The organism is Nostoc sp. CALU 546 (assembly GCF_048836525.1).
The window spans coordinates 57,672-107,983 of sequence record NZ_JAWJTF010000015.1; the positions used below are offsets into that span (position 1 = coordinate 57,672).

The window sequence follows — 50,312 nt, forward strand, 5'->3', positions numbered from 1 at the left end:
AGTGGTGCATCAGATATTGTACAGTTCACCGTTAAACCTAACTTATTTGAAGGTCGAGGCTACATTCAGGTGGACTTGTTATATCGCGGATATCTGCTCCAGTCAAAGCAACTTACAGTCCTCATCATCCCCGTAGCAGGGGCAGAAATCCCAGAATCACTACGCCCACCTCAAACCGCTAGCATTACCTTTACTACCACTGACTTGCTGACTCATGACAAGCTAGCACTGCTACCTGAGCGATTCTTAACTGTAGATGTACAGATTGATACACGAGATGGTAGCACTGACCTACGCTTTCTGGACAGAACACACGGAAATCAAGAATTAGTATCTTATAGTACAAATTTACAATCTGGGTTAGGAAATGCGATCGCCAGAGTGCGGCAAAAATTGCACTCAATGGCGGCGACAAAAGAGGGTTATCAGTTTAAAACCCAAGGCGATATGAAGTTGCTGAATACCTGGCTACCTCAGCTAGCTGATGCTGGACGATATTTATATCGCTCATTACTCCCCGAAAACAAAGGTCGAACGTTAGGTGAAGACAATGGCGAAAAATTACGCGCCGCCTTGAAACCCGATAGTGTCATCCAAGTTAACCCGATTAACCCAATTTTAGGATTGGGAAAGGCAACAATCCCTTGGGCGTTGCTGTATGAGCGTAAGGTAATGACCAGTAAAGAAGTTCATGTCTGCGAAGATTTTCTCCATCACGACATCGACTGTACTGACTGTCCTTTTAAGGATAATTACAAAGTTGTTTGTCCCCATGCTTTTTGGGGCTACCGCTATGCTATTGAGCAACTTCCAGCTTGGACAAGTGGCGAACTTTCTCAAACGCCTACCCTTGTATGGCAAATTGCCAATAATCAACCTTTGTATATCAATTTCAACGTCTGGCGGGATTTTAGGTTTTGGAAAAACCACCTGCCTAAAATTGAACAACTTGGTTACGTGAAAATGCTAGTAGCTGAAGAAATCATGGAACTGGAGAATATTTGGGCAACTTACAGTTCTGATTTAGATATTGTGTACTTTTATTGTCACGGCGGTATAGATGAAACTGAACAACTGCCTTACTTGCAACTGAGCGATGACAAAATTTCCAGTAATTTTCTCGAAGCCTGCGAGGTAAATTGGCAGCATCGCCCTTTAGTCTTACTCAACGGCTGCGCTACTGGGGATTATGGGCCGGAGAGTTACATCAGCTTAATTGATGACTTTCGCTCGGCCGGTGCTAGTGGCGTAATTGGTACGGAATGCCCCGTACCAGAATTATTTGCAGAACTCTATGCCATTACTCTGCTGAAGCGAGTATTTCGCGGAGAACCTTTAGGACAAGCTATGCTGACAGTGCGTCGAGAAATGCTTCAGCAAAACCTCAATCCTTTGGGTTTAGTGTATTCATTGTATGCTCCTTATGAGATTGCTTTAGCTCGTGCGATCGCCCATAATTAACTGCTTGACCTACTCATGAAACGCTGGATTACTGCTGCACTCCTGATTTTGCTCATTTGCCCTGCTCCTGCTATTGCTCAAACTAATGTCAAAATTGAAGTTGATGCCAAAGACAAGCCTTTGGAAATTAAAGGTTGGCTTAGGGAAGAGAATGCCTTAATTAGCAACATTCGGTTAACAGCTTTTGGAGGGAATATAACAGCTTGGACATTCCTACCCTCAGACTTGAAGCGAACCGAAGGAGATGAGGTAATTGGTCGTCAGCAGGTAGAGTTAATCGGGGAACGCAAGCTAGAAGCGGGTTTACCAAAAGATTTTCAGTTGAAGCTGAATGGTGTAAAGCTACCAGGAACTTATCAAGGACAGATTGAAATACTTTTACCTAGTCAAAAGCGCTCTGAGGCTTTGGTGATTCCTTTAACAGTGAAAGCAAAAGCTAGACCTGCATTAGTACCTGTAAAAGATTCAGAACAAGTTCAGTTGCAATTAGTCCGATGCAGTTGGGATTGTGGTTTAGCTGATCTATTACTTCCCGCCAGCGCTTTCCAAGATCAACGGCTAATTTATTTAGATAACCCCAATCAAGCAACTGTGCTTCTTACCAGTGCTGAAGTAATTTTACAAGGGAAACAAACTAACTATCAAATTACTAAAACCGAGGTACAATCCCCGCTAAGTCCCCAAACTTTAGCTGCTAATAAAATTATTAGCTTACCTTTGAACTGGAAGCGATCGCAAATTCCCCCTGACCAATATACGGGGACAGTCTACTTGACAATGGAAGGTCGAGAGGGGAGACTGTCGATTCCAGTGGATTTAAGTATGCGTACTGGCCCAGCGATGCCAATTTTTGTTTTATTGGTGGGTATCATTCTAGGCAGATTGTTCAAATATATGCAAGAGAAGGGGATTCCCCAATCGGATGCTTTAGCGGAAGTCTACGAAGTAGAGAACATGATTGCTCAAGTTGACCAACAAGACCAAGAAATTCTGAGTCCGATGGTCAACAAAGTTAGGAATTCTGTTTCTCAGATGGATTTAGAAACAGTGAACGCAGATTTAGCTAAGATTAAAGAGCGTCTTAACTGCTTAACTAGCCTCCGAAAAATCGAACAGCAGTTAAAAGGTATGGAACAAGACCCTGATGTGGGTGGTGAAAACGGGCTATTAGCCAAAATTGGTAAAGCTCGAAACTGGATTAAATTTGAGAACGATGATAAAGCTAAAGAATTGCTGCAACAAATACAGGAGAGTCTTCTCCAACTCAGCAAGGTCATGATGGGAGCAGATCAACAACCCGATCCTAGTTTGACAGCAGCTGCAAATGAAGCGGCTGCGGCTATATTGGCTGCTGCTGGGCAGAAAACTAAATCAGACAGGTTTGCGTGGTTGCGCCAACTTTTGATAGCGATCGCAGGAGTATCTAATGAGTTGCGAGCAGAAACAACACTTTGGATTGTGCGGCCCCTGTTATCTTTAACGTTGTTAGTAGGATTATCGTTAGTAGGGATACGCGCTTTATATGTAGAAAAGGGGATGACTTTTGGTGCTGACCCCTTTTCTAATTATTTAGAATTGATACTTTGGGGATTGAGTGCAGATGTCGCTAGTCGTAGCTTGAGTAATTTGGCAGGGGGAGAGATTCAGGACAAGTAATTTAACTTGTTATTGAAACGAAATCAATCCATTTTAAGTAACCACCCAATTTCCTGTAATACTATAATTAGTACCAGGTTGACCCTGTACCATAAGTTTAAAATACTTATTTTGATTTACTCTATAGATTAGATTTTCAGAACTGTTAGATGAAACTGTAATCTTTCTAACGTAGTCCCCCCAATTACCCTGTCCTGTTGTTGATTGATACAAGAAGAAAGTAGCATTCCCTCTTTGGACAGTAATCATAGCTTCTACCTTAGTAAGTGGGCTTGTTTTATAAACTTCTCTTGATAAAGTTGTTATAGGTATAGGTTGTAAGGTATCATCATTTATTGATCTCCACATTATACTGGGTAATCGATTTTCAAATGCAAATTTGAGTTTACTTCCTGGATTTATATTGTCTAGAAGAAGGGAGTCTACAAAAATTTCTAAAGGTTGAATTATATCTTCTATATTTTCCGCTTCCGTAGAAATGCTAGGTTCAGAATTTAAAACTGGCCGATTGTCAGCTTCGGGTATCAAACTGTCAACTGTATCTGATTCTAAGATTTCATCTGTGGATATATTTAAGGATATAAATAAATTTTTAGTCCGTTCCTCTATTTCATTTTTGCTACTACCATAAGCTTTAACAAAAACCTTATAGCCTTGATTATTATCATATATGGCAGTACTCTCATAACGAGTAATAGGCTTTGAAAATTCTAATTTTTTAAGCTCGGACACCTTGCTTTTCCTCCTGATATTTTTAGTCTATTAATAAACCGGATATGATATTAATTGGCACAACGTATTCCTGTATCTGGATTATGAAAGGAGCTAGGAGTCTCCAAACGTTGAGTTACTCGATCAATTTGTGACATCCATCCTCCTCCCCTAGTAATTAGAGAAAAGTTTGATGGAATAGGCTGTTTTGAATCTTTCCAAACCAATGCCAAATTGTAGTTTTTATAGGATGGCTGATAATAGGATGCAGTCCATTCCCAAACATTACCAATTAAGTTATAAACTTCTCCTTCATTAGTTCTCCCTTGTTTATAAGCATTTATAACTTCAATACCTTTTTTAGATTTTCCAGAAATATTAGCAAAATTAGCTACTGGAGTTTTGTCACCCCATGGCCATGGTTCTCCTTTAGAACCGCGTGTAGCCCTTTCCCATTCAAGTTCTGTAGGTAATCGCATACCTAGCCACTCACAGTAAGTAGCTGCATGAAAAGCCGTCACTTCTACTACTGGATATTGATCAAATTTGTGATCATTTAATTGACTGGGATTAACTGGTTTATCACAATGTCCAGCTTGTACGCAAAAGCGATAAAGATGATTAGAAACCTCAAACTTTTGGATTTGAAAATCTGAAAGATGAAAAAAGCTTTTGGGTTTTTCGTTACTATAAGCATTGGAATCGTCTGTGCCGATAATAGCGTCGCCACCAGAAATAGATACCATCTCAGTTTGCCTAATCGCAATCTGCCGCAATCCTTCTCGGTAGACGAATGAGCCAATAGTAGCCATAGCGATCGCACCGAGTACAAAAGCCAGCCATTGCCAACCGCGTCGTGCTTGTTTCTCTCGTTGTAATTCTCGCTGTTGTGCAAGTCGCTCTCGTTCTAATTCTTCCTTTTCTAGCCGATCCAGTTCGGCAGCAATGCGATCGCGCTCTTTCTGACTAGACTCTATTAACTCACGACTCAAACCTGACGGTGGTACAATATCAACTTGCTCTTGCAAAAACTTCTCGGCTTCTGCCAATCTCAACCCCGTGAGCAAGTAATCAACAGACTTACCTTTATCTGCCCATTCTTCGGCTGCCGCCTGAATTCTGCGCTCAGTTCTAATAGCCTCCCGATTATTATCCAGCAACTCCTGCAACCTTGACCAATGGCGAATCAAAGCTTCATGGGACACATCCACTACCGCCACTTTCTCCTCACCTCTGCGTTGTTCGCTAGTGACGATTAACTTCGCTAGTGCCAGCTTTTGAATTACTCTCTCTACCAACGGTTCAGATTTACCCAAAGAAATTAAATCTCGTTGCGGAACTTGCTTGCGTGTGTCTGGTGTACCTTCCCCTAACTGAGTCAAATTAATAAAAATCAAGTCCGTTACCCGTTGTTCTTCAGCCGAAAGTTCCTTGTAAGTTTGTTCTGCCAAATTTTCTAGGGTTTTTCGGACTCCGCCTAACTGGTGATAACTATCTAGCTTCAACCAATTCAGTTTCTGTCGTTGCCAAAGCTGCTCTAAAGTATATGACAACAGAGGCAGCATTCCCGGTTCAGCTTCTTGTGTGGGTTGTCCTACCTCAACTCCCAAGTCTTGGAGAATAGCATTAATTAAATTTTCTTCTACCTTCCGTCCTAGTTTCGCTGCCGGTTCTCGGATTGCTTGCTGCAACTCTTTTAAAGACATGGGAGTTACCATCACCAGATTAGTTTGAATCAAATCAGTTAGCTCATGATATAGCGGTTATTAGTCTAGTTCAGTACACTAGGAGACAGCAATTCTACAGATAATTGGTGGCGATGAAAGCCTACTCTCTCGACTTGCGTCAGAAAATTGTTGATGCTTATGCCTGCGGTAACATTTCCCAACGAAAACTGGCTAAAAACTTTGGTGTCACTTTAAGTTTTGTGCAAAATTTACTTAAACGCCATCGAGAATTGGGTACGATAGGCCCCAAGGTACGGACTGAGCAGACACCAACAAAGTTGAATGCCGAACAGATCGAAATCCTGCGCCAACTCGTCACAGCACAGCCGGATGCGACCTTAAGCGAATTGCGGGAACGACTTTACGAGAAAACAGAGGTCTTAATTGGGGTAGCCACGGTGAATCGGATGGTTCGCTTTCAACTTCACCTCAACCTCAAAAAAAAAGTCTCCACCCCACGAAAAAATACACTGATGAAGTCCAACTAGCCCGATTTGAGTACTGGAAACTCTTGAGGGGGATACCGGTGGAAAATCTGATTTTCTTAGATGAATCGGGGGTGAATCTGTCCTTCATCCGCAAATGTGCCCGCGCCTTACCAGGGCTACGAGCTTATGCTCAAAAGCCCAACCGTAAAGGGAAAAATGTCTCGGTAATTGGTGCCATTAGCTTAAAAGGACTGCTGACCCAGTGGAGTGGTTTAGGTTCTATCGATGCCTTGACCTTTGATGCCTTCATCTCTCAAAAGCTCGTACCTCAGCTTTGGACTGGTGCAGTCGTTCTAATGGATAACTGCTCGATCCATAAAAGTGATGAACTTGAAGCTTTGATCATCGCTGCTGGCGCGAGCCTCATTTATCTCCCCCCCTACTCTCCCGATTTTTCACCGATTGAGAATTGTTGGTCTAAGATTAAGAACATTCTCCGTCGTATCGGTGCAAGGACATACACTGATTTACTCCAGGCATTAGATACGGCATTCGCAGAAGTGACGATAGAGAATTTACTCGGTTGGTTTACTCACTGTTGCTACTGTACTTCAGAAGACTGATAACCGCTATATGCAGCACACTTACCTAAGAAATCATCACGCATAGCAAATATTATGCAGAGTTTATCTCCTGTTTGTTTGAGCGCCCCCAATAAACTAAAAATAAACTGCTGTCGATCGCTGTGGCTCTGACAAACGGTAAAAATCTCTTCAAACTGATCGACAATTAGTAAGATGCGCGGCGATCGCGATGCTTTAATTAATCGTGCTAGCCCCGTTTCTCCTTGTGCGATCGCCTCATCTGCTACTTTTAGCTGTTCTGCACGCTGCATATCTGTGGCTGACTCATCCAGAAATGCCGTTGCCAAACTCACCAAAGGTTGCTCTCCTGGGCTAAAAATCCGAATTTTCCATTCCTCTGTCCCTGGTAATCTGCGCTGTTGCTGTAACTGGTAAATCAACCCCGCCCGCAGTAAGGAAGATTTACCACTCCCCGATACGCCCAACACGGCCAAAAAATTTCCTTTACCCACTTGAACGTGCTGAATCAGCTTTTGGGTCAATACTTCCCGCCCATAAAAATAGGTAGCATCTTCAACATCAAAAAAGCGTAACCCTTTGTAAGGACAAACTCCATCTGGGATGTGAATGAGAACGTCTTCTCGTTCACCAGTGAGCATAATTTCCCGGTTGGGGTTATACCAAATTGGCTGCTGGGGAATATCCTTGAGGGTTTGGGCAATATACTCAATTAATTTGTCATTGTTGACTAAACCATCTGGCTGTTGTCTGGGATCAAGTCCTTGCCAAAGTGCTTTGGAAAATACCCCATGTTTCCTTTGAATATCTTCCTCAGCAGGTTCAAATTCTCTTGATGCAGCAATTAAAAACCGCGTCTGTTCTTGAAGCGATGTCCCCAAATCTGCTTCTACAAAATTGAATAGTTCTCCACTGTAGCAGCAGTCCAGCCAGACGATTTGCTGCTTGACGGGACTTTTTTGCAACAGTTCTCGCAACCATCGCAGGGAAACACCCCACTGATTCTTTCGGGGATCAACATCGCTGGTACACAAAAAACCTTCAGTTACCCCGCCGCGATTTTTGCGTAAACCATGACCGATAAAATATAACAGCGCTGTTTCTGGAATATTTTCGCCTACTGGGTTGAATAACTGGATGATCGCATCTTCCAAAGTCTCATGTTTGACCAAACCATCAGATGTGACTCGACGCTGTTGACCCTGAATCGTTTCTGGCAGTCGCCGCACGCGAAAATCACCATATTCTTCTAAACGTTGCGCGATCGCTTCGGCATCGTTAGCAGGGGTAAAAAGATGTTTCGCTTTGCTTGTTGGAGTATCTTTTAAGAAAGGATACTGATTAATTCCCACTACCAACGCATCTCGACTCATGAGGATGATTTAACACAGTTGAGTTAAGTAGGATCATAGATTGGATTGTAGCAATATCCCGTTCGCCTTTGGCGTCCCGTAGGGAAGGATATGAAACTAAACTAAGTTGGTTTTATGTCCGCGTGAGTGGCTGTTGGAAGCAGGCAAGCTGTATAAACTGATGCTTGTGGAGAAAATTTATAGCGCGGAGTTTGTTCCAGCTGTGTTGAGAAACTTGGTTGAGTATTTGCAAAAAACTCAGCAAAATCATTGGACAAATTGCATATTTCTTGTGTAACTTTTTTTAAACTTTCTTCTGTACCAATTCATTTAATTTTTGGTAAAGACTCTGTTACAAAACGCTTTTCTATGGCGCGATATTGAGATGATGATACATTTTCAATGGTATTATCTAGATGCCAAGCTGCAACTAATTTTTGATTGCGGAAACCATATCTGTGAAAATCTTCAGCACTAACGTGAATTAATTGTCCATTTTTGTATGTTAATACAGCAACATCCAGAGCGCCATTTTCATTGCCATCAGATGCTTCAACACTTTGGATATATAAAGATATTGGCTTACCCTTAACTTGGCAAAGATTATATATAAAACTACCTTTTTTCCTTTTTTGGAGAGGGCAATTTTTTGGCTCCACATCACCTTGGAAATGTTTCTCAGTTACGAAGGATTTATTGGTGGCAAAAGATGGCAAACCCGTAGACAGTAACAAAGATGAAATTGTCAACAACCTAAGTAAATTAGTCATATTTTAATATCTAAGTTCTATCTTAATTACAGAGATATTATAGCTAAAAATACTACTAATTTTATTCAGCAATAGTACTGATTAATTAATCTCTCTACTCCCATATATTCCCGGTTTTGCTTCTGTGTTTTTGGGTAATACCAATTCAAAAAATGTTTGCGACAGATAGGGAATTCAAAATAAAATCATAGCTAGTTAGGGAAACAGCAATCTGTATAGCAATTTTAGGGGGCAAAGAAAGCCCCCTAAAAATCTCTACACAGTTGCTACCTTGGGTTGAGGTCTAGTAAATAACTCAGCTAAATGATGTGGTTGGCGATCGCGCCAGTTCCCCTTATGATACGCATACCCCGCAATTAACGGGAATGCCACAGTCGCCTCAGAAAACACCATTTGTTCAGTAGCTTTATCTACCTTCCCCCAAGAATGAGCTTCTTTGAGAGTAGAACCAGATAGAGCACCATCTCGCTCATCGGCGACAGTGACTTGAATTGTATACTTGTGCATACTCGTATCAAATCCCAGCATTTCCGCAGCTACCACCGTATCCTGGGCGAAGTTTTTTGGTACACCACCACCAATCATTACCAATCCAGTGTAGTTGGAAGCTAGTTTGCACTGCGTCAACTCCCGAAAGTCTCGCACCGAGTCAATGGTTAAATGAGATTCTGGAGAATTCCATTGGTGATGCACTAAGCCAAAGCCAGCCGAACAGTCACTAAAAGCGGGGACAAAGATTGGTACAAGGTGTTGATAAGCGGCTTGCACTACAGATTGACCATAGTTACCCCGACGTTCTAAATAAACCGCCATCTGCTCAATAAATTCCCGTGAAGAATAGGGACGCTTCTCTAAATTCTCGGCGATTTCTGCGATCGTCATGTCACACACCCGCAGTTGATCTTCATCAATGTAGGTGTCATATATGCGGTCTATCCTTTGCTGTCTTAGCACCTCATCATCAGCAAAGGCGTCGCCAACATAATGACGATAACCCAACGCTTCAAAGAAATCTTGGTCAACAATGTTAGCGCCAGTAGATACAATCGCATCTACCATATTGTGAGTAATTAAATCGTGGACTATTCCCTTGAGTCCAGCACTAAACAAAGACCCAGCTAAACACAGAATAATCGTACATTCTTTATCTTGCAGCATTGCGTCATAAATTTTTGCTGCCCGCCCCAAATTTCGACCTTGGAAAGCTGTCTTACCCATAGCTTCCACTAAGCCAACAACATCAAAATCTTTAATGTCAATTGGTTGCACAGTTTGTTGCAAAAGTTCTTCACGATTCATGGTAGATTGTCCTTTTTATTGAAAATAAAAGTTATACGGTCTGCACAGCGACTACAAGGCAAGTCTTGCCAACGTACTAGGCGCTTCGCAGTGGTCGTACCAGGACAAACCAGGATCAGATTGCCGTCTTTTATTTAACTTGACGTGCAATTCCCAGATACTCATGAATTGGATGAAACGATTGTTCAATTTTGCTACTAACGACTTTTTAAACACTACAAGTAACCCATCATACTCAATTTACGCCAAACTAACAAGTGGTTGTCAAAACTAGCTCAATTTTCTCCAACGCCCAATCTATTTCATATTGGGAAATAACCAAGGGTGGAGCAAAACGAATGACATTATCTCTAGTTTCTTTGGCTAATAATCCCTCTTTGGCTAAGGCTTTACAAAAACGTCTAGCACCACCCGCTTCGGCGTGCAATTCCATGCCAATTAATAAGCCTTTACCACGCACTTCCTTAATATATGAACTTTCAATTGATTGTAATTTATCTAGAAAATATTCTCCCAGTTGTAAGGCTTTTTCTGGCAACTTTTCTTCTATAAGAACATCCAGTGCTGCAATTCCAATAGCAGCAGCTAAAGGATTTCCGCCAAAGGTACTACCATGATCTCCTGGTTGAAATACACCCATCACTTCCTCTGTCGAAATAAACGCAGAAATGGGATAAAATCCACCAGATAAAGCTTTACCTACAGTTATGCCATCTGGCTTAACATTCTCATATTGATGGGCAAACATTTTACCTGTTCTTCCCAAGCCAGTTTGAATTTCATCAAAAACCAATAAGACATTATGATGACGACAGATTTGTTCTGCTTGCTTTAAAAACCCATTGGGAGGAACAATAATACCTCCCTCCCCCTGAATTGGTTCTACCAAAAATGCCGCAGTGTTAGGAGTAATCGCTTTTTCTAAAGCCTCAGCATCACCAAAAGGGATAACTTTAAACCCAGTCGTCAAAGGCCCAAATCCATCTTGATATTGTTCTTCTGTAGAGAAGCTAATCAAACTAATAGTGCGTCCAGAAAAATTATTACTACAAACAATAATTTCTGCTTGATTTTCTGGTACACCTTTTACCTTATAAGCCCATTTACGAATGGCTTTAATAGCAGTTTCTACAGCTTCGGCTCCCGAATTCATGGGTAGCACTTTGGGTAAACCAGAAATTTGAGAAAGTTTCTCATAAAATCTTCCTAACTGGTCATTACGAAAAGCCCTGGAAGTTAGTGTAACTTTCTCGGCTTGCTCAATCATGGCTGCAAGAATTTTGGGATGACAATGACCTTGATTTAATGCTGAATAAGCTGAAAGAAAATCTAGGTATTTTTTACCTTCTATATCCCATATCCACACACCTTCTCCTTTGGTGATGACTACATCTAAAGGATGATAATTATCAGCCCCATATTGCTGTTCTAGTTCAATATAATCCTGGGTATTCATAGTATTGAGGTTGGGAATTCCCAGAGTTACGTTTGTTGCTTGCATATTTACTCCTGATAGCTTTGAGGGTTTGAAATCAAACTAGAAAACATCTGAAAGACTACTAGTGGAATAAGACATTTCACAGGTATGAGTATAAATTGAAAAATCTAGCTTTGTTCTTACTTTTATAGTTCCCAATTCCAGGGTGCTATTGACATGAAAGTAAAGACTTTACTGCTAAAATCAGTCAGTCATATCAAAGACAATCGCTATTGTGTAGTGCTGATTGATTTTCTCTAAATATGTAAAATAGCCAGTAATTATTGACCAGCTATTTGCTCATCTTTCAGACACGCAACTTGTGTAGGACATCTTTTGCCTACTTCATTAGTGAAGAAAACCAGTTGCCCACTCTGTCTAAATGTAAAATTTTACTAGCATAATAACCGATAGTTTAAAATATGACGTTTTCGACAGTAATTATGTCTTTGTATGGTTTTATGACAACAACTTGATACTTATATGAAATGTTTTATAGATAGTCAAAAAAGCTATTTTTTACTGCAATCTTATCTAAAGTATCATTAAATTCTTAGCCGATCAATGCTGGGGAGGGGGATAACAAAATTGCAGCTTTTGAGTAGGCGATGCTTACAGTAGGCGTAGTCTAGGCTTAATCTTGATATACATTATTCATTTTTGCCGCATAAATTCAGCACAAAAGTTGACTTAATACCTGCGTTTTTCCTAAATTTCCAGCACAATTTATAATTGGCAAAAATAAAATTATCTCAACCTCTCACCGATTATTACCAAATGAATTTACATATAGACAGTAACTATGGTAATGTGACACATAACTGTCGGTTCTGATGGGGAGCAGCCATCAGACGCAAGGGGGAAAGTTCGGTGTAAATCCGGCGCTGTCCCGCAGCTGTAAACCGATTTTAGATTTTAGATTTTAGATTTTGGATTGGGAAGCTACCCAATAATCCAAAATCGAAAATTCAAAATCCAAAATTGTATGAGCCAGAATGCCCGCCGACTCACTCTAGACACAAAACATTTATCTGCGAGGCACAGATGATACATTTTATTAAAGAATTTCATGGGTACAAATATTGTTTTAAGACAGTACCCTCTGCAAGTTTTACTAATTCGCTTCGCTGTTAGTAACGACACTTAATTTTTGGTTGTCCTATAGGAATTTGGGTATCCATAAGGAATACCACAAAGTCTTTTTTGCTATCAAAATAGTATCCACCATGATTTAGGTATGGCAATGCATTGTAACCCTAAATCTTAGAAATTCAACAGCACAAATAAATACCTGCATTTACTGAAAACGAGGAGTTTCATGTCCACTTCCCGTATAGTTACTTGTTGTGAATTTTTCTCAAAAATCTTCGTTTTTACCGCAATTTATGGGATGGTCGGTGGAGGAAATGTAGCGATCGCTAATCAAGTTCCACAAATATCTGAGTTTCCCAAGTATGAAGGTTCTGCAAGAGACTTACAACCAGTTGCACAAGTAACACCTGAAAATACTCCAGCATCCACAGAAGAACCAGATATTGAATTAACAGTCATCGACAAGCTATTGAATGAACCTGTATTTTCACCCTTTCGCCGCGAAGGGACAGTGAAAGATTCCACCCGTCCTGTTTACGTAATTACGGGTGAAGAAATGGAAGCGCAAGGTGCAAGAACTGTCAAAGAAGCACTGCGATTTCTTCCTGGTATCTTAGGTGATGGTACAGTTGGCACAGAAGTTAACGCTTTAAGTGGTCAATTTATTCGTGGTTCTAATACCGGTCAAGTATTAATATTGCTTGATGGTAGACCGATTAATAATCTTGGTGGCGGGGGTTTTGACCTCTCAGAATTCACTACCAATAATATCGAAAGAGTTGAAGTGTTACCAGGAGGAGGTTCAACTCTTTATGGTTCTGATGCAATAGGAGGGGTAATTAATATTGTCACTCGTCGTCCCACAGAGAAAGTTACAACAGAAGCCAAGGTGAATATTGGTACTTATGGACTAAACCAACAAAATATTCAAAATAGTGGGAAAGCAGGTGCAATTTATTGGGTTGTAGGTTACAACCGTACCCAAGCAGAAAATAATTATCCTTTTACAATTCCTGAAGCCAATTTTACGGGAACGAGAACAAATAATGATGCTCTGTTTAACAACTTTAATGTCAAACTAGAGGCAGATTTAGGAACACGTAATACCTTAAGTCTCTCAAGCCTATACTTAAGCAAAGAACAGGGAGTACCAGGAGGAGTAGCAATTCCTGAACCCCAATTTGGGCAAGGTTTTTTCAATTCTCTCACCGACAATAATCGTAAATACACAGACCAAGTTCTCACTGATTTAACCTGGAATTCCAAATTAGGGAATGGAAATGATTCACTTTTAACAGCCAGAGTTTATACTGATTTTCTCAATACTCGTTTTGATAATCGTAGTGGCGCACTTTCATCTCAAAATCGGTTTGATTCTAACCAAGTTTCTTACGGTATTCAAACCACACATAGTTGGAATCTGACCAAAAATCAGATTTTGGTTTACGGCTTTGATTACCGGAATGTAAATGTGCGTAATACCACTTTTAATTATGGCAGTAATGTCAATAGAGAAAATTACGATGACAGTATTAGTCAAGGAGGCATTTTCGCCAAATATGAAAATAATTTTACTTCTAGCTTGAGTATCAATTTAGGAGTACACCAAGATTTCAGTAGCTTGGTAAATGGTTCATTTACATCACCATCTGTAGGTACAAAATTAGCAATCTCTGACTCCACAACACTCAGAGCTAACTATATCAGAAACTTCCGAGCGCCAACCATTGCTAATTTATTTAACAATAATCCTACTAATATTGGAAACCCTGAACTTAAACCCGAAAAGGGTGATAGTTTTGATATTGGCATTGACCAAAAGTTAGGTAATATAGGCTTATTACGTTTGACGTTCTTTAGTAACACAGTATCCGATACAATTGCTTTTAAGCGATTGACACCACCCGTGAATGGCAATACAGGTACTTTTGAAAATATCGGACTAGTTAGAACTACAGGAATTGAAGCCTCTCTGAATTTGCAGCTAGCGAAGAATATCTATGCTTTTTCTAATTATACAGCTAATGATCCGCGAATTTTAGAAAGTTCTAATCCGGCGGAAGTTGATAAGGAGTTGCGTTTTGCAGGTGCGGATAAACTAAATTTGGGTGTTTCTTATGAAAATCCTCAAGGTTGGTATTTAGGATTGCTCATGAATTCTTTGAATGGGTATCCAACGAATAACGATAATACAGAGTTTTTGTCTGGTTATACTACTTTAGATTTCAAAATGCGCGTCCCTTTAAATGATAGTTTGATACTGACAAGTAGTGTAGATAATATCTTTAACCAGCGTTATCAGTTGTTTCCGGGTTTTCCTGATGGGGGGAGGGTTTTTCAGGTTGGGTTGAGTTCTAGGTTTTAAGGTTAAGAGTTTTTTCACGCAAAGGAGAGTAGAATATGAGTGAATTTAATTGTTTGGTTACACGTAAGGATTCAGGTCTAAACGAGAGGAATTAAAGAAGGGGTCTGCACAGAAGAGTTAACCATCGCTTTGATAGCTTGGTCAAAAAAGTCAATAACAGAGCGTCCTTGACGGCGACAAGTTTGTATAACAGTCAATAAATTAGCAGTATCTTGGAATCGCTTCAGAGAACGAGAACCACCACTGACTTTTCGTTTTGTGACTGCTAAACGTAATGTTCGTTCAGCTAAATTATTATCAGGCGGGATGTCCGGGTGGTCTAAAAAATACCACCATTGATGAGCTTTATTACGTAAGGAGCGTAAAAGTTTACCTGCTTCTCCTCCAGCTTTATCAATCCATGAATGAATGGAAGATTCAACTTTTAGTTTGAACTCGGATGCCCAACTCCAGAACTCATCAATGTTTTTAGTTTGTTGGAAGAGAGCATAGTTTTTAAAACCTTCATCTATCAGGCTGACAAATGCTGACCCAATCTCTTTGTTATTCAAGCCAGGAATCTTGATTAGTTTCTTGAAGTGACGGCGTAAATGTGCTTGACATTTCTGTTGAGCAATGACCTTATAACCATTGTAGGCACTAAAGTCATCAGAACTGAGTACACCCTCATAGCTTGAGCCTAGAATAGATTCTAATTCAGCACGAGAACGAGTATCAGCCGCATGAAATAAAGCGAAGTCGGTATTGGCAAAAATCCATAACCATTCTTTTACACCTTTGACTAACCAAGGTGTTTCATCCACATGGATATTTGGCTGGGTAAGTTTAATCCATTCTTTGAGACTATCAATACTTTGAGCTACTGCACCATCTATTCGTTCATTCGTGGCTACTAATGTTCCCACGCCAATTTCTATTTGTCCTAGTTCCCACAACAATTCTTGTTGTTTTTCGTATGGTAAATGCCCGTAATTATTTATCCATCCCAAGAAAGCTTGCAGTCTGATTCCTATATCTTGTCCCGGTACTATTTCTGGCGACCAGTCTGCTGTTTGTGTTGACCCACACTCGCTACAAATACAGGTATGTCTTTGATATTCTACGATTTCGATGGGTCTTTCTACCAACTGTGCTACTTGCTGGGTTTCTATTTTTATTGGTTTGTTACTGAATTCCTTTTGACCACAACAAAAACACACTTGCGGTCTTAATATCTCAAACCTATCTACTCTCCCAAAACCCTTTCTCGTTTTTCCCGGATGTCCTGGCTGTCCTCCTGGTTTCCGTTTTGGCCTTTCACTCTCCTCTGGTTCATCTTCAAGTTTTTTCTCGGTTTTTTTGAGGATGTCTGCCGACGGTGGTTTTGATGATATTGTGCTGTCTAAGTCTCTACTAACTTTGAGTTTCTCTATTACAGATTCTAGTTCTATTACTCTGGATTTTAGCTGTTCTATAGCTTTTGCCTGCTCCATAAGCATCTCTACCAGTTGCTCTTTCTCCAACTGTTTTAGGGTTTCAATGTCTAGTTTTAGTGGCAGGTCTTTTTCCATAATTGCTATATTCTGCTTCCCCTACCACACTTGTCAATACCCCAGCACCTGAATCCTTACGGTTACACCAGTAAATCAAGTTGTGACTGAGGCGTTGCCTACAGGTGGAACAATTGAGTATGAATATTTTGATTGTGGAAGTGATGTTTTGTCATCGTTACTTTACACTTTATTTGAGCAAAATTGGCAACAGGTAGGGGTGGGACATATTGTCCAAGGTAGTGTTTTGGAATTAGAATTTAATGCTGCGCCAAAACTTTGTATTCTCTACGATGGATATTTGACGGTAGCTACTGAAGGTTGGCATTTACATTTGTGTATTGATACTAATTTTGGTGGGCCTCTTTGTAGAACCCCTGTAGAAGTCAGGAAGCAGCGTCAAGTTAGTCGTGCAGCTTTTTATCGTCGGTTTAATACAGAAGGGAATCCCAGAAGTTGGGGAATTCAATTTTGGAATGGTGCAGATGAACAATTGATGACGATTTTATTACCGAATCCTTTCGTTGATGGTGAAAATTTATTACCAGAAGGTAAACCTGATTTATCACAGTTAGCTTTGTATCAGGAATTAAGAGATATTTATGTATTGGGTATTCAACCAATCCCGTTTACCAAAAATCCTCTGAAGCATTCTTATATTTCAGTTTGTACTTCTACTCGTTGTCTTCCTTCACGCAAATGGCAACCCACATTTGATGCTTTAAAATCAGCAGTTGAAAATGCCAGTTTAGACATAGAAGTGAGAACATCTGGCTGTTTGGAAGTTTGCCAACAAGGGCCAGTAGTATTTTATTCTGATGATAGAACTTGGTACACTCGCGTTAACTCAAGCGTAGCTGAAACTATTGTCAATGAACATTTGCTAAAAGGTAACAAAGTTATTGAACATTGCTATCTACCAGATTCCGTATAACTTCTATTTTTAAAATCTCACGCGAAGACATAAAACAGATTTTATTTAGTTCATCTTATTTTCTATTCCTCTCTAACTCTCTGCGCCTTTGCGTGAGCAAAATTATCTTTCCTAAAACCCCATGAAATTGGTAAAACTTACTCACTCAAAACCCATTATTTTTTTATGCCAATTCTTCTTAATTGCCACTTTAATTATTGCTTGCCATATTACACCAATTAACACCTCTACAAATACCAATAATAACGGCTGTATTCAAAAATATGACCCCAATACTGATTACTTCCCTAATAAAATCAAGATTATTCATGCCACAGGCTTGGCAGTGGAGTATCATAAACACTACAAAATCGTCACTATAAAAAATCCTTGGCAAAATGTTAACACAAAATTTGAATATGTTTTAGTCCAATGTGGAACTCCCACGCCAAAAGGATTTAATCAAGCGCAGGTAATTACAGTTCCTATTAACTCCATAGTTTCTCTATCTACTACTCATTTACCCCACCTAGCGAAATTAGGTGTAGTTGATAAACTGATTGGTATTAGTAATACTAAACAAGTCAATACTCCTGATGTAGTCGAGAAAATCAAAGCCAAAAAGATAGCACAAGTAGGGAATAATTCTAATGTGAATATAGAAAAATTATTAGAATTAAATCCTGACTTGGTGACAACTTTTGGTACTGGAAATTCCCAAACTGATAGTTATGCCAAACTCACAGAGGCGGGTTTGAAAGTGGGGATAAATTCTGAATATATGGAAGACACACCACTGGGAAGAAGCGAATGGTTAAAATTTACGGCTCTGTTTTTTAATAAAGATGAGCAAGCAGAAAAAATATTTAGTGAAATTGCCAATAAATATGAACAAGTAGCTCAAAAAGCTAAAGCTGTAAAAAATCGTCCAACTATATTTGTTGGGTTCAATTTTAAAGGTACTTGGTATATGCCTGGGGGTAAAAGTTACGTAGCCAAATATCTGGCTGATGCAGGAGCAAATTATCTCTGGAGTGATGATAAATCCTCTGGTAGTTTACCTTTATCTTTTGAAGTTGTTTTAGAACGTGCAGCCAATGCTGATTACTGGTTGAATTTTAGTCAATCTTGGAAGAATTTAAAGGATTTAGTCGCTGAAGATAATCGCTATGCTGATTTTAAGGCTGTGAAAACAGGCAATCTTTACAATAATAATGCCCGTGTGAATGAAAGTGGAGGTAATGATTACTGGGAAAGCGGAATTAGTAACCCAGATATGGTTTTATCTGACTTGATTCAAATACTACATCCAGAGATATTACCTAACCATAAACTATTTTATTACCACAAAATTAATTAATAATGTTAAACGAAAAACATAAATTTAAAATTCCTCTACTAACCCAAAAAAATCCGGTTTTCAAAACCATTATTTTTCTAATTATACTTGTAAGTTTAATCTTGGCTTTTTTATTAAACTTGGCTTTGGGTTCAGTTGATATTCCTCTGGATGAAATAGTCAAAATTTTGCTAGGACTTGAACCAGAAAAAGTAACATGGACTCATATTATTCTCAAATTTCGCCTACCTAAAGCTTTAACTGCAACTTTAGCGGGTGCGGCTTTAGGTGTGAGTGGCTTACAAATGCAAACCCTATTTAAAAATCCCTTAGCGGGGCCTTTTGTATTGGGAATTAGTTCTGGTGCAAGTTTAGGTGTAGCGTTAGTTGTGTTGACAGCAAGTGCTACGACACCAACATTATTAGCAGATTTGGGAATAATTAGCGATTTTGGTTTAGTGATAGCAGCAAGTCTTGGCGCAGCATCAGTTTTAGGAATGATGTTAGTTGTTTCTCGCCGAGTGCAAGATACGATGACGTTACTAATTTTAGGTTTATTGTTTGGCTATGCTACTAGTGCAATTGTTAGTATTTTGTTGCAGTTTAGCTCAAAAGAACGCATTCAAAGTTATATCATGTGGACTTTTGGGAGTTTTGCTGGGGTGACTTGGAAACAGTTAGTTGTTTTAATTCCAGTGATACTTTTGAGTTTATTGGGAGCAGTTTTGCAATCAAAATCCTTGAATGCACTTTTACTTGGTGAATCTTATGCACGTAGTTTAGGTTTAACGGTGCAGAAAACCAGATTTTCTATTATTACCAGTGCATCTATATTAGCTGGAGCAATTACCGCTTTTTGTGGCCCTATAGCATTTTTAGGTGTAGCAATTCCTCATCTTTGTCGTAGTCTTTTTAATACTTCCGACCATCGGATATTAATTCCTAGTGTAACAATGATGGGTGCAATCTTAGCATTGTTTGCAGATTTGTTTTCTCAACTTGCGGTAAATCAGATGGTTTTACCTTTAAATGCTGTTACTGCTTTGATTGGAACTCCTGTTGTTAGTTGGGTAATTCTGCGGCGTAATTCCCAAAAGTCTTTTTAAGATTTTTGAAACGCAGAGGTACGCGGAGGTACGCGCGGAGTAACGCAGAGTCTTTTTAAGGTGAAGTTTCTCATGAGTAACTCGATTTTAACAACTCATAACTTGACTATTGGTTATAAAACATCCCGAAAAACTGTTCGGTGTGTTGCATCGGATATTTCTGTATCTCTGCAAGCTGGGGAACTGGTTTGCTTACTTGGCCCCAATGGTGCAGGTAAATCTACATTACTGCGATCGCTCGCCGGAATGCAACCCCCTATTGAGGGGGAAGTGCGACTCTTGGAGGAAAATATTTACAAGTTAGCACCACAAGAATTAGCCAAACGGCTGAGTTTGGTACTCACTGAGAAAGTTGATGTCGGAATGCTTTCAGCCTACACCTTGGTGAGTATGGGGCGATATCCTTACACTGATTGGTGGGGAAATTTGACATCTGAAGATGAAACAATAGTACATTGGGCAATAAAATCTGTAGGAGCAGTACACTTAGCACAGCGCCAAGTTAGCGAATTAAGTGATGGTGAACGCCAAAAAATTATGATTGCGCGGGCTTTGGCTCAGTCGCCTATTGTAATGTTACTTGATGAGCCAACAGCATTTTTAGATTTACCGCGACGGGTGGAAATTATGCAGTTGTTGCGTCAGTTAGCGCGGGAAACTAATCAGGCTATTCTCCTTTCTACCCACGATTTAGATTTAGCTTTGCGTCTTGCTGATAAAGTTTGGCTATTATCAACTAATGGGATTTTACACGTTGGCGCACCGGAAGATTTGGTGTTGAGTGGTGCATTTGCTGATACTTTCGAGAGTGAAGGTGTAGAATTTGATGTTGCTTCTGGGGAATTTAATCTCCATACATCCCACAAAGGAGAAATTAGTTTGATAGGTGAGGGTATCGCGTCTGTATGGACTATTCGTGCTTTCAAACGTGCAGGCTTCCAAGTTAATCAAAATAAAAAGGCCTTATCAGTAGAAGTGATAACACAATCCAAACAAATTTTGTGGAAAATCACAAACAGCCAAACTGTACATACTTATCATTCATTGTACGAACTGATTAAGTTTTTGAATTATTTATAATTGAAGCTTAATTTTCATAAATCTCTAATGGCAAATTATCTGGGTCTTTAAAGAAAGTAAATTTTTTACTTGTATTTTCATCAACTCTGATATTTTCTACTTCTACTCCTTTTGATTTTAAATAAAAAACAGTTTCTTCAACATCATCAACTTGAAAAGCAAGATGTCTTAAACCACAAGCTTCTGGTTTACTAGGTCGTTCTGGAGGATTTGGGAAAGAGAATAGCTCTATTTGAGCATTTTCTCCAACTCGTAAATCTAATTTATACGAATTTCTCTCGGTGCGAAAAGTCTCTTCAATGATCGAAAAGCCTAAAGTTTCGACATAAAACTTTTTGGAGCGATTATAGTCAGAACAAATAATAGCTACATGATGAATGCCAGTGGTTTTCATGTGTAATTCTCAAGCTACTGGCGTGGCAATTAAAATAGTGCATTACATTTTAGCCTTGACACGCTACTACTAATCATTTACCTTTAGCACTTTTAGCAGAGTTTTGCTAGTCTTAGCAAGAAAAGGGCTTTAGCAAAGTGCTAATCTTTTTTGTATCGTCCTACTTGGACGATCGCCCCTTTATCTCCAATTTGTAAAGCAGTTTTAGCAGCCGTTTGTAGCATCGTGGCTGCACCAGTGCGATCCGCCTCGGCTAACTGGGTTTGGCGATACTTGGCTTTACTTGAGGTCAGGAATTACCTGAATCAGTCCAGTCTGGAAGGCTTTGTCGTAAGTGATGACAAGTAAATTTTCGAGTTCAGCCTGAGCCATGATCATGCGATCAAAGGGATCTCGGTGGGCGATCGGTAGGCTTCCTGCTCTGAGCGCATGGGCTGTGGTGATGACAAGTTCGATAAATTTAGCCTGATGCAATATCTGTGAATATTGTTCAACAAGTTGTTTGGCTTCGGGTAGTTTACCCATCCGTTATTTGGTGGCAATTTCCCAAGCAGAAGCACTGCTGACAATAATCCGATGATCTGGGTTGCGAATGATGTCTCGGCAGTCAGTGTGGAGTTTTAGGTCGTCAAAGAGCCACCACAGCAGGATATGGGTGTCGATGAGGTAGCTCATTCCCATTGCTGAAGTTCATCTTCTGGCAATGGTTCAAAGAAAGCATCGCCGAGTTGTCCTTTTAATAAACCAGGGGTGCGGGGTTGTGTACGTTCTTGACTTAAACCTAGCCGAAAGTAGTGAATTAGGTCATAAATTTCTGCTAGTTTGTCTTCAGGGATGTCTTGCAATTCTTGGACAATCTTCTGGATCAACATAAGTCAAACTCTTCACTGGTTGTTAATCAATAAGTTAGGAATATGCGACTACTTTGTTGCTCAATTGAGGAATAAAATATTTTTTCTCGCTTGCGCTTTGGCGGGAAACTTTCATCGCGTTAATCAGCAACGCTGAATTACTATTCCTGTAAAACAGTCTTTGATACAATCCTAGTTTTCTTCAAGTCTGCTTCCGAAAGTTCTTCCCCAGCTTGCAGGCGAGTGGCGGAAGTTTGCAACACTGTCGCTGCACCTTTATCTCCGATTTGTAAAGCGGTTTTGGCTGCTGTTTGCAACATCGTTGCTGCACCAGTGCGATCGCCTTGTTGCAATTTCGCTTCGGCTAACTGGGTTTGACGATACTTTGCTAATGCCAAAATAGACTGTTGTACCTGCGGATTAGAAGTCGGTTGATACGCCCGCACTACATCTGCATACACCGGCATCAAGGGCGAAAGTAAGCCTTGTTCGTTTACTAATGGGTCATCATAACGAATTTGCAGATGCCCGATCACTTGTTTCCCTTCTGGCAATTGTCCCAGATAAATGTTCGCCAAAACTACTCGTTCTACATCCTGCATCAAATCTCCCAAACGTACAGCAAAGCTACCATCAGCTTCGGGTTCCACTGGTAACTCGATTGTGTCTGGGGCAACTTGGGCAATGGGTTTCAATTCTGCTAATCGGACATTTGGCACTAAAGATAACAGCAAGTAGGCGTTAGTTAGTCCAATCGATTGAATCCGTCCAAACAGTCGGCTAAATTGATTCACAGCCTGTTCAGGACGTTCAATATGAGCTAGAGTCCCACCACCGACATCAGCAATTTTTTCTAGCAAATCCTGATTCCAGCTATTGCCAAATCCGAAAGTATTAATAGTTAGGTTCAGCTTGGCAGCCTTTTGCGCCAGTTTCAGACAGCGCTTATTGTCATCTCGCCCAATGTCCCATTTCCAAATTCGCAAACCGCTTTCACCATGCCCATCTGTCAGCAGAAATGCTTGGGAAACAGCGCCTCTTGTCCCCTTCATCAATTCTGTAATGCCTAATTCCAAACCCTCAGCGATCGCAGTGCCGCCGCTAGCAGTCAGTTTGCTTTTGATTTGAGATTTGATGCTTTCGGGGTCTTGAATCGCTTGGTTAGGGATAATGACTTCCGCAGAACCGGAAAAAGCCACAACTGAAATGCGATCGCCTACTTTCAACCGATCAATTAATCCTTCCACTGCTTGGATCACCGTTTTTATCGGTTGTCCATGCATAGAACCACTTCTATCCAGAATCAAGCAGAGGTTAAGGGGCAGATTTTGATCGGACTCACCAGCGATCGCAAAAATCGTCATTGCTAGTTGACGTTGGCTACTTGTTTGAGCCACATCAACATTATTGTCATTTAACGCCGAGAGCAATTTAACTTTCATCTAAACCTGAGTTTACTGGGGAGGGGTATCTTGCAAAACTGTTTTCGAGACAATTCTGGTTTTCTTGCGATCGCTTTCAGATAAATCTCCGCCAGCTTGTAGCTGGGTGGCAGAAGTTTGCAACACCGTCGCCGCCCCAGTATCTCCCATTTGCAGCGCAGTTTTCGCAGCCGTTTGTAACATCGTCGCCGCACCAGAGCGATCGCCTTGTTGCAATTTCGTCTCGGCTAGCTGGGTTTGGCGGTACTTAGCTAATGCCAAAATAGACTGTTGCACCTGGGGATTAAGGTCTGCTTGGTAATTTTTCACGACATGGGCATAAACTGGGATATTTGCTGTCAATAAACCTACCTTGTTGGCGGCTGGATCATCGTAGCGGACTTGCACATTAGCGATCGCTTGTTCACCTGCTGGCAATTGTCCCAAATAAATATTAGCTAAAATTACCCGTTCTGCATCTTTCATTAAATCTCCCAACCGCACAGCAAAACGTCCATCAGCTTCTTGTTGCAGTGGTAACTCAATTGTGTCTGGGGAAACTTGGGCGATGGGTTTGAGTTCCGCTAGCCGGACATGGGGCATTAGGGAGAATAGCAGATAAGCATTAGTCAATCCCACCGTTTGAATCCGGCTAAACAGGCGATTAAACTCTTCCACTGCCTGTTCGGGTTTTTGAATATAAGATAAAGTACCTAAACCAGCATCAGCAATTTTTTCTAAAACATCTTGGTTCCAATTGTCACCAAATCCCAAAGTGTTTAAAGTCAAATTATAACTAGCAGCCAATTGGGCAAATTTCAAACAGCGGTTGTTATCACCGTGTTCATTTTCCCCATCGGTTAAGAGGAAAGCTTGAGAAACAGTATCTTTTTTGCCCTTTGCCAACTCCTCAATCCCCAAACGCAATCCTTCATCAATCGCAGTTCCACCATCGGCATTGAGGCGATTAATTTGCTGTTTGATTTTCTCTGGATCTTCGACACTTTGACTAGGTACTAAGACTTTGGCACGGTGATCGAAAACTACAACACTGAGGCGATCGCCAGGATTGAGTCTATCTACCAGACGATTCGCTGCTTTTTTGACCGTTTCTAGCGATCGCCCGTTCATCGAACCACTATGATCGAGAATTAAGCATAAATTTAGGGGTACATGGCGGTCTTGAGTCTCTGCGATCGCCGAAATCGAAATTCCCAACTGACGTTGACTATTCAGTTGATTCGCGTCCAAATTACCATCATTCAAGGCAGGCTGCAAATTAACCTTCATAACTCAGAGTCCCTATTCAGGATATACATATTAATAAATAACTTCAAAGCACTACTTTAGCTCTACGGAAAACCTATCCAACATAAATACACTAATATAATCAGAATATCTTAGAAGCCAAGCATTGGCAGATGCGAAGCCGCCTTCAGCATTAGGGAGAAATCCGCACCTTGAGGGAGGCGTGCATCGCGCTAGGATGTATTACAGTTAACGGCATAGTTTCAGGCGATCAGTTGCTATGGACATTTCCCCAATTAAGGCTGTTCAAGCCCCATATTACGGCGATAACTTTTACCGGACACCACCGCCAGATTTACCTTCCCTCTTATTGAAGGAGCGAATTGTCTATATTGGGATGCCACTGGTGCCTGCTGTCACGGAATTAATCGTGGCCGAATTGCTATTTTTGCAATCCGACGACCCCGAAAAACCGATTAAAATCTATATCAACTCCACCGGCACTTCCGGTTACAGTGGCGAACCTATTGGCTTTGAAACCGAAGCCTTTGCCATCTTTGACACCATGAAATATATCAAGCCTCCTATCCACACCATCTGCGTCGGTTCCGCGATGGGTATGGCAGCGATGCTTCTCAGTGCTGGTACAAAAGGCTGCCGCGCCAGTTTGCCTCACTCCTCGATTATCCTGCATCAGCCCAAGAGCTACGCCCAAGGTCAAGCAACGGATATTCAAATTCGCGCTAGGGAAGTTTTGGTAAATAAAGGAGCCTTAGTTGATATCTTGCATCGCACTACTGGACAGCCTCCAGAAAAAATTACTAAAGATATGGATCGGCTGTTATACCTAACACCTTACGAAGCGAAGGAATACGGACTGATTGACCGAGTTTTTGAGAAAGAAGAACTCGCCAATCCCCCACTTCCTGCCAGTGTCCTTTAGTGAGTGCTGAGTGCTGAGTGCTGAGTAGAGACGCGATTAATCCCGTCTGTACAGGAGTTATGAGTTATTCCTAACTCTCCTACCGCCCCCAAATTATTAAGAACGGAGTAAATTATGCCTATAGGCGTTCCTAAAGTTCCTTACCGGATGCCCGGTGGACAATATACAGATTGGATTAGTATCTACGATCGCCTTTACCGAGAACGGATTATATTCTTGGGGCGAGATATTGATGATGAAATTGCCAATCAAATTATCGCCGTAATGCTGTATCTGGACTCAGATGATCCAGGTAAAGATATTTATATATACATCAATTCTCCCGGTGGAATGGTTACATCTGGCATGGCTATTTTTGACACCATGCAACATATCAAATCAGATGTAGTGACTATTTGCGTCGGTTTAGCTGCTTCAATGGGGTCTTTTTTGCTAGCAGCTGGCACAAAAGGCAAACGGTTAGCATTGCCTCACTCACGGATTATGATTCACCAGCCATCTGGTGGCACCCGTGGACAAGCAACCGATATCGAAATTGAAGCTAAAGAGATTCTGCGGATTCGTCACCAGCTTAATGGCATTTATGCTGATAAAACCGGTCAGACCATAGAAAAAATTGAAAAAGATATGGATCGTGACTTTTTCATGTCTGCTCAAGAGGCTAAGGAATACGGTTTAATTGACCGTGTAATTGAAGACCGAACCTCGGTAATAACTGGGGAATAGGAAGGCAGAGGAGCAGAGGGGCAGAGGAGCAGGGGAAGCAACAAGAGAGGGGAAAAGGTTAAAGGGTAAAGGGTAAAGGGTAAAGGATGAAGAAATAAACCCTTTCCCCCTTACCCATTCCCCTTTACCCTTCTTACCCATGCCCCATTCCCAATGCCCCATGCCCAATGCCCTTCTTTAAACAAACTGTCAACATTGAACTTTAAAATAGCAAATTAGCCCTTATTATTAATAGTTCAGGCTTAAAGCTCATAGCTGTTAGCCCTTATCTCGATATTCGATAGCTCATAGCTCAAGATGGATCTTGGAGATTGCTACCGTTTACTAGGTTTAAGATCGGGAGCTTCTTTTGCTGACATCAAAGCGTCTTATCGGCGACTGGCGCAGCAATATCACCCCGATATCAACCCAGATGACAACAAAGCCAAAGATAAGTTTATTGCCTTGACAGAGGCTTACAAACTCCTGCTGACGGTAGTACTGCCAGAGGAAACTGTTGCCCATTCAAGTCATGTGTCAACCGCGCGTAATGACACCAAGGCAACGCAGCGGCAGAAAACACCAGTAACAACGGTGACAAGCCAAGAATCAGGGAAACCAAAGCCGCCGAATCTGTTGGAAATAGAAGAACGGCTAAAGTGGAAGACTTATGAGCAGTTGCAGCGGTTTTTGCAAGAAAGACGATTTCCGCAAGCGATCGCACTGGCGGAAGCTTTAGCAGATCGGTTGTCAACAGATGCAGAAGTTCGGCAATGGCTAGCGATCGTCTATCAAATTTGGGGACGGGCGCTAATTTCCGAAAAACAACTGCTCAAAGCCAGAATTTATCTCAAAAAAGCTTTGAAGACAGACCCTCATAATAAAACTCTCTGGTATGAAGTCCAGCGCGATTTCCAACGCTTAGAACAAATTTTTTAAGTTTACAAAATTTATCGAGGATGTTGGAGGCAGATAGCGCAGCGTTAGCGAGTCCGCGAGCGTCGGGCAGGAGGCAGGAGTAAGACTGCCCGACGCTCTCTAGGAGACGCTGCACGTAGCTTGCTTTTCTGTAAGAGTACGCGGACTGTGAACTCGCTAATGCTGCGCTATCTGCCTCCTGCCTCCTGCCTCCTGCCTCTTGCCTCCTGCCTCCTGCTTCTTGCCTCCTGCCTCCTGCCTCCTGCCTCCTGCCTCCTGCCTCCTGAAGAATTACCGCCATCCGCGCAACACTGCTCCCAAAACAGCAATTCCCTCAACAATCTTCTCCGTTGTTTGAAAACTAAAAGCTAACCTGATGGCATCATCTCCCTGTCCATTGGCATAGCAACGCGTACCTGACAGAAAGCTGATGCCATGTTCGTTGGCAGTGTTTAGGAGTGCTGTGGCGCTGATGTCTGGTGGCAATTTACACCAAACGAAAAAGCCCCCATCTGGTCGCAAAGCAACTACATCACTGGGAAACTCGTGAGCGATCGCTTCTAACAACAAATTGCACTTATGCTTGTAGCAAGCGATTAACTCCTGAATGTGATAATCTAGTTTGCCTGTAGCACAGTAGCGGGCGACCACATGGCTGACAAATGGCCCCACTGGCCCCTCACTTTTGAACATTGCCAGCCGCTCAATAATTGCTGGATCGCCACAAGCCCAACCCAGTCGGATACCAGGCGCAATAATTTTTGAAAAGGTATTCACGTATAAAACCCACCCCTCCTTGTCAATGGTTGCCAAAGGAGACACAGCTTCCCCTTGGAAGCGCAAATCGCTGTAAGCATCATCTTCTACCACCAACACGCCATACTCTGCCGCCAGTGCTACCAGCTTTTGGCGGCGAAATAACGGCATAGTAGTGCCTGTAGGATTATGAAAGGTGGGGATAGTATAAATAAACCGGGGTCGAATGCCCTGTTTCTTCAAATCGCTCAAAGTTTCTTCTAAGACGTCCACATCCATCCCCAACTCATCCACAGGAATGGTAATTACGCGTGCGCCAGCATGGACAAATCTACTAACCACTCCCAAGAAGGTTGGTCCTTCCACAATTACTACGTCACCAGGTTCGACAAATACATCTGGTAGCAAACCCAAAATCTGACCAGAACCATAGCCAATGATCAGGCGATCGCGATCGGCAGCGATTCCTTTAGCCTGCAAGCGGAGGATAATTTGTTCATACAATTGGGCTGAAGGTGGCCCGTAATTGAGAGCGATCGGAGCCTCTTCTGCCAGTACAGCAGCACTTGCAGCAGCCAAATCAGCGTGGGGAAAGAGAATTGGATCAGCTAAACCGTAGGCAAAGCTAACAGTAATAATTTTGCTTAACTCAGTGCCGTAAGTTGGTGGTGCAAGGTTTCTAGCTCGTTCGGCGAATAAATCAGTAATATGGTAAGTAGAGGTGGTGGGAGCCATAGAGGGCAACTTGTCTTCTAGGTTTATGAATATATCAGCATTGCCCGCAAGAAATACTGATAGTCAGCTTTATTCTAAATCTGAACAATGCTACCGTGTTTTCTAAGTAAAGTTGGCTGTGGCTAATAGCTCATCAATATCTCAACGAGCAAAAATTTCAGACTATTTTTGAATCGAGCATTTATAACCTTCTAGTATTTTCAACATTTTGAATTATTAAAAAGCTAAAAAACTAATTGCTTTGTGGCTACTTCACCTGCTTTAACTATAATCTTTTCACAATCTCCCGTTAAATGAGGGTTAACTCATGAAGATTAGAATTATTACCAAGTGGAAAGAGAACAACGCTTAGGTGGATGGCAAGCTTCGAGTTTGAATTAAACGTCAGTAATCTCATTGATTGAACGTATCACTGCAATCAACTTGCTTAATTCACCGCATCTCAGTACAGTACAATCAAAACCAGTTTCAAGGTCATAAAAATGACGACTCAAAAAAGAATTGCTGTGGTAACAGGCAGCAATCGAGGGCTAGGATATGCTATTTCCCGTCAATTATCCAAAATTGGCAACCGCGTAATTCTGACGAGTCGTAATGAAACAGATGGTCTTGCTGCTAAAGGGCAGCTTACCAATGAAGGGCTTGATGTTGACTATCACACGCTGGATGTCAGCAATGATGGAAGTGTGCAACAGTTTACAGATTGGCTGCGTGAAACTTACGGCAAGGTAGATATTCTGGTCAATAATGCAGGCGTAAATCCCACAACTAAGCCGGAGGAGTCCAGTTTACTAACTGTGCAACTGGAAACGATGCGATCGACCTTTGAAACCAATGTTCTAGCGGTACTCAGAATTTCTCAAGCATTAATTCCGTTGATGAAGGTGCAAAATTACGGTCGCATTGTCAATATCTCAACGGAAATGGCATCTCTAACATCAGTTCCCACTGACTATTATCCTTTAGCGCCATCCTATCGACTCTCGAAGGTGGGAGTAAATGGACTAACCGTGCTTCTCGCCAAGGAACTCCAAGGTACTAATATTCTCGTAAATGCCTATTCTCCAGGTTGGATGAAAACAGATATGGGGGGAGATAATGCCCCGTTCACGGCAGAAGAAGGGGCCGAAACTGCTGTCTATTTGGCAACACTTCCCGATGGAGGAGCGCAAGGACTGTTTTTTGCAGAGATGCGAAAGTTTGGTGGCCCCATTCAATTACAATGGTAGGTTAATATGGGAAATTCCGCAGATTTACCGTCTATTTACGCAGATAAGCCGATTGAATTAGCACCTGCTAAAATTATTACCTCGTTTCCTGTTAATACTTTTTTGGAAAATCTAGCAATACCTGCGGCGGGCTACGCCTACGCCTCAGATGGCACAATTTTTGTAAGCAATCATGAGGTTGGCGAGGTTGTTCGCATTACCCCAGATGGCAATCAGCAAATTCATGCCACCGTTGAAGGCAAAGTAAGTGGTCTTGCTTTTACTACCAACGGTGATCTGGTGGCAACAGGATGGAATGCTGATTCTATACCCGTGGTTTCTCTAGTTAAAAATGATGGCACGGTGGAAACCTTGCTGACACTGCCAGACGCAATGTTTCTCAATGGCATCACGCCACTTTCCGACACTCAATATTTGACAGCTGATTCCTATCGTGGTGCAATCTGGCTAATTGATGTTGCTCAACCCAGTGGATCAATTTGGCTAGAACATCCAATGCTTGCTCGGAGCAATTCGGAGAGCGTGTTTCCGGCTGCAAATGGCTTGAAGCGTTTTGGTGATTTCCTCTACGTTTCAAATACAGAAAAAATGTTGTTGTTGCGGATTCCTGTTGATAGCACTAATAAACCAGGTGAGCCGGAAATTTTTGTTGAGCAAACTAATATTGATGACTTTGCCTTTGATGTGGAAGGCAACCTTTATGGAGCAACGCACATTTACAACAGTGTGATACGAATTGCAAGCGATCGCAGTACTACTATTATTGCTCAAGCCGAGTCAGGTGTAATTGGTAGCACAGCAGTGGCTTTTGGTCAAAGTGAGGGCGAACGCACTGCAATTTATGTTGTAACTAATGGTGGAATGTTTTTACCTCCACCTACTGGTGTCGTTCCTGCTAATGTTGTTCGGCTTGAAGTTGGAAAAACTGGATATCCTTTAGCTTGAGAATGATGTAATTTTAGATTTTAAATTTTGGATTTTGGATTAAAGCTTCTAAATCCAAAATTTAAATTTGTTTGCTTTCCAACGAATTTGTACTTGTTCTGCGAAAAGCAAGCTACGTGAAATAAATCCAAAATCCCCAAGCCTTGAATTTATTCATAGGATCAATCTAAAATTTAAAATCCAAAATCCAAAATTGATAAAGATGGAACAGGACGAGCAATTTGTAACCGTGGTCATTACACAAGTTGTAAAGCCAGGATGCGAAAGCGCCTATGAGGCTTGGTTGAAAGATATTACCAAAGTTGCCAGAACCTATATAGGTCATTTGGGAACAAACGTGATTCGTCCCCAACTTGGTGTGCGAAATGAATATGTGATCATCTTCCGGTTTGACGGTTATGAGAATTTAAAGGTGTGGATGACATCGCGCGATCGCGAATATTGGCTCAATCAAGGTAAACATCTGGTAGAATCCGATCCTGATGTTCAACAAATCTGTGGATTAGAAGCTTGGTTTTCTCTTCCCGGTCAACCACTGAAAACTCCACCGCGCTATAAAACAGCATTGCTAACTTGGGCAGCTGTATTTGTGTTGATTAATTTGTTAAATACATTTATAACGCCCCTGCTTCGCGGCTTACCTCCCTTAATTATTTCGTTGATCATTACCATTACTATGGTTTTGCTATTAACCTATGTTGTCATGCCTAGAGTTAGCCGTTTGTTTAGTTCTTGGCTATATCCTAAATTACGAAAAGTTTAGCACCTGATCACCTCTGCAAAATGCCAAAATTTTAGGGGCGGTTTCGTAACCACCCCTTTATTGCCCTAATAATTTAGAATTTACTTGCAGACCCCTTAATGGGAAGTTAATTTACTCAGAAATGTGAATCGAACTTTCAACTTGAGAATTAGCTAATGTTGGTGCAGAGAAAATCCGCGAGTACAGACTTGATGGTTGTTGATGAGCAACAACTGGGAGAACTTGACGAGCATGGGCGGCTAATTCCACTGCTTTTACATCATAAGTCTGCGTTGCTAATTTAGGATAGAAACCAATTCCGATGATTGGTAGCAGCAAACAAGCGGTAATAAATATTTCGCGGGGTTTGACATCAGATATTACAGCATCCAAGTGCAACTCTTGACTTTGCTCACCATAGAATACTTGACGCAGCATCGACAGTAAATAAATTGGTGTCAAAATCACGCCAACTGCTGACAGCAGCACGACTACAACTTTGAAGCTGGAACTGTAAACATCACTGGTGGCAATACCCAGAAATACCATCAACTCACCCACAAAACCACTCATTCCGGGTAAGGCAAGAGAAGCCATTGAACCAATGGTAAACAGAGCAAAGGTTTTAGGCATTACCTTAGCCATACCGCCCATTTTATCCATCATCAAGGTGTGGGTGCGATCGTAAGTAACGCCAGACAGGAAGAACAAGCTAGCAGCAATCAAACCGTGGGAAACCATCTGTAACACTGCACCGCTGATGCCTATTTCTGTATAGGATGCAATCCCAATCAGCACAAATCCCATGTGGGCAATTGAAGAGTAAGCCAAGCGCCGTTTGAGATTGGTTTGAGCAAATGCACAGCAAGCACCATAGACAATGTTAACCACACCCAAAATTGCCAGCACTGGGGCAAAAGTCACATGGGCATTGGGTAACATTTCCACATTGAAGCGGATGAGAGCATAACCACCCATTTTTAACAACACACCAGCCAAAATCATTGAACCGGGTGCTGATGCTTCACCGTGGGCATCAGGTAGCCAAGTGTGTAAAGGGAAAATCGGTAACTTCACACCGAAGGCAATCAAGAAACCTGCATAAATCAACAATTCCAAGGTTTTGGGGTATTCTTTCATTCCCAGAGTCGCCATGTCGAAGGTGACGGTATCTCCAGAGAATGCCATTGCAAAACCGGCAATCAAGATAAATATTGATGCAGCAGCGGTGTAAAGAATGAATTTAGTCGCGGCATAACGGCGATTTTGTCCTCCCCAGATGGAAATCAGCAGGTAAACCGGCACTAACTCGATTTCCCACATCAGGAAGAACAACAGCAAATCTTGGGCGACAAATACGCCAAGCTGGGCGCTGTACATCGCTAACATCAAACCATAAAATAATCGCGGCTTGGTGGTAACTTTCCAAGCCGCGAATATTGCGAGGGTATTTATTAAGCCTGTCAGAAGCAGTAAGGGCATCGATAAACCATCAACCCCTACAGCCCAATGCAAACCTAACTGCGGTATCCAAGGATAGTTTTCTACAAGTTGGAGTGTTGAACTCTGAAAGTCGTAGTTATACCAAAAGGCACAAATCATCAGTGCAAAGTCGGCGATCGCAACTCCCAGACCATACCACCGGACAGTTCTACCTTCTTTGTCTGGGATTAAGGGGATGGCTAAGGCAGCCACCAAGGGTAAGAGGATTATGGCTGTTAGCCAGGGAAATTCAATAGCATTCATCACTTCTGACAATCAATTTGCCTTCTCGCTTTTGATTACATTATATTAAGGAATCAATACTTTTGTAAACATTCTTGAACTCCAAAAGATTAAATTTTTGCCTTTGACAAGAATATATACTCATCGTATGTTAGTTTTTCAGGATAAATAAGAATAAATACTTATCTAATTTTGCCAATTACATTCTAAATGTAAACTTTTGCAACGTCAACTTTAGCTGTCGTTACAATATCGTTGCATTTTCTGTTCACTGGAGTACTTTGAGAAAAGAAGTTTTGATAGATATGTGGTTTGAGACAGGACACTTCGGGTTAGAAGCAAACGATTGGGTGTCTAATTTGGGGGGAGGGACTACAGATGGTACACAGGAAGAGAGAGATAAGCCACCTAAGCCGCCTGGAAATTAGGGCAAACGCACAGTAGTTTTAGCAAAGCCTTGGTGATAAGGATATTGATGAAAAAATCGCCTAACACATGAGAGGAAAATAACTTATGTCCGATTTAATTAACAAACAAATCATCCTCAAAAGTCGTCCAGCGGGCGAACCAAAAGAGAGTGATTTTGCTCTGGTAGAAACACCAACTCCCGAACCAGGTGAAGGCGAAATTCTTAGCCGCACCATTTATCTATCTCTCGACCCTTATATGCGTGGTCGCATTAGTGGAGGCAAGTCTTATGCTGCACCTGTAGAATTAGGTTCAGTTATTGTCGGTGCTACAGTCAGCCAAGTAATTAAATCAAATCATCCTCAATTTCAAGTAGGAGATTTTGTTCTTAATAGTAACGGTTGGCAAACTTATGCTGTATCTAAGGGTGAAACACTGCGTAAACTTGATCCCACTCAAGCACCTTTATCCTATAGTTTAGGTGTACTAGGTATGCCTGGTCTAACTGCTTATGCTGCTCTGCTTGATATCGGTCAACCGAAAGAAGGCGAAACTGTTGTGGTTTCAGCTGCTTCTGGGGCTGTCGGTGCAGTAGTAGGTCAAATTGCCAAAATTAAAGGTGCGCGAGTAGTGGGAATTGTCGGGAGTGACGATAAGCGGGATTATATAGTTAAGGAATTAGGTTTTGATGTTGGCATTAACCGCAAAACTCAAGAACTTGATTCAGCGCTCAAAGAAGCTGCCCCGAATGGCATTGATGTTTACTATGACAATACAGCAGGTGTGATTTTAGAAACTGTCTTGCAGCAGATAAACCTTGGGGCAAGAATTCCACTAGTAGGTTTGATTTCAGAATATAACGCCACATCTACTCCACCAGGGCCTAATTTAATGCCACTACTAGTCAAACGGGCTTTAATCAAAGGTTTCTTAGTTAGCGATTATCAACATCGGTTTAATGATTTTTTGCACGATGTTTCTGGATGGTTGCAGTCTGGTCAAATCAAGTATAAAGAAGATGTAGTTATTGGTTTAGAGAAGGCTCCTGGTGCATTTATCGGTTTACTTCGAGGTGATAATTTTGGCAAGTTGATTGTTAAGGTCAATGACGATCCAACAGCAGCTTAATCGGTTATTAAGTTGGGTATGTGGTACGTTGACACTTAAATTATTTCCAAATGAGCGAAAATTCTGGCACACCACTGGATAAAAGGGAGCAAATTCTTGAAAATCAGCGTCAGGAGTAGATAATTCAACTAAAGTTTTAGGTGTAACTAGATGCACAATGGTTTTAGGAGTAAGCTGCCACTACTGCTGACATTCTGCTTATTTACTAGCTTTTTGCCTGCTTCTGGTTCAGTTTTATGTCCAGCCGTTGCCTCTGACGAATACTATAAAGTAGCCAGAAATTATGGCAGAGATGGACGCACAGGAACCGATGGGCGATCGGGTAGAGATGGTAGCAGTGGTGAAAACCAAAATATTTTTGTCAATGGTTCACCTGTAAATCTTGATTTGTCGGGTAAAGATGGTGAAGATGGGGAAGACGGGGAACATGCTGATCGTCCTGACTGTGGTTATCAACGCAATCGCGTCAGCCACGACATAAACGCCCCCAATGGTGGTAATGGTGGTAGTGGTGGCAAGGGAGGAGATGGGGGAAATGGTGGTTCCCTCACAGTCTATTACAGCAATTTGGCAGACTTGCGAAACATTTCCGTTCGAGCAACTGGTGGGGAAGGTGGGCGCGGCGGTAGAGGTGGCAACGGTACGGAGGGTTGTAACTGTCACAGACGGAGTTGGGAAGTGAAAACCTGCAAGGGGACTCCCGGTAGCCCTGATTACAAGTGTACTGATAAGGTTTATCGATGTAGCGATGGTAGCGATGGACGAGATGGCAGTGATGGTAGCGATGGTAGCCAAGGGCGCTTAGGAATTTTGAGTATTGTGAATAGCAATGAACCTTTGGCAGGGGATACTCCAACTGTGCAGCTAGCAATTTCGCAACTGATAAACAAACAGGTCAACCTCTCGAAGAATAAGTGGAATATTCGTAAAGGGGCAACTTCTCTACTTGCGCCTGGTGCTGCGATCGCTGATGATTATCGAGAGTTTGAACAACGTCTAGAAGAGGCTTTTCAAATAGTTTGGCAAGAAAGACAACCCATTACCAGCTTTGGTAATCAGGTTGTAACACTAAATTTAACTGATAACAAACAAGTAGAAATTACTTTTCCTGAAGAATTATGGGTTGAAGGTAACACCAAAAGTGACGCTAACTTAACAACATTTACTGTCAACCATGCCATTCCCAAAAAAGATGTCACTCGGTTAGCTGTGGCAGAGTTTGCCGATGCAGGAGAAAACCTCAACTTAAAAATAGTCGATTTGGCAGCAAAGTCTGATGCTATTAATACTCAGTTTCGCGTGAAATTCCGCGCCCAGGATAGCTTGCACGGTTTTTCTGGCTACAAAACTGAATATGAAGGGGATATTCCCAACGAACTTGTGACTCGTGACTATAACCGTTTTACTCTAGCTTTGGGCAAGCTAAAAATTCCTGATGAAGCTTTGCGCCCTGGTATCAACGTTAATATCGAAGTCGTAGCAACTCGTTCTTTGGGAATACGTTCTGCGAAGCAAACTATTAGCTGGCAAGGTGCAATCCGCAAGCCTAGATAACGTTTAGGAAGATTTTTTACCATCTGAAACCATTTGCGAGAGAATATAGGCTGCAAAATCTAGTAACTGATCCAGCAAAAAACCAATAATCCCGATGTAGATAATTACCTGGATGATGTAATCAGCATTGCCAGCTTTATAAGCATCCCACAGGGTAAACCCAAGTCCTTTTGGCCCTGTTAACATTTCTATGGCAATAACTATAAACCAGGCTACCCAAATGCTAACTTTCAAGGCATGAAATAGATGAAATATAGCTGCTCGAAAGTTGTTATTCTGTCTCTTAAAATGTCGCATACCTATTGCAGTATTAATAATCATCGTCCAGAGAGTTCCCAGAAAAACTACTATAATGGCAGCCGATTCACTCTCTTGAAATGCTATTAGGGCAATAGGCAGCAGAGCTATAGGAGGGATACTATGTGGTATCTGAAATATCAGCCTAAATAGCTGATAAATCATGCTATTCATACCTATAAAATACCCGATAAAGCTACCCAATACGGCTGCTGGGATGTAACCAACAAACAACCGTTGTAAGCTAGCTAAAATGTCTAAGAACATATTATTTTCTCTGCCTCAGTTCTCATAAAAAGCATTTGGAAAATACTGCGGCAATAAGATAAAAAAGTGGATTAAAATACACTTTTGCTTCGATTGATAAAAGATTTTTATATCTTCTCCTCCTTGATAAATAATCAAAAAATCTTAGGTATTATTACGATGAGATAGTAGTAGTACAAAGAAGAGGTAAAACTTTGATTTACTAAACTTTATCAGAAAAGCAAATGGTGATTAGTAAATTAAATACAATTTCCATAATTTACTTGGTTGGTGATTTTAACAAGTATAAATATGTACAACGTTTTATACTAAATAAAGTGCCAAATTTGTTATTAGCAATACAGAATATCTATACAATTGACCTCTTGCAAAAACATATTTTTGCAAGAGAGGGAAAGGGGTAAAGGTTAAAGGGAAAGGATTTTGAGTTTCTTTACCCTTTTCCTCTTCCCCTTTACCCCGACTTTTGCAAGAAGTCTAATGGTTTAGTTAATACCAGCCAATCGATTGGCTGGCCCTAACGGTAGCGGTACAGTTTCCTTCAGCAATCTTCAATACATCTTCAGTTCTGCTAAGTAAGTGGGCAAGAATAAATCAAACTATATTAAGTAATGTAAAAATCAATTGAATTAGCTCGTAGCAAGAGCTTTAGCCCTTAAGAGAGGACTAAAGTCCCCACTACAAACCTTTAATTATTTACGCCCACTTACTTAGTCAAGCGATCGCTGCTAGTTAACAAACTCTTTCAAGGTGTTGCGTGATGGACTGATTTGTAGTCTGGTTAAAAGAGATGTAAATCTTAGGGTGTGAATAAGAATGTTACTGGAGAAGGTGTTTGAGCGGTTTATAAAAGAAAAGATGTCTCAACTTATAAGATTCTAAACCAGAAAAAACAGGAAAATAACACACCTTGAAAGGGCTAGTCCTAGTGGAGTAAGTTGCTATGAGAATCTTGCTGATCGAAGATGACGAAGTTTTAGCGAGTGTTTTGTTGCAGTCTCTTACCCAACAACACTATGCTGTTGAAATTGCAGGAGATGGACAAATTGGCTGGGAATATGCCCAAAGTACCAACTACGACTTGATATTAACAGATGTTGGACTGCCGAAACTCGATGGCATTACTTTATGTCAGCGTTTACGTTCTAGTGGCCGTTCCACTCCTATTTTGTTGATCACAGCAAAAGATGAAACTAGCGATCGCATTCGTGGACTCGATGCTGGAGCAGATGATTATCTCATTAAACCTTTAAATTTGGCAGAACTCCAAGCAAGGGTACGCGCTTTGTTACGTCGCGGCGATACTCCCCGTCCTCCAGTGCTAGAAGTTGGGGCATTGCGGTTAGATCCAAGTACTTGCGAGGTAACATACGATAATCAAGTTCTGGATTTAACACCCAAAGAATATAGTCTGCTGGAGTTATTACTACGGAATCCATCGCGGGTTTTCAGTCGGGGAGATATTATCGAACATCTCTGGACTTTTGACGATCCACCCCAAGAGGAAACTGTTAAGTCTCATATTAAGTGGTTGCGACACAAGTTGAAAGTAGTTGGAGCCGTAGACTGGATTGAAAATGTTTATGGTTTGGGATATCGCTTAAAAGCACAAAAAGCTACTAGTAGTAGAAATAGCGAAAAAATAACTCAAAAAAATCCAGATCGGGATTACTCCATACCCAATACTTCCTCATCCGTTGAACAGCAATTTAACCAAGCAATGAGTGGGTTGTGGAGTCAATACCAAGGGCTAATGACACAGCGAATGGAGGTACTGCAACAAGCAGCAACAGAACTCTCTAGCGACACACTAAATATAGAATTACGTAAATCGGCAGAACGGGAAGCGCATAAACTAGCCGGTGTTTTGGGAATGTTTGAGCAAGAAAAAGGTACTCAAATAGCGCGGGAAATCGAACAAATTTTAGACAAAGATGGAGAGTTATTACTAGCCCAAAAACACCAGCTAATATCGCTAATCCAAGAGTTAGGCAACTTGTTAAACCTAATGAAGGTAGTTAATCAAACTGCTACCTCGATTGGGGACGAGATAAATCCGAAGTTACTGCTGATTGACCATGATTTACAACTGGGTTCACAGTTGCAACAACTGGCATCTTCTATGGAAATGCGTTGGCAACAAATAACAACGTTAGAAGCTGCAAAAAACTTCTTGCAAACCACATCACCAGATTTAGTCGTACTGAATGTAGATGAGATCGGGCAGCGAGAAGAAAGTTTAGCATTCATGTTGGACTTAGCAACACATACTCCTCCTGTACCTGTTCTGGCGATCGCTGTCACTGATCAGCTAATGGATCGGGTGACTTTGGCTCAGTCTGGGGCACGGGGTTTTCTCCTCAAGCCTGTCACAGCAAATCAAGTTTGGGAAACTGCGTCTCAAATATTACAATTTACCCGTTCTTTAACAGTAAATGTATTAGTAGTTGATGATGACCCACTGATTTTAGCGGCATTAGGCCCAATGTTAGAACCTTGGGGAATGCGAATTACCGCATTGGACGATCCCTTACGTTTCTGGGAGGTATTGCAATCTACTGCACCAGATTTGTTGATTTTGGATGTGGAAATGCCCCAAATCAGTGGTATAGAACTTTGTCAGGCAGTTCGCACAGATCCGCAATGGCAGGAATTGCCAATTGTATTTCTGACGGCTCATCGGGAGATGGAAACAGTGCAGCAGGTGTTTGCTGCTGGGGGAGATGATTATGTGGTTAAACCCTTTGTGGGGGCAGAACTGCTGGCAAGGATCACCCATCGCTTAGAACGCAGCCGCCTACTACAGTCACTCTCTACCAAAGATCCCTTAACCGGACTAGCAAATCAGTTACAGTCTAGCCGCGACTTACAACACCTGATTGCTCAAGCCGAGAAAAATCAGCAATCTATTTGCTTGGTGACATTGAATATCAGCGATTTACGCCAAATTAATATCCAGTATGGCCATGAGGCTGGTAATCAAGTATTGCAACGATGGAGTCGTCTATTCCAATCGGTTTTTTGCAGTGGCGAAATATTGGGATATTGGGGTAATGGAGAATTTGTGGTCGGAGTTTCTGGGTTTACTGAAACAGAACGGCTGATCGTCAAACATCGCCTCAGTGACATTTTAACCAAGCTGCGCCAGCAAGTCTTTACAGCTCCCAATGGCGATCGCTTCCAGGCAACTTGTAATTTTGCTATGGTTGAATATCCTAATGATGGACTAAATATCCAATCTTTATACCAAGTTGCTCATTCCATGCTGAAGCAGAACTAAGGCAATACTTCTCGGTTTTTGAATTTTTAACTCGGAATCGGGTTTGGGGTAAAGGGTAAAGGGGAAAGGGTAAAGTGCGTTATGGACACGCTGAAGCAACAAATGCGATCGCAGAAATAACAAATGAGTTCGCGGAAATAACAAATGAGTTCGCTGAAGCAACAAATGAGTTCGCGGAAATAACAAATGAGTTCGCGGAAATAACAAATGAGTTCGCTGAAGCAACAAATGCGATCGCTGAAGCAACAAATGAGTTCGCGGAAATAACAAATGAGTTCGCAGAAATAACAAATGCGTAGGCATCGCCCAATACGGTTGGAAAGGGGAAAGGGTAAAGTAAAGGATATATTCAAAACCTTTCCCCTTTCCCCTTTCCCCTTTCCCCTTTACCCTTTCCCCTTTAACCAAACCGTATTGCTTGCGCCCCTACTCGCCTTCTAACTGTTGGGCTACCAGTCTGGCAAATAACCCTGATTGGGTAATCAATTCCGAAAAATTGCCTACCTGGACGACATGACCAGCGTCAATAACATAGATGCGATCGGCATTACGAATCGTGCTGAGGCGATGGGCAATCACCACTCTAGTAGCGTTTAACTTAGCTAAACTTTCAGTTACAATTGCCTGGGTGCGGTTGTCCAAAGCGCTGGTTGCCTCATCCATCAAGATAATTTTAGGCTTGGAAACAAGCGATCGCGCAATCAATAATCTTTGCCGTTGTCCACCTGAAAGATTACTACCACCCTCGGCGACGATCGTATGCATCCCCATTGGCATTTGCTTGATATCATCAGCAAAACCTGCCATTTGTGCTGCTGACCAAGCTTCTTCTAGGGAAACTAAAGCCCCGGCGGTGATGTTATCAAAAACCGATCCTGTGCCGATTTTACCATTTTGTAATACCACTCCTAACTGTCTTCGCACAGCCTGGAGTTCCATCTCTGCTAAATCATTGCCATCATAATAGATGCTACCTGTCAATGGAGTTTCAAAACCCAATAACAACCGCAATATCGTTGATTTTCCACTTCCAGAAGACCCAACGATCGCAACAAATTCCCCTGGTTCGGCATGGAGACTGACATCATTGAGAATTAAGCTGCCATTTTCCGAGTAGCGAAAGCTGACACGATTTAGGGCAATGCGACCGCTTAATTGACCGGGGTTAACCTTGGTTGAGTCATATTCAGGCTGCGATCGCCAAATCGGTTTTGCTCGTTCCCATATTGGTACAATACTCCAAATTTCCGATGCAGTATTGCTCAGGTCAATTACTCCTTTGATAAAAATCGCCAAAGCATAGTTAAAAGCAACGAATGTACCCAATGTTAGGCGTGTCTGCATCAACAGCATGGCAAACCCAAACAGCAGTATAGAACTTACCAAAGGGAGTGCTTCGTTAAATATAGAAATACCATCTTTAATCTCTTGCCAACTCGCCTTCAGCCGGATTTGCTGGCTGTACTTTTTTGCCCAAGCTGCAAATGCGCGTTCTTCTGCCATTGTGACTCGCAGTTTGGCAACACCGTTAATTAGTTGTACCGTGAGTCCCTGAATTGCACCATTGAGTTCTTGCTCTTTTTTCGATTTCTTCACCAAGAGGAAACTTGCAACAGTCGTAACCACAGCGGCAAATATTGCTAAACCCACGCCCACAAACGCTAGTTGCCAACTGTAAATAAACATCAGCACTAGGTTAAATAGGGCAAAGATTCCACTCAACAACGTTCTTTGGGTAGCACCACTGAGTTTTTGATGAATTTCCCTTACTGCCATGACACGGTTGACTAAATCTCCAGAAGTATACTGACGAAAAAAGCTAGGGCTTAGTCTGAGTAACCGATCCCAAATGGCTGGCTGCAATATGCTATCAGTGGCGCTTTCCACTCGTAGGGTAATAATACTTTGGGCAACTTGAAAAGCTAACTGCCCAAAGGCGACTGCAAACATGACCAATCCTATCTGCCACAGTAAAGCGCGATCGCTATCGGGAATGGCATGATTGATTAAAATTGCTGTTGCTTGTGGTGCAACCATTCCCAATATTGTGCCCAGTAGCCCTACTATTAAAATACTGGCGATGTCTTTTTCATAACCCTTGACTCCAAACCGCAGCAAATCGACGGCTTTGAGGGCAACTTGGGGTAATGGTCGATACAGGACGTAGGCTAATGGTGACAGTGTTTTTGCTACTGATTCATTTACAGGTGTCCGAGTTCGCGCTACGGGGTCAAAGATGACATAATCTCGATTATCTGTAGGTAACAACGCCACTGGGCGTTCCAACTGAGTATAAGCTAACATCGCCCCTTGGTCTTGACGCCACCAGCCATCTGCTAAAGTTACACGCCGAATCCGAATTTGCGATGCTTGTGCGATCGCGGCTACAGGGTCTTTAATAGAATTCAAATCCTCTGCTGGTGGACGAATCTCTATCCCTAGCGATCGCCCAACTGCCCCAAATGCTACCAGTAGGGGCGGCCCTTCCTGAGAAAAAACCGCCTCCTGCTGTGGCTGCAATACTGTTGCTAAATCAGAGAGTGCCCCCTCTATTACTTGCTGATTAAATTGCTCACGTTCCTGAAACTGCCGAAATTCTGCCTCTGTTTCTTTGTTTGCCAGCAAACTCAAGTAGTGAAAAAAACAAGTATGCAAACTGGCTAAACCTGCTAGAAGTTCCTCTAAATTTTCTAAATCTGCCGTTGATAACACTTGTCCAATAACCGTGTCTTCTGCCTCCAACCACATATCACTCGTGAGTGGAAACGCTGGTGAGGTAGAATTTAACGTTAATTCCCCGATTCCCATCCAGTGAGTATTGCCTTGCTGCAATTTCACCCATAAGAGTGTTTGTTGCCTTCCCTGTAGCATTTCACCAGGCGATAATGAAAAATCCCGTTCAACTGCCTGTACAAGGTTTAATGGGGTAGTCAAAACTGTTTGCTGGGCGCTAAGAGATTGTCCTAAATGATTTACCCAACCTTCTAAAAATTCTATGGCTTGAGAGTCAGCCGCCGCGATTCCCTTAACCAAATCAACCATTGACATCTGGCATAATTGGGTGGGTTCAATTGCGATCGCTACAAAATTCCATTGGCTTTGTGCTATTACTTCCGGTAATAAGGCTTCACCAGCGTTCACATGAAACAAATAGCGGCGATGCTCCTTTGGTAAACTGTTTTTAACTCTAGTGACAAACACCGCCAATGTTCCAGACTGCACTATCCAGAATGTTTTTGAGTCATTCAACAGTACTGGTTCGTTTGCTTGAAGGGAGTATGTGGGAAGAGGATTCACTTGCGGGCAATCGATATAAGTTCGGTAAGTGCAAAAAGATTTTTTAGCCTTAATCGAACTGGATTGAGTTAAATTTAGATTATCACCGTTAAGTCTTGCAGGCAATACAGACAATACAAATGACACAAGAATTAATCGACCTAAAAAATAGTATTCTGGAAGGAAGATACGCAGATGCTTTGGTGATTGTTGATGAGTTAGAGGGCATGAGTAAACAAGCTATTCTGCGTAATATAGAATCTTATTTAAACATTCTGTTGATTCATTTAATTAAAAACCAAATAGAACAGCGATTAACTGGTTCTTGGGTAAATTCTATTCGCAACTCAATTAAACAAATTAAAAAATTGAATATTAAAGATAATAAAAATTCTTACTATATTAATCAAGATGAATGGGAAATGCTTATACTAGAAGAAGTAATTGAAGATGCTATCGCTGATGCAAGTCTGGAAGTTTTAAACGGTAACTACACTCGCTCTCAACTGTCAGCAATTCTAGATAGAAACCAGATTTTAACTACAGCAAATGAGTTTATAGCTTTAACATATACTTATTCGGCAAAAGAATTACCAGCCATTATGGATGATTATTTAGCTCAACTAGCTGGTGGGGAAGATTGGATAAGTAAGTGAGTGCAAATAAACAATTCGCAAGGATAATTATACATTGTCGTTTAGGTTTTTTACAAATACTCCTATGCTTCTGCTGCGTGAAGTAGACGAACATAAGTTCCGCCTTGCTGCCATAATTCCTCATGGGTTCCACGCTGCACGATTTTACCTTGCTCTAGCACAATAATTTCATGGCAATCGCGAATTGTGCTGAGGCGGTGGGCTACTACAATACACGAACAACCACGCTGTTGCAAGTTACGGTTAATAATCAACTCCGTTTCTGCATCCAGGGCGCTGGTTGCTTCATCCAATACTAAGACTGTGGGATTTCTCACCAAAGCGCGGGCAATTTCTAAACGCTGGCGTTGTCCACCACTAATATTCATACCGCCTTCAATCAACTCAAAGTCATATTTTCCAGGCATAGATGCGATCGCATCATGAATCGCTGCATCTTGGCAAGCCTGCACCAAATCGGCTTCTGGTACAGTTGAATCCCAAAGAGTGATGTTTTCTCGGACAGTGCCGGCAAATAAAAAGATATCCTGTTCAACCATTGCCAACCAGTTAGCCAGAACAGAACGCTTAATTTGCGATCGCTCTATACCATCAAAGCAGATTTCCCCTTCCCACGGTTGATAAAGCCCGCAAATTAATTTAGCAACTGTCGATTTACCAGAACCACTTCCCCCCACAAGCGCTATTCTTTGCCCTGGCTTGACAATCAAACTTAAATTCTCAATCAAGGGAGGTTCTACACGACTGTACCCAAAAGTGACATTCCGTAACTCAACATGACCCTGTAATTGCCACATTGGGCATGGGGCATTGGGCATCCCTTCGGCTACGCTCAGGACAAGTGGGCATTGGGCATGGGGAATACTTGTAATAAGTTCCCCTCTGCTCCTCTGCTCCTCGGTCACTGAGCGTAGCCGAAGTGCTACTCCCTTGCCTCCCTCGACTTCCAAATCAACGGGATTTTGCAATACATCATCAAGGCGGTTTAAGTCAGCTTCTAAATCTTGCAGTGTGCTGCCGAAGTTAACGAGACTATTAACTGGCTCTAAAAAGCTCAGTGTTAAACTTTGGTAGGCAACCAGCATTCCAATACTGAGATTGCCATTCATTACCTGTAAACCACCAACCAGCAAAATAGAAGCTGTGGCTAGGGCTGTCAAAATTGTGGGTAATGTGGTGAGAATTTGAGTTTGTAAGCCTAATTGTTGTTGGGCGTTCATGGCTTTAGCGTAATAACCCGCAAACCGAGCAAATAAATCTGACTCCAGCCCGGAAGCTTTGATGGTTTCTATGCTTTGGATGCCGCTAATCGTTACTCCGCCCACCTTGCCATATTCCTGAGCTAGGCGCATATTTGTATCTACACGAGTTTGCGATAAAAATAAGAGGGCGAGAATGTTGATTAAAGCAAAACCGACTGCGATCGCACTCAGCAATTGGTCATACTGAATCATAATCAGTAGGTAAAAGACCATCATCACCGCATCAATTAATGTGGTTGCCAAAGACCCTGAAAGTACTTCTGCCACCCGGTCATTTAGTTGCACCCGGCTACTGATTTCCCCAGCAAACCGTTGGTCATAAAACCCAATAGGCAATCGCAGAATATGCCAGAGAAATTGTCCTGATGTGCTGACTGACAACTTAACCATCAATCGCCGCAGATAAGTCAGCCGCAGTCTAGCCAGAAATGCCCGCAATAAAGTAGTTAACAGCATTCCTAACAACAAAGGTCGTAACCAATCTTGCCGGTCTTGGATTAAAATCTCATCGATAAATACCTGAGCAAAGGCTGGTACAGCTAACCGAGGCAGTGTTAGCAATAACCCCGCAAGCAAGCAAAATAAGATAGTAACTCGTGAGTTTTGTAAGCGGTTACTTAAGGCAGAGACAATATGATTTTTTTTGCCTCCCTTCTGAAAATCCGCTCCTGGTTCCATTGTCAGCACAACACCCGTGTATGCGCGATCGAACTCTTCCCAACTTACTGTTCTCCGACCATTGGCAGGATCGTTGAGGTAGACGCGTTTTTTGCTATATCCTTCTACTACGAGAAAATGGTTAAAATTCCAAAAGGCAATGTAGGGAAGACGGGTAGCTGTCACCTTTTCCAGAGACAGTTTTAAACCTTTAGCATTGAGTCCATAGTTTTTAGCAGCTTTGAGGATATTAAAAGCTTTGCTGCCATCCCGCGAAACACCGCATTCTTCACGCAATTTAGCCAGTGGCACAATTCGGCCGTAATAGCTCAGAATTATTCCTAAAGCCGCCGCACCACATTCGACCGCTTCCATTTGCAAAAGTGTAGAAGTGCGGACACGATTTGGTTTAAATTTTGGGATTGGGAATTGGGAATGGGGCATTGGGAATTGGGAATGGGGCATTGGGAATTGGGAATGGGGCATTGGGAATTGGGAATTGGGAATTGGAATTGGTATTAGAACCTGAAAGTTGAGCCTCTGAAGCTGAACCTTCAAGTTTTAACCTCAATGCCCAATGCCCCATGCCCCATTCCCAAATTAATAAATTCCCGTCCAAGATCGCAGCATAGGAATAATATAAGAAATCGGTGCTTTTTCGCCAACTTTTACTTGAACAGAGGTAGTTGTGCCAGAAGATATTTTTAAAGCTGGGCCATCAGAGGATGACCATTTGTAGCCACTGACTGATGTAGGGTTTTCTTGGAGTTGGACAAAAGCTTGCACCTGACCTTCACCTTTACCCGCAAGACTAGCGGCTATTTCTTTGTTACCAACGATCGCTGTAATATCTTGTGTACTTACTGGAAATGCAGAAACATCTGCGATCGTTCCGACAATGCCACCTTCGCGCTCACGTTTGGCAAAACTAGGAGTCACCTGTACAGCCATCCCTGGCTTGATTTGCTTACCATCTTTATTCGCAAAGTAAACAAGACTCATAAGCTTTGAATTTGGCTGTTCAGCCTCAATTGACCCCAAGCGGCTACCCGGATTCATCATTTGTCCAGGGACAGCACTCAGTTCGAGAATGTGACCATTATATTTGCTAATAATTCTACTATCTTGAGATAGTTGCAGTTCTAATTGGGCAATTCGCCGCTTTACTTCCCGAATTTGATTGGTTTTATCAATTGATTGCTTTAAGTCTTGTTCGCGTAATTTAGTATTTTGAGTATTAAGGTCTTTAATTTTAGTTTTAATTTCGTCAATTCTATTAAGATTTTCCAGATATTCTCGTTGCGTTGTTGTTTCTTGGATTTCAAGATCCTTTAGTTGCACGTCAATATCTGAGAGTTCGCTTTGAGTGTTAAAATATTCTTGTTCAGCTTGCACCAGCATATCTTGGCTGATGACATGCTCCTCAAAAAGCTGACGACGATTATCAACCCGTCCTTTGAGAGTTTTGAGTAAGTAATTAATTTGTTGTTTGCGGGAATTAATGCTTTGACGTTTTTGAGCGATCGCTCTTTGGGTTTGATCGCGTAACTTTGGTGCATCTTGTTCTCGGCGCAGATTACTTTCTAAATCCAGTTTTTGCTGCTCAAGGGTCATGATTTGTTGATCAATCAGCAGCTTTTGTAACCTGTCAGTCTCTTGATTTTGGGTTTGCAGTTGTTGCAACTTTATCTGCTCTTGCTGCAACTGCTGCTTTAGCGCTGATTGGTCAATAATACCTAGTACATCACCTTGTTTAATAATATCCCCTGGCTTCACCTTGAGAGTTAGTAATGGGCCAGAACTGGGTGCTTGAAATTCCACAACATGGTGCGGTTTAATCAATATACCTTGGCCTGTCACCGTGAGAGGAATTCTGCCAAACACACTCCAAACGCCAGCCACAGCAACTACAAAACTCATGGCAGATAAAGTCAACCAAGCTTGAGGCTTAACTACATTTATCGCTTGATCCAGTTGTTCTGGTGAAGATAAACGCTCCAGGGCTTCTTGACGGAAAATGTGGCTGTGTTTTAGTTGCATTGTTCTCCTTCTTGCTGAAAGCACCCAGAACCTTAAGACTTCTAGACTTTTAAGATTAAAGTGCGATCGGGGAGAACTAGGGGAGAACTCAAGACGGTTCGGTTAACAAAGTTATCTGTTGAGGTGAGCAGGGGGAGCAGGGGAGGCAGGGGAGGCGGGGGGAGGCAGGGGAGGCAGGGGAGGCAGGGGGCAGAATTGTCTCGTTCCCAGTCTCAGACTGGGAATGCCTATCCTTGAAGCTCCGTCTCTCCTGCTGGCGGCAGAGCCGCCAGGAGCAGCATTTCCAGCCGGAGGCTGTAAACGAGATTTGAAAAGGGTTTCAGCTTAAGTTGACACCAATGGCAATAACTTTCCTCCCCTGCCTCCTCTGCCTCCCCTGCCTCCCCTGCCTCCTGCCTCCTGCCTCCTGCCTCCTCCTGCCTCCTTCAAGATGTCAAAGGCAAGCAGATGGTGAAACAAGTTCTACCTGGCTGCGACTCAAATGAAAGCGTACCGTGATGGCGATTCTCTACAATTCGGCGAGTAGTTTCTAAACCCAATCCCGATCCCTGCCCCACTGATTTGGTGGTGAAGAAGGGTTCAAAAATGCGCGTTTTAATTTCAAGTGGAATTCCACTGCCAGAATCGATGATGTCAATATGGGCATAGCGATCGCAATGGGATGTTGTAATTTCCAGCAATCCCTTACCATCCATTGCATCAATGGCGTTGTCAATCAAGTTTGTCCACACTTGATTCAGTTCGCTGCCATAGGCAAGAATTTTCGGAAGACTTCGATCGTAATTGCGTTGCACTTGGACACCGCACTTGAGTTTATGAACAAACAATCGTAAGGTATCTTCCAAGCCTTGATGTATATCTACTTCTTGCTGAGTGCCTTGATCGAGGTAAGAATAAGATTTCATTGCTTGCACAAGTTCGGAAATCCTCTCAGATCCTCGCAAACCATGTTTAATCATTGACATGACTTCAAAGGAAAGTGCTAGCCAGTGCAATCCCATTTCTCGCAATTCCGTGTCATCGTTGCGCCAACGTTCCATTAATTGCTCTAGGCTTTCAACCTCAACACCACCTTCCGCTAAAGGTTCTGCCAATTTCCATGCTTGCTTCACACCATAATCTTCTAACCATTCCAGCAATATGGATTCGCGATCGCTTAGAGTTACAGGATCTAGACGATTATTCAAAATCGCATCATAGCCTTGATCGCGTACTCTCAACCAGTGTTGAGTATGGGCTTCGTCAACATTGCGTTGCCCATAAACTAAGTTCATTCGTTGTAACTCTAGAATGGCGGCTGGCATTTCTTTTAAAGTCCGAACCAGGGCTGCGGCTGGGTTGTTGAGTTCATGAGCTAATCCGGCAGCAAGTGTCCCTAAAGCTGCCATCTTTTCCCGCCCACGAATGAAAGACTCTAGCCCCCGGACACGACTTTGCATAATTCGGAAGACCATCTGCTCAAAATCACGACATTCATGCAGCAGTTTACGAAAGTCTTCTCCCTTCATCTCATAAATGCGGCAATTTGTTAATGCCCGCATTGTCACAGGTGCAGGTTCGCCTGTGAGTACTGGAATTTCACCAAAAAAGGATGGGGCTTCGTGTTGCCCGATGGGAATTTCAACTCCTTCACTGCGGCGGGTGATGTTGATTTTACCTTTGACTAAGATAAATAAGCGGCATACAGGATCTCCCTCATGGGATAATACTTCTCCAGCAGAAAGTTCAACTGTTTGAGCGCGATCGCAAACCCACTGCAATCGCTCTTTGGGAAGTTGTTGAAACGCGTCTAAGTTGACTAATTCCTCAATACATAACATTAATAAACCTCCTTGAGAGGGCCTACCGTGTACACACAAGTCTTTTAAAGTTGCTGTGTAACGTAGGGTGGGTTAATTTTTGCGGGTCGATGTAACTAAGGTGCGGGTCGATGCAACTAAGGTGCGGGTCGAGGGAACTAGGAAGGGG

At 42.0% G+C, this 50,312-nt stretch carries 38 protein-coding genes, 2 pseudogenes and 1 riboswitch (1 of these 41 only partly in view); of the genes and pseudogenes, 20 read left to right on the top strand and 20 right to left on the bottom strand.

What is annotated here, in order from left to right; genetic code table 11:
- Both RRG12_RS10270 and RRG12_RS10275 read left to right on the top strand, forming a co-directional pair.
- Window positions 1-1,461, top strand: partial view of a CHAT domain-containing protein gene (locus tag RRG12_RS10270; RefSeq protein ID WP_420759195.1) — the 3' portion only. 726 nt of this gene lie to the left of the window's left edge; the window shows 1,461 of its 2,187 coding nt (coding positions 727-2,187); its start codon lies beyond the left edge, outside the window; the stop codon is at window positions 1,459-1,461.
- A gap of 15 nt (window positions 1,462-1,476) precedes the next feature.
- Entirely contained in the window at window positions 1,477-3,117 is a 1,641-nt protein-coding gene (locus RRG12_RS10275) for a hypothetical protein (RefSeq protein WP_420759196.1), read from the top strand.
- 33 nt (window positions 3,118-3,150) lie between these two features.
- Here RRG12_RS10275 and RRG12_RS10280 read toward each other — a convergent pair whose 3' ends face one another.
- The 3 genes and pseudogenes from RRG12_RS10280 to RRG12_RS10290 all read right to left on the bottom strand — a co-directional run.
- The gene (locus tag RRG12_RS10280; protein ID WP_420759197.1) at window positions 3,151-3,849 is read right to left on the bottom strand and encodes a hypothetical protein; all 699 of its coding nucleotides are present in this window, start codon (window positions 3,847-3,849) and stop codon (window positions 3,151-3,153) included.
- A gap of 50 nt (window positions 3,850-3,899) precedes the next feature.
- Window positions 3,900-4,640, bottom strand: coding sequence for a formylglycine-generating enzyme family protein (locus tag RRG12_RS10285; RefSeq protein WP_420759224.1), 741 nt, complete (start codon window positions 4,638-4,640; stop codon window positions 3,900-3,902).
- A 276-nt stretch (window positions 4,641-4,916) separates the two neighbouring features.
- A pseudogene (locus RRG12_RS10290) lies at window positions 4,917-5,573 on the bottom strand (hypothetical protein); the annotation flags it as partial.
- A 74-nt stretch (window positions 5,574-5,647) separates the two neighbouring features.
- Between RRG12_RS10290 and RRG12_RS10295 the strand changes: the two are divergent.
- Window positions 5,648-6,043, top strand: a complete 396-nt coding sequence (locus tag RRG12_RS10295; RefSeq protein WP_420758873.1) for a helix-turn-helix domain-containing protein — start codon at window positions 5,648-5,650, stop codon at window positions 6,041-6,043.
- A gap of 23 nt (window positions 6,044-6,066) precedes the next feature.
- The gene (locus RRG12_RS10300) at window positions 6,067-6,606 is read left to right on the top strand and encodes an IS630 family transposase (protein ID WP_420758872.1); all 540 of its coding nucleotides are present in this window, start codon (window positions 6,067-6,069) and stop codon (window positions 6,604-6,606) included.
- Here RRG12_RS10300 and RRG12_RS10305 read toward each other — a convergent pair.
- The 4 genes from RRG12_RS10305 to rocD all read right to left on the bottom strand — a co-directional run bounded on the left by RRG12_RS10305 (window position 6,585) and on the right by rocD (window position 11,507).
- Entirely contained in the window at window positions 6,585-7,958 is a 1,374-nt protein-coding gene (locus tag RRG12_RS10305) for a caspase family protein (protein WP_420759198.1), read from the bottom strand. The genes RRG12_RS10300 and RRG12_RS10305 overlap by 22 nt on opposite strands.
- Before the next feature lie 305 nt (window positions 7,959-8,263).
- A complete protein-coding gene (locus RRG12_RS10310) occupies window positions 8,264-8,707 on the bottom strand; it encodes a hypothetical protein (protein WP_420759199.1) in 444 nt (147 codons plus the stop codon).
- Window positions 8,708-8,962: 255 nt separating this feature from the next.
- Window positions 8,963-10,006 (bottom strand): 1,9-bis(guanidino)-5-aza-nonane synthase, encoded by a 1,044-nt coding sequence (locus tag RRG12_RS10315; protein ID WP_420759200.1) that lies wholly within the window; start codon window positions 10,004-10,006, stop codon window positions 8,963-8,965.
- A gap of 250 nt (window positions 10,007-10,256) precedes the next feature.
- A complete protein-coding gene (gene rocD / locus RRG12_RS10320; RefSeq protein WP_420759201.1) occupies window positions 10,257-11,507 on the bottom strand; it encodes an ornithine--oxo-acid transaminase in 1,251 nt (416 codons plus the stop codon).
- Between the two features lie 784 nt (window positions 11,508-12,291).
- A riboswitch (cobalamin riboswitch) is annotated at window positions 12,292-12,505 on the top strand.
- Window positions 12,506-12,873: 368 nt separating this feature from the next.
- Here rocD and RRG12_RS10325 point away from each other — a divergent pair.
- Window positions 12,874-14,940, top strand: coding sequence for a TonB-dependent receptor plug domain-containing protein (locus tag RRG12_RS10325; protein ID WP_420759225.1), 2,067 nt, complete (start codon window positions 12,874-12,876; stop codon window positions 14,938-14,940).
- 77 nt (window positions 14,941-15,017) lie between these two features.
- Here RRG12_RS10325 and tnpC read toward each other — a convergent pair whose 3' ends face one another.
- Window positions 15,018-16,490: an IS66 family transposase gene (gene tnpC / locus RRG12_RS10330; protein WP_420758317.1), complete on the bottom strand. Its 1,473-nt coding sequence runs from the start codon at window positions 16,488-16,490 to the stop codon at window positions 15,018-15,020.
- A gap of 82 nt (window positions 16,491-16,572) precedes the next feature.
- Here tnpC and RRG12_RS10335 point away from each other — a divergent pair, with 82 nt between their 5' ends.
- From RRG12_RS10335 to RRG12_RS10350, 4 genes are all read left to right on the top strand, one after another.
- Complete coding sequence (locus tag RRG12_RS10335; RefSeq protein WP_420759202.1) at window positions 16,573-17,403, top strand: (2Fe-2S) ferredoxin domain-containing protein; 831 nt, start codon at window positions 16,573-16,575, stop codon at window positions 17,401-17,403.
- A 121-nt stretch (window positions 17,404-17,524) separates the two neighbouring features.
- On the top strand, window positions 17,525-18,742 hold the full coding sequence (locus RRG12_RS10340; RefSeq protein WP_420759203.1) for an ABC transporter substrate-binding protein: 1,218 nt from the start codon (window positions 17,525-17,527) through the stop codon (window positions 18,740-18,742).
- Window positions 18,743-18,744: 2 nt separating this feature from the next.
- A complete protein-coding gene (locus tag RRG12_RS10345) occupies window positions 18,745-19,827 on the top strand; it encodes an iron chelate uptake ABC transporter family permease subunit (RefSeq protein ID WP_420759204.1) in 1,083 nt (360 codons plus the stop codon).
- A gap of 72 nt (window positions 19,828-19,899) precedes the next feature.
- Window positions 19,900-20,907 carry an ABC transporter ATP-binding protein gene (locus RRG12_RS10350; RefSeq protein ID WP_420759205.1) on the top strand — a complete coding sequence of 336 codons (1,008 nt, stop codon included), beginning with the start codon at window positions 19,900-19,902 and terminating at the stop codon, window positions 20,905-20,907.
- A gap of 7 nt (window positions 20,908-20,914) precedes the next feature.
- Here the strand turns inward: RRG12_RS10350 and RRG12_RS10355 are convergent, their stop codons facing one another.
- From RRG12_RS10355 to RRG12_RS10375, 5 genes and pseudogenes are all read right to left on the bottom strand, one after another.
- Window positions 20,915-21,301 (bottom strand): VOC family protein, encoded by a 387-nt coding sequence (locus tag RRG12_RS10355; RefSeq protein ID WP_420759206.1) that lies wholly within the window; start codon window positions 21,299-21,301, stop codon window positions 20,915-20,917.
- Between the two features lie 279 nt (window positions 21,302-21,580).
- A pseudogene (locus tag RRG12_RS10360) lies at window positions 21,581-21,982 on the bottom strand (type II toxin-antitoxin system VapC family toxin).
- Complete coding sequence (locus RRG12_RS10365; protein ID WP_069072488.1) at window positions 21,973-22,173, bottom strand: hypothetical protein; 201 nt, start codon at window positions 22,171-22,173, stop codon at window positions 21,973-21,975. Before RRG12_RS10365 ends, RRG12_RS10360 begins: the two are co-directional and overlap by 10 nt.
- Window positions 22,174-22,313: 140 nt before the next feature.
- Window positions 22,314-23,594, bottom strand: a complete 1,281-nt coding sequence (locus tag RRG12_RS10370; protein ID WP_069072489.1) for a vWA domain-containing protein — start codon at window positions 23,592-23,594, stop codon at window positions 22,314-22,316.
- Between the two features lie 12 nt (window positions 23,595-23,606).
- Complete coding sequence (locus RRG12_RS10375) at window positions 23,607-24,863, bottom strand: vWA domain-containing protein (protein ID WP_420759207.1); 1,257 nt, start codon at window positions 24,861-24,863, stop codon at window positions 23,607-23,609.
- Between the two features lie 238 nt (window positions 24,864-25,101).
- Between RRG12_RS10375 and RRG12_RS10380 the strand changes: the two genes are divergently transcribed.
- From RRG12_RS10380 to RRG12_RS10390, 3 genes are all read left to right on the top strand, one after another.
- Window positions 25,102-25,764 (top strand): ATP-dependent Clp protease proteolytic subunit, encoded by a 663-nt coding sequence (locus RRG12_RS10380; protein ID WP_069072491.1) that lies wholly within the window; start codon window positions 25,102-25,104, stop codon window positions 25,762-25,764.
- A gap of 114 nt (window positions 25,765-25,878) precedes the next feature.
- Window positions 25,879-26,490, top strand: a complete 612-nt coding sequence (locus RRG12_RS10385) for an ATP-dependent Clp protease proteolytic subunit (RefSeq protein ID WP_069072492.1) — start codon at window positions 25,879-25,881, stop codon at window positions 26,488-26,490.
- A 297-nt stretch (window positions 26,491-26,787) separates the two neighbouring features.
- Window positions 26,788-27,408: a J domain-containing protein gene (locus RRG12_RS10390; RefSeq protein ID WP_069072493.1), complete on the top strand. Its 621-nt coding sequence runs from the start codon at window positions 26,788-26,790 to the stop codon at window positions 27,406-27,408.
- Window positions 27,409-27,678: 270 nt separating this feature from the next.
- On the opposite strand, the gene RRG12_RS10395 is transcribed toward RRG12_RS10390, so the two are convergent.
- On the bottom strand, window positions 27,679-28,878 hold the full coding sequence (locus RRG12_RS10395; protein ID WP_420759208.1) for a PLP-dependent aminotransferase family protein: 1,200 nt from the start codon (window positions 28,876-28,878) through the stop codon (window positions 27,679-27,681).
- Window positions 28,879-29,360: 482 nt separating this feature from the next.
- On the opposite strand from RRG12_RS10395, the gene RRG12_RS10400 reads away from it, so the two are divergent.
- The 3 genes from RRG12_RS10400 (at window position 29,361) to RRG12_RS10410 (ending at window position 31,815) form a co-directional block, all read left to right on the top strand.
- Window positions 29,361-30,107, top strand: coding sequence for an SDR family oxidoreductase (locus RRG12_RS10400; protein ID WP_069072229.1), 747 nt, complete (start codon window positions 29,361-29,363; stop codon window positions 30,105-30,107).
- A 6-nt stretch (window positions 30,108-30,113) separates the two neighbouring features.
- A complete protein-coding gene (locus tag RRG12_RS10405; protein ID WP_420759209.1) occupies window positions 30,114-31,052 on the top strand; it encodes an SMP-30/gluconolactonase/LRE family protein in 939 nt (312 codons plus the stop codon).
- 202 nt (window positions 31,053-31,254) lie between these two features.
- Window positions 31,255-31,815, top strand: coding sequence for an antibiotic biosynthesis monooxygenase (locus tag RRG12_RS10410; protein ID WP_420759210.1), 561 nt, complete (start codon window positions 31,255-31,257; stop codon window positions 31,813-31,815).
- A gap of 111 nt (window positions 31,816-31,926) precedes the next feature.
- On the opposite strand, the gene RRG12_RS10415 is transcribed toward RRG12_RS10410, so the two are convergent.
- Window positions 31,927-33,540 carry an NAD(P)H-quinone oxidoreductase subunit 4 gene (locus RRG12_RS10415; protein ID WP_069072227.1) on the bottom strand — a complete coding sequence of 538 codons (1,614 nt, stop codon included), beginning with the start codon at window positions 33,538-33,540 and terminating at the stop codon, window positions 31,927-31,929.
- Between the two features lie 492 nt (window positions 33,541-34,032).
- Here RRG12_RS10415 and RRG12_RS10420 point away from each other — a divergent pair, with 492 nt between their 5' ends.
- Complete coding sequence (locus RRG12_RS10420) at window positions 34,033-35,055, top strand: NADP-dependent oxidoreductase (RefSeq protein ID WP_420759211.1); 1,023 nt, start codon at window positions 34,033-34,035, stop codon at window positions 35,053-35,055.
- A gap of 150 nt (window positions 35,056-35,205) precedes the next feature.
- A complete protein-coding gene (locus tag RRG12_RS10425) occupies window positions 35,206-36,609 on the top strand; it encodes a collagen-like protein (RefSeq protein ID WP_420759212.1) in 1,404 nt (467 codons plus the stop codon).
- A gap of 3 nt (window positions 36,610-36,612) precedes the next feature.
- Here the strand turns inward: RRG12_RS10425 and RRG12_RS10430 are convergent, their stop codons facing one another.
- Window positions 36,613-37,173 carry a nitrate transporter gene (locus RRG12_RS10430; protein WP_069072224.1) on the bottom strand — a complete coding sequence of 187 codons (561 nt, stop codon included), beginning with the start codon at window positions 37,171-37,173 and terminating at the stop codon, window positions 36,613-36,615.
- A gap of 943 nt (window positions 37,174-38,116) precedes the next feature.
- Here RRG12_RS10430 and RRG12_RS10435 point away from each other — a divergent pair.
- Together RRG12_RS10435 and RRG12_RS10440 are read left to right on the top strand one after the other, a co-directional pair.
- Window positions 38,117-40,453: a response regulator gene (locus RRG12_RS10435; protein WP_420759213.1), complete on the top strand. Its 2,337-nt coding sequence runs from the start codon at window positions 38,117-38,119 to the stop codon at window positions 40,451-40,453.
- 74 nt (window positions 40,454-40,527) lie between these two features.
- Window positions 40,528-40,752 carry a hypothetical protein gene (locus tag RRG12_RS10440; RefSeq protein ID WP_420759214.1) on the top strand — a complete coding sequence of 75 codons (225 nt, stop codon included), beginning with the start codon at window positions 40,528-40,530 and terminating at the stop codon, window positions 40,750-40,752.
- A gap of 127 nt (window positions 40,753-40,879) precedes the next feature.
- Here the strand turns inward: RRG12_RS10440 and RRG12_RS10445 are convergent, their stop codons facing one another.
- The gene (locus RRG12_RS10445) at window positions 40,880-43,702 is read right to left on the bottom strand and encodes an NHLP bacteriocin export ABC transporter permease/ATPase subunit (RefSeq protein WP_420759215.1); all 2,823 of its coding nucleotides are present in this window, start codon (window positions 43,700-43,702) and stop codon (window positions 40,880-40,882) included.
- A 167-nt stretch (window positions 43,703-43,869) separates the two neighbouring features.
- Between RRG12_RS10445 and RRG12_RS10450 the strand changes: the two genes are divergently transcribed.
- On the top strand, window positions 43,870-44,385 hold the full coding sequence (locus RRG12_RS10450; RefSeq protein WP_420759216.1) for a DUF29 family protein: 516 nt from the start codon (window positions 43,870-43,872) through the stop codon (window positions 44,383-44,385).
- A 62-nt stretch (window positions 44,386-44,447) separates the two neighbouring features.
- Here RRG12_RS10450 and RRG12_RS10455 read toward each other — a convergent pair whose 3' ends face one another.
- From RRG12_RS10455 to RRG12_RS10465, 3 genes are all read right to left on the bottom strand, one after another.
- The gene (locus RRG12_RS10455; protein WP_420759217.1) at window positions 44,448-46,748 is read right to left on the bottom strand and encodes an NHLP family bacteriocin export ABC transporter peptidase/permease/ATPase subunit; all 2,301 of its coding nucleotides are present in this window, start codon (window positions 46,746-46,748) and stop codon (window positions 44,448-44,450) included.
- A 156-nt stretch (window positions 46,749-46,904) separates the two neighbouring features.
- Window positions 46,905-48,344 (bottom strand): NHLP bacteriocin system secretion protein, encoded by a 1,440-nt coding sequence (locus RRG12_RS10460; protein WP_420759218.1) that lies wholly within the window; start codon window positions 48,342-48,344, stop codon window positions 46,905-46,907.
- Between the two features lie 425 nt (window positions 48,345-48,769).
- Window positions 48,770-50,164, bottom strand: coding sequence for an ATP-binding protein (locus tag RRG12_RS10465; RefSeq protein WP_069068407.1), 1,395 nt, complete (start codon window positions 50,162-50,164; stop codon window positions 48,770-48,772).
- Between the last annotated feature and the right edge of the window lie 148 nt (window positions 50,165-50,312).

Coding starts and splice junctions, on each gene's coding strand:
- RRG12_RS10450 (WP_420759216.1), top strand. CDS start 43,870: ATGACACAAGAATTAATCGACCTAAAAAATAGTATTCTGGAAGGAAGA.
- RRG12_RS10430 (WP_069072224.1), bottom strand. CDS start 37,173: ATGTTCTTAGACATTTTAGCTAGCTTACAACGGTTGTTTGTTGGTTAC.
- RRG12_RS10315 (WP_420759200.1), bottom strand. CDS start 10,006: ATGAATCGTGAAGAACTTTTGCAACAAACTGTGCAACCAATTGACATT.
- rocD (WP_420759201.1), bottom strand. CDS start 11,507: ATGCAAGCAACAAACGTAACTCTGGGAATTCCCAACCTCAATACTATG.
- RRG12_RS10295 (WP_420758873.1), top strand. CDS start 5,648: ATGAAAGCCTACTCTCTCGACTTGCGTCAGAAAATTGTTGATGCTTAT.
- RRG12_RS10380 (WP_069072491.1), top strand. CDS start 25,102: ATGGACATTTCCCCAATTAAGGCTGTTCAAGCCCCATATTACGGCGAT.
- RRG12_RS10390 (WP_069072493.1), top strand. CDS start 26,788: ATGGATCTTGGAGATTGCTACCGTTTACTAGGTTTAAGATCGGGAGCT.
- RRG12_RS10310 (WP_420759199.1), bottom strand. CDS start 8,707: ATGACTAATTTACTTAGGTTGTTGACAATTTCATCTTTGTTACTGTCT.
- RRG12_RS10285 (WP_420759224.1), bottom strand. CDS start 4,640: ATGGCTACTATTGGCTCATTCGTCTACCGAGAAGGATTGCGGCAGATT.
- RRG12_RS10465 (WP_069068407.1), bottom strand. CDS start 50,164: ATGTTATGTATTGAGGAATTAGTCAACTTAGACGCGTTTCAACAACTT.
- RRG12_RS10460 (WP_420759218.1), bottom strand. CDS start 48,344: ATGCAACTAAAACACAGCCACATTTTCCGTCAAGAAGCCCTGGAGCGT.
- RRG12_RS10345 (WP_420759204.1), top strand. CDS start 18,745: ATGTTAAACGAAAAACATAAATTTAAAATTCCTCTACTAACCCAAAAA.
- RRG12_RS10350 (WP_420759205.1), top strand. CDS start 19,900: ATGAGTAACTCGATTTTAACAACTCATAACTTGACTATTGGTTATAAA.
- RRG12_RS10425 (WP_420759212.1), top strand. CDS start 35,206: ATGCACAATGGTTTTAGGAGTAAGCTGCCACTACTGCTGACATTCTGC.
- RRG12_RS10415 (WP_069072227.1), bottom strand. CDS start 33,540: ATGAATGCTATTGAATTTCCCTGGCTAACAGCCATAATCCTCTTACCC.
- RRG12_RS10275 (WP_420759196.1), top strand. CDS start 1,477: ATGAAACGCTGGATTACTGCTGCACTCCTGATTTTGCTCATTTGCCCT.
- RRG12_RS10410 (WP_420759210.1), top strand. CDS start 31,255: ATGGAACAGGACGAGCAATTTGTAACCGTGGTCATTACACAAGTTGTA.
- RRG12_RS10400 (WP_069072229.1), top strand. CDS start 29,361: ATGACGACTCAAAAAAGAATTGCTGTGGTAACAGGCAGCAATCGAGGG.
- RRG12_RS10435 (WP_420759213.1), top strand. CDS start 38,117: ATGAGAATCTTGCTGATCGAAGATGACGAAGTTTTAGCGAGTGTTTTG.
- RRG12_RS10395 (WP_420759208.1), bottom strand. CDS start 28,878: ATGGCTCCCACCACCTCTACTTACCATATTACTGATTTATTCGCCGAA.
- RRG12_RS10405 (WP_420759209.1), top strand. CDS start 30,114: ATGGGAAATTCCGCAGATTTACCGTCTATTTACGCAGATAAGCCGATT.
- tnpC (WP_420758317.1), bottom strand. CDS start 16,490: ATGGAAAAAGACCTGCCACTAAAACTAGACATTGAAACCCTAAAACAG.
- RRG12_RS10340 (WP_420759203.1), top strand. CDS start 17,525: ATGAAATTGGTAAAACTTACTCACTCAAAACCCATTATTTTTTTATGC.
- RRG12_RS10420 (WP_420759211.1), top strand. CDS start 34,033: ATGTCCGATTTAATTAACAAACAAATCATCCTCAAAAGTCGTCCAGCG.
- RRG12_RS10385 (WP_069072492.1), top strand. CDS start 25,879: ATGCCTATAGGCGTTCCTAAAGTTCCTTACCGGATGCCCGGTGGACAA.
- RRG12_RS10370 (WP_069072489.1), bottom strand. CDS start 23,594: ATGAAAGTTAAATTGCTCTCGGCGTTAAATGACAATAATGTTGATGTG.
- RRG12_RS10325 (WP_420759225.1), top strand. CDS start 12,874: ATGGTCGGTGGAGGAAATGTAGCGATCGCTAATCAAGTTCCACAAATA.
- RRG12_RS10455 (WP_420759217.1), bottom strand. CDS start 46,748: ATGCCCCATTCCCAATTCCCAATCCCAAAATTTAAACCAAATCGTGTC.
- RRG12_RS10365 (WP_069072488.1), bottom strand. CDS start 22,173: ATGTTGATCCAGAAGATTGTCCAAGAATTGCAAGACATCCCTGAAGAC.
- RRG12_RS10375 (WP_420759207.1), bottom strand. CDS start 24,863: ATGAAGGTTAATTTGCAGCCTGCCTTGAATGATGGTAATTTGGACGCG.
- RRG12_RS10305 (WP_420759198.1), bottom strand. CDS start 7,958: ATGAGTCGAGATGCGTTGGTAGTGGGAATTAATCAGTATCCTTTCTTA.
- RRG12_RS10355 (WP_420759206.1), bottom strand. CDS start 21,301: ATGAAAACCACTGGCATTCATCATGTAGCTATTATTTGTTCTGACTAT.